At 60.1% G+C, this 57671-nt stretch carries 44 protein-coding genes (2 of these 44 running past the window's edge); 26 read left to right on the forward strand and 18 right to left on the reverse strand.

The features are described from left to right. The 8 genes from mutL to G560_RS0100655 form a co-directional block, all read right to left on the reverse strand. A protein-coding gene (gene mutL, locus G560_RS0100620) for a DNA mismatch repair endonuclease MutL (protein ID WP_022702370.1) crosses the window boundary here: on the reverse strand, positions 1-1157 show its 5' portion. Its footprint begins 670 nt before the window's first position; 1157 of the gene's 1827 nt are visible here — the first part of the coding sequence; it begins with the start codon at positions 1155-1157; the stop codon falls past the left edge of the window. A gap of 75 nt (positions 1158-1232) precedes the next feature. Next, complete coding sequence (locus G560_RS0100625; protein WP_022702371.1) at positions 1233-2543, reverse strand: M16 family metallopeptidase; 1311 nt, start codon at positions 2541-2543, stop codon at positions 1233-1235. Further along, positions 2540-3892 (reverse strand): M16 family metallopeptidase, encoded by a 1353-nt coding sequence (locus G560_RS0100630; protein ID WP_022702372.1) that lies wholly within the window; start codon positions 3890-3892, stop codon positions 2540-2542. Before G560_RS0100630 ends, G560_RS0100625 begins: the two co-directional genes overlap by 4 nt. A 103-nt stretch (positions 3893-3995) precedes the next feature. Further along, complete coding sequence (locus G560_RS0100635) at positions 3996-4523, reverse strand: DUF3035 domain-containing protein (protein WP_022702373.1); 528 nt, start codon at positions 4521-4523, stop codon at positions 3996-3998. A gap of 53 nt (positions 4524-4576) precedes the next feature. Continuing rightward, positions 4577-5059, reverse strand: coding sequence for a signal peptidase II (lspA, locus tag G560_RS0100640; RefSeq protein WP_022702374.1), 483 nt, complete (start codon positions 5057-5059; stop codon positions 4577-4579). A 1-nt stretch (position 5060) separates the two neighbouring features. Further along, a complete protein-coding gene (gene purH, locus G560_RS0100645; RefSeq protein WP_022702375.1) occupies positions 5061-6650 on the reverse strand; it encodes a bifunctional phosphoribosylaminoimidazolecarboxamide formyltransferase/IMP cyclohydrolase in 1590 nt (529 codons plus the stop codon). Between the two features lie 28 nt (positions 6651-6678). Beyond that, complete coding sequence (locus G560_RS0100650) at positions 6679-8379, reverse strand: heparinase II/III family protein (RefSeq protein WP_022702376.1); 1701 nt, start codon at positions 8377-8379, stop codon at positions 6679-6681. Between the two features lie 142 nt (positions 8380-8521). Then, a complete protein-coding gene (locus G560_RS0100655; protein ID WP_022702377.1) occupies positions 8522-9790 on the reverse strand; it encodes an RsmB/NOP family class I SAM-dependent RNA methyltransferase in 1269 nt (422 codons plus the stop codon). Positions 9791-9877: 87 nt separating this feature from the next. Here G560_RS0100655 and G560_RS0100660 point away from each other — a divergent pair, with 87 nt between their 5' ends. Further along, on the forward strand, positions 9878-10090 hold the full coding sequence (locus tag G560_RS0100660; RefSeq protein WP_022702378.1) for a DUF1674 domain-containing protein: 213 nt from the start codon (positions 9878-9880) through the stop codon (positions 10088-10090). Positions 10091-10108: 18 nt separating this feature from the next. Here G560_RS0100660 and G560_RS0100665 read toward each other — a convergent pair whose 3' ends face one another. Further along, entirely contained in the window at positions 10109-10747 is a 639-nt protein-coding gene (locus G560_RS0100665; RefSeq protein ID WP_022702379.1) for a ChrR family anti-sigma-E factor, read from the reverse strand. Positions 10748-10758: 11 nt separating this feature from the next. Beyond that, complete coding sequence (locus tag G560_RS0100670; RefSeq protein WP_022702380.1) at positions 10759-11406, reverse strand: sigma-70 family RNA polymerase sigma factor; 648 nt, start codon at positions 11404-11406, stop codon at positions 10759-10761. Positions 11407-11599: 193 nt separating this feature from the next. Between G560_RS0100670 and G560_RS0100675 the strand changes: the two genes are divergently transcribed. From G560_RS0100675 to G560_RS0100695, 5 genes are read left to right on the forward strand one after another with little or no spacing between them, the layout of a single operon-like run. Next, positions 11600-12892 (forward strand): NAD(P)/FAD-dependent oxidoreductase, encoded by a 1293-nt coding sequence (locus tag G560_RS0100675; RefSeq protein WP_022702381.1) that lies wholly within the window; start codon positions 11600-11602, stop codon positions 12890-12892. Then, positions 12889-13641, forward strand: coding sequence for a DUF1365 domain-containing protein (locus G560_RS0100680; protein WP_022702382.1), 753 nt, complete (start codon positions 12889-12891; stop codon positions 13639-13641). Before G560_RS0100675 ends, G560_RS0100680 begins: the two co-directional genes overlap by 4 nt. After that, entirely contained in the window at positions 13638-14861 is a 1224-nt protein-coding gene (locus G560_RS0100685; RefSeq protein ID WP_022702383.1) for an MFS transporter, read from the forward strand. The genes G560_RS0100680 and G560_RS0100685 overlap by 4 nt, the downstream gene beginning before the upstream one ends. A 3-nt stretch (positions 14862-14864) precedes the next feature. Beyond that, positions 14865-15434, forward strand: a complete 570-nt coding sequence (locus G560_RS0100690; RefSeq protein ID WP_022702384.1) for a DUF3833 domain-containing protein — start codon at positions 14865-14867, stop codon at positions 15432-15434. Further along, positions 15431-16168 carry an SDR family NAD(P)-dependent oxidoreductase gene (locus G560_RS0100695; RefSeq protein WP_022702385.1) on the forward strand — a complete coding sequence of 246 codons (738 nt, stop codon included), beginning with the start codon at positions 15431-15433 and terminating at the stop codon, positions 16166-16168. Before G560_RS0100690 ends, G560_RS0100695 begins: the two co-directional genes overlap by 4 nt. Before the next feature lie 3 nt (positions 16169-16171). On the opposite strand, the gene G560_RS0100700 is transcribed toward G560_RS0100695, so the two are convergent. Continuing rightward, the gene (locus tag G560_RS0100700) at positions 16172-17227 is read right to left on the reverse strand and encodes a saccharopine dehydrogenase (RefSeq protein WP_022702386.1); all 1056 of its coding nucleotides are present in this window, start codon (positions 17225-17227) and stop codon (positions 16172-16174) included. 12 nt (positions 17228-17239) lie between these two features. Beyond that, positions 17240-17485 carry a WGR domain-containing protein gene (locus G560_RS0100705; RefSeq protein WP_022702387.1) on the reverse strand — a complete coding sequence of 82 codons (246 nt, stop codon included), beginning with the start codon at positions 17483-17485 and terminating at the stop codon, positions 17240-17242. An 87-nt stretch (positions 17486-17572) separates the two neighbouring features. Between G560_RS0100705 and G560_RS0100710 the strand changes: the two genes are divergently transcribed. Genes G560_RS0100710 through G560_RS0100720 form a run of 3 tightly spaced genes read left to right on the forward strand, consistent with a single transcriptional unit; the run spans position 17573 to position 22006 of the window. Then, on the forward strand, positions 17573-18532 hold the full coding sequence (locus G560_RS0100710) for a hypothetical protein (protein ID WP_028913570.1): 960 nt from the start codon (positions 17573-17575) through the stop codon (positions 18530-18532). Between the two features lie 43 nt (positions 18533-18575). After that, positions 18576-21188, forward strand: coding sequence for a hypothetical protein (locus G560_RS0100715; protein ID WP_022702389.1), 2613 nt, complete (start codon positions 18576-18578; stop codon positions 21186-21188). After that, on the forward strand, positions 21173-22006 hold the full coding sequence (locus tag G560_RS0100720) for a glycosyltransferase family 2 protein (RefSeq protein WP_022702390.1): 834 nt from the start codon (positions 21173-21175) through the stop codon (positions 22004-22006). Before G560_RS0100715 ends, G560_RS0100720 begins: the two co-directional genes overlap by 16 nt. Here G560_RS0100720 and G560_RS0100725 read toward each other — a convergent pair. Continuing rightward, positions 22003-23226, reverse strand: coding sequence for a glycosyltransferase family 4 protein (locus G560_RS0100725; RefSeq protein ID WP_028913571.1), 1224 nt, complete (start codon positions 23224-23226; stop codon positions 22003-22005). The genes G560_RS0100720 and G560_RS0100725 overlap by 4 nt on opposite strands. Positions 23227-23525: 299 nt before the next feature. Here G560_RS0100725 and G560_RS0100730 point away from each other — a divergent pair, with 299 nt between their 5' ends. Continuing rightward, entirely contained in the window at positions 23526-23735 is a 210-nt protein-coding gene (locus tag G560_RS0100730) for a hypothetical protein (protein ID WP_211215441.1), read from the forward strand. A gap of 480 nt (positions 23736-24215) precedes the next feature. Next, positions 24216-24932 (forward strand): sugar transferase, encoded by a 717-nt coding sequence (locus tag G560_RS0100740; protein ID WP_022702394.1) that lies wholly within the window; start codon positions 24216-24218, stop codon positions 24930-24932. A 226-nt stretch (positions 24933-25158) separates the two neighbouring features. On the opposite strand, the gene G560_RS0100750 is transcribed toward G560_RS0100740, so the two are convergent. Beyond that, complete coding sequence (locus G560_RS0100750) at positions 25159-26559, reverse strand: Wzz/FepE/Etk N-terminal domain-containing protein (protein WP_022702396.1); 1401 nt, start codon at positions 26557-26559, stop codon at positions 25159-25161. A gap of 12 nt (positions 26560-26571) precedes the next feature. Beyond that, the gene (locus G560_RS18160) at positions 26572-27516 is read right to left on the reverse strand and encodes a CpsD/CapB family tyrosine-protein kinase (RefSeq protein ID WP_022702397.1); all 945 of its coding nucleotides are present in this window, start codon (positions 27514-27516) and stop codon (positions 26572-26574) included. A gap of 298 nt (positions 27517-27814) precedes the next feature. Here G560_RS18160 and G560_RS0100760 point away from each other — a divergent pair, with 298 nt between their 5' ends. Then, complete coding sequence (locus G560_RS0100760; RefSeq protein ID WP_022702398.1) at positions 27815-28786, forward strand: glycosyltransferase family 2 protein; 972 nt, start codon at positions 27815-27817, stop codon at positions 28784-28786. A 2-nt stretch (positions 28787-28788) separates the two neighbouring features. Here the strand turns inward: G560_RS0100760 and G560_RS0100765 are convergent, their stop codons facing one another. After that, positions 28789-29538 (reverse strand): WecB/TagA/CpsF family glycosyltransferase, encoded by a 750-nt coding sequence (locus G560_RS0100765; RefSeq protein ID WP_022702399.1) that lies wholly within the window; start codon positions 29536-29538, stop codon positions 28789-28791. Positions 29539-29883: 345 nt separating this feature from the next. Between G560_RS0100765 and G560_RS18165 the strand changes: the two genes are divergently transcribed. The 5 genes from G560_RS18165 to G560_RS0100790 all read left to right on the forward strand — a co-directional run bounded on the left by G560_RS18165 (position 29884) and on the right by G560_RS0100790 (position 44223). Next, positions 29884-31296 carry a membrane protein gene (locus G560_RS18165; protein WP_022702400.1) on the forward strand — a complete coding sequence of 471 codons (1413 nt, stop codon included), beginning with the start codon at positions 29884-29886 and terminating at the stop codon, positions 31294-31296. Between the two features lie 328 nt (positions 31297-31624). Beyond that, positions 31625-37990, forward strand: a complete 6366-nt coding sequence (locus G560_RS18170; RefSeq protein WP_033419184.1) for a type I polyketide synthase — start codon at positions 31625-31627, stop codon at positions 37988-37990. Between the two features lie 3 nt (positions 37991-37993). Continuing rightward, entirely contained in the window at positions 37994-38995 is a 1002-nt protein-coding gene (locus G560_RS18175; RefSeq protein WP_022702402.1) for a glycosyltransferase family 2 protein, read from the forward strand. A gap of 30 nt (positions 38996-39025) precedes the next feature. Next, positions 39026-43567 carry a MupA/Atu3671 family FMN-dependent luciferase-like monooxygenase gene (locus tag G560_RS0100785; RefSeq protein ID WP_050525162.1) on the forward strand — a complete coding sequence of 1514 codons (4542 nt, stop codon included), beginning with the start codon at positions 39026-39028 and terminating at the stop codon, positions 43565-43567. Then, positions 43567-44223, forward strand: a complete 657-nt coding sequence (locus G560_RS0100790) for a 4'-phosphopantetheinyl transferase family protein (RefSeq protein ID WP_022702404.1) — start codon at positions 43567-43569, stop codon at positions 44221-44223. Before G560_RS0100785 ends, G560_RS0100790 begins: the two co-directional genes overlap by 1 nt. A gap of 115 nt (positions 44224-44338) precedes the next feature. Here the strand turns inward: G560_RS0100790 and G560_RS0100795 are convergent, their stop codons facing one another. Together G560_RS0100795 and G560_RS0100800 are read right to left on the reverse strand one after the other, a co-directional pair. Further along, positions 44339-45049: a response regulator transcription factor gene (locus G560_RS0100795; protein ID WP_022702405.1), complete on the reverse strand. Its 711-nt coding sequence runs from the start codon at positions 45047-45049 to the stop codon at positions 44339-44341. Beyond that, a complete protein-coding gene (locus tag G560_RS0100800; protein WP_022702406.1) occupies positions 45046-46971 on the reverse strand; it encodes a PAS-domain containing protein in 1926 nt (641 codons plus the stop codon). The genes G560_RS0100795 and G560_RS0100800 overlap by 4 nt, the downstream gene beginning before the upstream one ends. Positions 46972-47148: 177 nt before the next feature. Here G560_RS0100800 and G560_RS0100805 point away from each other — a divergent pair, with 177 nt between their 5' ends. The 9 genes from G560_RS0100805 to G560_RS0100850 form a co-directional block, all read left to right on the forward strand. Beyond that, positions 47149-49140, forward strand: coding sequence for a long-chain fatty acid--CoA ligase (locus G560_RS0100805; protein ID WP_022702407.1), 1992 nt, complete (start codon positions 47149-47151; stop codon positions 49138-49140). 2 nt (positions 49141-49142) lie between these two features. Then, positions 49143-49961: an ABC transporter ATP-binding protein gene (locus tag G560_RS0100810; RefSeq protein WP_425311422.1), complete on the forward strand. Its 819-nt coding sequence runs from the start codon at positions 49143-49145 to the stop codon at positions 49959-49961. A gap of 21 nt (positions 49962-49982) precedes the next feature. Continuing rightward, a complete protein-coding gene (locus tag G560_RS0100815; RefSeq protein WP_022702409.1) occupies positions 49983-50969 on the forward strand; it encodes a branched-chain amino acid ABC transporter permease in 987 nt (328 codons plus the stop codon). 103 nt (positions 50970-51072) lie between these two features. Further along, complete coding sequence (locus G560_RS0100820) at positions 51073-52149, forward strand: branched-chain amino acid ABC transporter permease (RefSeq protein WP_022702410.1); 1077 nt, start codon at positions 51073-51075, stop codon at positions 52147-52149. Between the two features lie 70 nt (positions 52150-52219). Next, the gene (locus G560_RS0100825) at positions 52220-53503 is read left to right on the forward strand and encodes an ABC transporter substrate-binding protein (protein WP_022702411.1); all 1284 of its coding nucleotides are present in this window, start codon (positions 52220-52222) and stop codon (positions 53501-53503) included. Between the two features lie 69 nt (positions 53504-53572). Further along, on the forward strand, positions 53573-54409 hold the full coding sequence (locus G560_RS0100830; RefSeq protein ID WP_022702412.1) for an ABC transporter ATP-binding protein: 837 nt from the start codon (positions 53573-53575) through the stop codon (positions 54407-54409). An 11-nt stretch (positions 54410-54420) separates the two neighbouring features. After that, a complete protein-coding gene (locus tag G560_RS0100835) occupies positions 54421-55617 on the forward strand; it encodes a phenylacetate--CoA ligase family protein (protein WP_028913572.1) in 1197 nt (398 codons plus the stop codon). 109 nt (positions 55618-55726) lie between these two features. Further along, entirely contained in the window at positions 55727-56551 is an 825-nt protein-coding gene (locus G560_RS0100840; protein ID WP_022702414.1) for a S49 family peptidase, read from the forward strand. Positions 56552-56762: 211 nt separating this feature from the next. Continuing rightward, on the forward strand, positions 56763-57671 hold the 5' portion of the coding sequence (locus tag G560_RS0100850; protein WP_022702416.1) for a calcium/sodium antiporter. The gene runs 42 nt beyond the window's last position; 909 of the gene's 951 nt are visible here — the first part of the coding sequence; the start codon lies at positions 56763-56765; the stop codon falls past the right edge of the window.

Raw genomic sequence — 57671 nt, forward strand, 5'->3', positions numbered from 1 at the left:
CGTGACAAGGCGCCAGAGGAAGGGCGGTCCATTTGGTAGATGCGGGGCTGTGACGTTTCCGCCTGAAACGCGCCCAAAGTTTCGGCGCCCACAGTTGATGACGCGCGGTGCCCCGCCGTGGCCAAGGCATTGCGCAGGGTGGAGATTATAAGCGCGCGCACAAGGGCGGGTTCACGAAACCGCACCTCGGATTTCGCGGGGTGGACGTTTACGTCAACGGCCTGCGGGTCGCAGATGATGTTCAGCACGGCGGCGGGGTGACGGTCGCGGCTGAGGACATCCATATAGGCGGCGCGGAGTGCGCCAAACAGCGTGCGGTCCTGAACGGGGCGGCCATTGACGAACAGGTATTGCGCGGCAGAAGACCCGCGCGAATAGGTGGGCAAGGCGGCATAACCCACAAGCCGCAACCCGTCGCGGCTGTGATCAACGGGCAAGGCGTTATCGGCAAAATCGCGGCCCAAAACGGACGTGACGCGCCCATGCAGCGCGTCGAAAAAATCGCCCGACACGGGGTCGGCGCGAAACATCACGCGGGCCTCACCGCCCGACACATCGCGCAGGGTAAAGCCGACCTCGGGTTCCGCCAGAGCAAGGCGTTTGATAACCTCGGCAATCGCCATCGCCTCGGCGCGGTCGGACCGCATGAATTTCAGGCGGGCGGGGGTGGCGTAGAACAGATCACGCAGTTCGACGACCGTGCCAATGGTTAGGGCGGTGGGGCGCACAGGGTCCATACGGCCACCGGAGACGGCGATCATCATGGCATCAACGCCTTGGGGGCGCGAGCTGATGGTCAGGCGACCCACGGCACCCAACGAAGGCAGTGCCTCGCCACGAAAACCGAAGGAATGGATGTTCAGCAGGTCGGACCCGTCGATTTTGGATGTGGCATGGCGCGACAGGGCCAAGGGCAGGTCGTCGGCGGTCATGCCACAGCCATCATCGGTGACGCGGATCAGGGTTTTGCCACCATCGGCATAATCAACGCTGATGCGCCGCGCGCCTGCGTCCAGCGCGTTTTCAACCAGTTCCTTGACCGCCGATGCGGGACGTTCCACCACCTCACCCGCCGCGATGCGGTTGATGGCGGCTTCATCCAGCTGGCGGATGATCGGGCGCTGGTTTGCTGATATGTTGGGGTTGGCAGCGTTCATGCCCCCATTTATAGCATGGCGGCGCTCTCTAGGCCACCATGCCACAAAGGTTATCCACCGATTTTATCGGCCTGTTCAGGGCGTCGTTGTCAGCCCGTCAGGCTGCCCCACCACAACGAAATGCAGCGCGTCGGGTTTCAGCAATCGTTTGGCGATTTTCTGGATGTCGTCCAGCGTTACCGCCTCGATTTTGGCGTTGCGGGTTTGGGCGTAATCTATCGGCAAGCCATCGGCCTGCATGCCCACGAGGATGCCCGCAATCGTGCCATTGCCGTCAAAGCGGAGGGGGTAAGAGCCGGTCAGATAGGTTTTGGTGTTCGCCAATTCCGCGTCGGTCACGCCCGTGTCATACATGCGTTGCCATTCCGACCGCACGATGTCTATCGCCTGCGTCGTGGTGGCATTGGCGCTGGAAAACTGGCCTATCATCAATTCGGCATAGTCTTGCGGCACAAGATAGCTGCTGATGCCGTAGGTCAGACCGCGTTTGTCGCGCACCTCAGTCATCAGGCGCGCGGTGAAACGGCCACCGCCCAGAATTTCGTTCAGGATGTAGGCCGCGAAAAATTCGGGGTCATCACGTTTGATGCCTTGATGGCCGAAATAGATGACCGATTGCGGGCCGGGGAAATCGACGACTGTAACGCCGCCTTGCAGGCCCCAATCCGCACGATTGGGCAATGGGGCGCCTGTCGCAGGAAGGCCACCCAAGAGCGTGTCAAGGAGTGTGCCAAGCTGATCGGCGGTGATGTCACCCGTGGCGGCGACATACAGACGGTCGCGGCTGAGCGCACCTTTGTAGGCTGAGACGATATCTTCGCGGCTAAGGCTGGCCACCGTTTCCATCGTGCCATCGCCATCGGTGGCATAGGGGTGGGTGCCAAAGGTCAGACGGTCGAATTGAGTCGCGGCAATGGCTTCAGGGCTTTTGAGATTCGCTTGGATGTTTGACAGCACCTGTCCGCGCACGCGCTCTACCGCGTCGGCATCAAAGCGGGGTTCGGTGATGGCAAGGCGGAGAAGATCGACGGCCTCATCCCGATTTTCGGTAAGGAATTGGGCCGAGATGCCGATGCTATCGGTGCGCGCGCCAAAGCTGAAACGGGCGGCGAGAGCATCGCGGGCATTGGCAAAGCCTTGGGCATCAAGGTCGCCCGCGCCTTCCTCTAGCAGGGCCGCCATAAGGTTGACGGCGCCGCGCTGATCGGCGGGATCAAGCGAGGTGCCGCCGCGGATCTGGATTTCCAGCGCGGTGAAAGGAATTGTGTGATCTTCGACCAACCAAGCGGTGATGCCGCCTGGGGATGTGACCTGTTGAATGGGCAATTCGGCATGGGCAGGCAGGGCAAAGGCAAGCAGTGCCGCAGTGAAAAGGCGCTTTATCATGGTTTTACCCCTGTGCTGCTGTCGTCTTGGCGTTGCAACCAGCCTGTCACCGCGTTGCTGCGATTCAGCACGTCGCGCGCGGCGGCCATCACATCCTCGGGCGTTACCGCTTGCAAGATTTCGGGCCAAGCCTGCACATCGGCCACGGTCAGGCCCGTAGTCAATGCTGTTCCATATTCCCGCGCCAATCCGGTTACATTGTCGCGGGCATAGATTTCTTCGGCACGCAATTGGCGTTTGATGCGGTCAAAGGCCACTTGGTCGACGCCGTCGGTCAGAAATTGCGTCAAAACCCCATCAACCGCGCTTTCCAGATCGGCCAGCGATGTATCGGGGGTAGGCACGGCCACGACACCAAATTCCCCGATATCAAGCGATTGGCCGCTGTAAAAAGCGCTGGTGTAAACGGCTTTGGGGGCGTCCCCGAATTGCAGGCTGCGCGCCATGATCGAGGTGGTGCCATTGCCGCCCAGCAGTTCGGCCAGAAAGGTCAGGGCTGCGGCCTTTTCCTGCGCGCCCGTGTTGCGTTCGGGGGCAAGGTAGCTGCGGATGACATAGGGTTGGGCGACGCGCGGGTCGGACATGGTCAGGCGGCGTTCCGAGAGTTGCGGCGGTTCGGTCACGCGGACGCGCGGCCCAAGGCCCAGGGTCGGGGCGATGGGGCCGTAATGGGTGGTCGCCAAGGCGCGGACGTCATCCGGGTTCACATCACCAGCGACGATCAGGATTGCGTTGTTGGGCGCATAAAAGGTGCGGTAAAACGACAGGGCATCTTCGCGGGTCAGGGCCTCGGCCTCGTGCTTCCAGCCGATCACGGGGGTGCCGTAAGGGTGGTTGAGGTATTGCGCGGCGCGGCGTTGTTCGCCGAACAGCGAGCCGGGGTCGCTATCGGTGCGCTGGGCGCGTTCTTCGATAATCACGGCGCGTTCGGTTTCGACATCGGCCTCGGATAGGGTCAGACCGCGCATGCGGTCAGCCTCCATTGTCATCATCAAATCAAGGCGGTCGGTGGCAACCCGTTGAAAATAGGCGGTATAGTCGTAATAGGTAAAGGCATTGTCGTCGCCGCCCTGCGCCTCGACCGTGGCAGAAAATTCACCGGGGGCCAGTGTATCGGTGCCTTTGAACATCAAATGTTCAAGGAAATGGGCGATGCCGGATTTGCCACGGGGTTCATCTGCGGACCCGATTTTGTACCACATCATATGGGTGACAACGGGGGCGCGGTGATCTTGGATCACCACCGCCTCTAGCCCGTTTTCCAGCGTAAAGGTGGTGACTTTATCCGCGAGGGCCGTGGTGGCGGTGACGGCCCCCAAAACAAATGGCAAGACGAGGGTACGCAACATATCAGGTCCTCTGGTTTGGTGGCTTCGGCTTACACCTAACCACCAGCCCCGCAGGGTCAAGCTGTCTTGACGCGGAAGTGAAGCGCTGAAGACCTGAGCGGTGTTATTCTGGAGGAGGGGGGGCCGAAACCGTGCGAATACCGCGACGACGCCATTTGCGCAATTCGGCATCTTGATCCAGCGACACATTGGAATAGGCCTTGAAGTAGACGTTCACGTTGAACAGGCGTTCCAGAATGCGGCCTTTGTTGTCGCGGCGGTGTTCCAGATCGGCGGCGGCCAATTCAGGCCGGATTGACGCAGAACGGCCATAACGCGACGCAGAGGCAACCAGCGCAGAATCGCCCGCAGGCACGCCGGCACCATCACGGACCTTGCCGCCAAGGGCGATGGCGATATCGGCCTCGGGGTCTTGATCGGTCAGGTTGGTGCCGCCCAAGGTGGGTTCTGGCAGGGTTTGCAAGTCTTCGGGCAATTCCAGTGCCTTGGGGGGTAAAATGCCAAATTCATCCGGCCCGTTACCGGATGACCGCAAGTTCATCAGTTGCGGATCCGCGTTGCGGTCGCCGCAGGCTGCAAGCGTTAGCATCATCGCAGCCGCGAGTGCCAATACCCCTTTTCCTGCAAGCATATCCGTCTCCTTCACCCAATTCGTCCCCTGTTTAGCCCAAACTTATCGGCGCGTCACGAGGTCTTTCGCGGTTTACTCTTGCTGTCTGCTGCAAAAAGAACAAGCCCTGCTGCACCAGCAAAGATAGCAATGTCAGCCACATTGAATGCATAGGGGTTTTCAAAGCCGCAGCAAGACATGTTCAAAAAGTCGGCAACCGCACCGTAAGCGATGCGATCTACCACATTGCCCAAGGCCCCGCCGATCAGAATTCCTGCCGAAATCTGGGCGAGTTTGGGTTGTTTGGTGCGTGCCATCCAGCGCCAAACCCAGACGGTAATCGCCAACGAGACCGCAATCAGCACCCAGCGCATAAAGCCTGCGTCATTGGCAAACAGGCCAAAGTTCACGCCCTTGTTCCACGCCATCCGAAACGTCAGGTAGGGCGGCCAGATATCCATATCGCCGATTTCGCGCAGGTTCAGGCCAAAGACCACGGCCAGTTTGCTGGCCTGATCCAGTGCGAAAATAACAAGAGCGGACCAGAACATGCGCATATTAGTGCCGGAAATGCCGTTGGCCGGTGAATACCATCGCAAGGCCTGCGGCATCGGCGGCTGCGATCACCTCGTCGTCACGCATCGACCCACCCGGTTGTATGATAGCGGTGGCCCCAGCTTCGGCTGCGGTGATCAGACCATCGGCAAAGGGGAAAAACGCATCCGATGCAACGACCGACCCGATGGTCAGGGGTGCGGGCAGGCCCATTGCCTCGGCCATATCTTGCGCCTTACGGGCGGCGATTCGGGTGCTGTCAACGCGGCTCATTTGCCCTGCGCCGACGCCGACGGTGGCCCCGTCTTTGACATAGATGATCGCGTTGGATTTGACGTGTTTGGCCACGGTCCAAGCCATGAGCAAATCGCGCATTTCTGCATCTGTGGGGGCGCGTTTGGTCACGACCCGCAGATCGGCCTGTGTGACATTGGCGGCGTCACGGTCCTGCACCAGAAAGCCGCCCGCAACCTGACGGTAGGCAAGGCCAAGGGTGGCGGCATCGGGCAGGGTGCCCGTGGTCAACAGGCGCAGGTTCTTCTTGCCCGCAAACACCGCGCGGGCGGCATCATCGGCATCGGGGGCGATGACGACTTCGGTGAAAATTTCGACAATCTTTTCGGCTGTGGGGCCGTCAAGTGTTTGGTTCAGCGCGATAATTCCGCCGAACGCCGAGGTGCGGTCGCAATCGAAGGCGCGCGCATATGCTTCGGCCAGTGTCGCCCCAGTTGCCACGCCGCAGGGGTTTGCGTGTTTGATAATCGCGCAGGCGGGGCCACGGCCTGCAAATTCGGCGACCAGTTCAAAGGCGGCATCGGTGTCGTTGATGTTGTTGTATGACAGCTCTTTGCCTTGCCATTGTTTAGCGGTGGCAACACCGGGGCGGTTGGTGCCATCGGTATAAAACGCCGCGGCCTGATGCGGGTTTTCGCCGTAGCGCAGGGTTTGCGCCAGCGTTCCGGCAAAGGCGCGGCGGCGCGGCGCCGTAATGTCCAAAGCACCCGCCATCCAGTTGGACACAGCGGTGTCATAAGCGGCGGTGCGGCCATAGGCGATTTGCGACAGACGTTGGCGGAAGGCATAGGATGTGGCGCCGTTATGGGTGGCGAGTTCAGCCAGCAAAGCGGCGTAATCTTCGGGGTCGGTCACTACATTCACAAAGGCATGGTTTTTCGACGCCGCGCGGATCATGGCGGGGCCGCCGATGTCGATATTCTCAATGCAGGTGTCATAATCGGCACCTTTGGCCACTGTCGCCTCGAACGGATAAAGGTTCACGACCAGCAGGTCGATCGGGGCGATGCCGTGGGTTTCCATTGCGGTGATGTGGTCGGCATTGTCGCGCAGGGCCAGCAGCCCACCATGCACCATCGGGTGCAGGGTTTTGACGCGCCCGTCCATCATTTCGGGAAAGCCTGTGACATCGGCCACATCACGCACGTCCAGCCCCGCCTTGCGCAGCGCGGCCGCCGACCCGCCTGTGGACAAGAGTTCCACCCCCTGTGCGACCAGCGCGCGCGCAAGGTCGATCATTCCGGTTTTATCGGACACAGAGATAAGGGCGCGCTTTACAGGGACAAGATTGGTGGTCATGGGGCGAATACCTTTGGGCAAGCAGGGGTCAAACGGTAATCGGAAACGGGTCCGTTTCCAGATCGCGGATGGCCAGCGGAGTATCCTGTGCTTTCGCCAAGGTCCAGCCAATCACGGCATCAAAGGCGGAAACATGCCCCGAAAGTACGATTTGTTTTGACGCGCGCGGGTTGAGGCGCCCCTTTTCCAGATAAACCGAGGGTTCCAGCGACAGGCCTTGCGCGCCGGAATGGCGGAAAATCCAGATCTCGCCGCTTTTCAGCGCCAGCGACACCGCATTGCCGCCAAGGTCAATCGCGGCATCGACATCGGGGTGCAGGTGAAACCGGATGGCAAAGCGGATTTCGGAGGTGGATTTACGTTTCATCACGGCCGCAAGGCGGGTGCGATCCTCGGCGGAAATGGCGGTCAGCTCATCCTGCCCGCCAAGATGACGACCGTCATGCGACAGCACCAAAAGGCGCGCATGGGTTAGCCCGTGGGTCGCGACCCAGCCGTCATGGGCGATCCGCAAAACATGGCCATCTGCGGTTTCGGTGGGGCGGGTTTGGGTGACATGGGCGCGGTCGGCCATCAGTTCCGGCGTGCCACGGTTCAGGCGGCTAGAGGAATAGCCTTCGACGGTTAGGGTGGAGTGGCTGGGCGTGGCGCGGCCCGCGCGGTGCCATTCGGCCCCAAAGGGCGCGCCGTTGCCGCAGCTCACAATAACCGCGCGCCGCCCTGACGTCATTTCAAAGGCAAGGGTCGAGGCATGGGCCGACGCACCTGCATCGCCGCCCGGCGGGTCACTGGCATCAATAATCACCGATGTCCGCGCGCCAGACAGGCGCAAAAAACCCATAGCGGGGCCCGTGCCGGGGGCGGCTTTTACCCCTGATGCAGCAAGGGCGTGATCCAGCCGCCCTTCCATACCGCGCCCGCCGCCGTGAAACCGCGCGAGCGATCCATCTGCATGGCGCAGGCTGCGCAAGGTGGGGGCGATGCGTTCAATCGCGGCGCGGTGTGCTTGGGGGACGTTCTGGCCAGCTTGGCCAAGCGCTTGGGCGGCCCATGTCAGCAGGGTGAAAACATCCAGCAATTCCTCGGGGTTGCGGGTGGGCAGGCCGCCGTGTTCGTCAACCTCGGCCTCGCATTCGCGGGCAAGGGCGGCCACGGCAGGGGCCACGACCTTTTCCATTCCGGTCAGGGCAAGGCCCGCGTAAATCAGGCCCGTCAGCGCCTCGAACCGTGGCAATCCGGGGGCCGAGGCGTGCCAGCGCCGCGACAGAAACATCGTTTGCGCAGAGAGTGCAGCGAAATACAGGCGCGTATCGTCTGAACTGCGGCCATTCATCAGGAAAATCGCGTGGTTGATCCAGCGGATCAGGCGGCGGCCAGTCAGATCGGGGGTCCAGCCCGGGCCTTTGCCCTTGCCGAACTGCGAAAGCCAGCCCCATGTCCAATCTTGCGCGCGGGATTTGGCGATGGGGTCGCCCACCGCGGCCAGATCATCGAGCCACGCAAAGCCGTGGGCATCGGCCCAGAATTTCGGCATGGTGGTGGGCACATCCCACAGCATGGTTCCGGGGGCCTCGACCAGATGCCCCGCGAACAGGAAATTTCCGGCGGTCAATTGTTTGCCACGGGCATAAAGGCCGATGCTGCGTGGTTCGGGTTGGGATACAAACCCCGTCGCGGCATGGCTGTGCGATGCGCGCCAAGCCGCCAGCCGGTTCTGCCAACGCGTCATGCGCGCCGAGAACCCATCTTTACGCGGTTGAGCCAAGGTGCCTCATCTTTACTGCCACTCGATATACTTGCCCAGTTTCGGGTCTGCTTGGGCGGTATCATAGCGGTGTGAGGCGTTGCTGTCACCGCTAATTGAAACACGGTTACGCGGGAAGGCGAAGCCGTGCCATGAAAAACCCATCCATGCCGCCCAGTTCTGCCCAATAATCGGGACGCAAGCGCAAACCGCCATCGGGGGTGATCCAATCGGGGTCGATGCCTTGCAGGGTTGGGCGTTCGACGGTCAGGGTGGGGTGGCGGGCAAGGGTTGCCGTCAGTTGATCCTCGCCTTCTTGGGCCAGCAGGGAACAGGTACAAAACACCAAGCGCCCACCAGGTTTAAGGAAGGTCAGCGCGCGGTCGATGAGGGCGGTTTGCAGATCGACCAAGGCGGGAATGTCGCTGTCATCCTTAATGAACGGCAGGTCGGGATGGCGGCGCATTGTGCCAGTTGCCGAACACGGCGCATCCAGCAGAACCGCGTCAAACAACGCATCTGGCTGCCAGTGCAGGGCATCGGTGGCGATGATATTAGCTGTCAGGCCCGTGCGGGTAAGATTTTCGCGCAGGCGGGCAAGGCGCGGCGAGGAAATATCGACCGCTGTCACTTGCGCACCCGTGGCCGCTAATTGCAGGGTCTTGCCACCGGGGGCGGCGCACAGGTCAAGCACGGTTTCACCGGCTTGGGCATCCAGCAAGCGGGCCGCAAGGCTTGCGGCGGCGTCTTGGACCCACCAATCGCCCGTGGCGAAACCGTTCAGGTTAGAGACTTGGGTTGCCTGCGCCAGACGGGTGCTGCCTGTGGGCAAGGGCGTGGCACCGTCAATATCGGGCATGGCGGTTTTTGGAGTCAGGTCCAAGGGGGGCGTTTGGGCCTGTACCGCCTCAATCGCCTCGACCACATTGCGGCCCCAGCGGTGCACAAGCGGTTGGCGCAGCCATTGCGGCATCCGCTGGGGGGGCAGTTTGGCAAAGGGTTCGGGGGTTGCCGCTACTTTGCGCAGCACCGCATTGGCAAGGCCCGACAGATGCCCCGTGCGGTTGCCACTGCTGACCAGATCGACCACAGCATTGACCACGCCATGCGCCGCGCCGCCATCAACCGCCAGTTCCACCACGCCAAGGCGCAGCGCGTTCAGCACATAATCGGGCGGGGTTTTGCGCAAGTAGGGTTTCAGCACGCGGTCGGCTTGTTCAATATGGCGCAGTGTGGTCAGGACCAACCGCTGTGCGCGGGCACGTTCAGACGGGGGCAGTTTGGCCAAGGGGCCATCGGGCGCGTCAATCGCTTGGCTGAGTTGCTGGCCATCGTCCAGAACCGCGCCCAAAAGCGTGACTGCCGCGATACGTGCTGCTGTTCCATCGACTGCCATGATGTCGTCCCTTGATACTGCCGCAGTTGCCTGCCGGTTTCCTGCGGCCTATATCAAAGACAAAGTCCAGACAAGGAATCTAAAATCATGGGAAGCCGTATCATGCCAACCGATGACAAGGCGCCAGATTTGCCCCCCGATTTGCCCGCAGCTGCCGTTCGGGCGCTGGCCGAAGCGGCCGAACGCCGCAAGCTGGCCGATGCCGCAGCGGCATTGCCAACCGAATTGGGCGGGCGCAACGGGCCGGAACCCGTGCGCTATGGCGATTGGGAGAAGAAGGGGATTGCGGTCGATTTTTGATCGCCGCAAATCCGCAGGTTAGATGCGCAAGAAGGATTGCGCGAGGCGGGGGATCAACCCGTTGAACCGCAAAGGCGCATCGGTGGCGGCAAGGCAAATACAGGCCTCACCCGCCTCGGCGATGGGTTGGTGGTTCAGGTCCTCATTCGCGATTTCCAGATCACCGGGGCCGAAACGGTCGGTTTCGTCGCGAAACGCACCTTGCAGAACCAACGTCAGTTCGGTGCCGCGATGGCCGTGATCGGGCACTTTTTGTCCTGCGGGAATGTACAAAAGGCGTGCGCTGGCCCCTTTGTCGGTTGGTAGGATCGCTTGACGAACGCCCATGCCGATGGACCGCCATTTCACCGCCGACAGATCACCGCCGATATAATCCATCAACGGTGCGGGCGTTGTTTTGCTGCTGTGCTGGCGCGGTACTGGGGTGGCTGTTTGGGTCAGCTTGGCCAGCGTTGCGACAAAGCTGTCATCAGCCATAGTGACCAGATCACAATCCTCTAACAACACGCCGCCAACAGAATCAAACGCCCCAAGCCGCGCCCTGCAGTCGTCACACATCGACAGATGGACCGCCAACACAAGGTTGAACGCCTCCGGCAATTGCCCCGAGGAATAGGCCATTAGCAGTTGGTCTGAGATATGGTGGCGGATGCTCATACTATACTCTTTCAGCTCATCTTGTGGCGAAGGCGTTCAAGCGCCAGCCGAATGCGGGATTTGATTGTGCCGAGGGGAAGGCCGGTTTCAATGGCGATTTCGCTGTGGGACAAGTCGGAAAAATAGGCGCGCTCAATCAGCTCGCGTTGTTTTTCGGGCAAAAGCGCCATTGCTTCGGCCAGACGGTCGGTTTCTTGAGACAGTTCCAGCATGTCATGCTGGTCAGGTTCTTCTTGTGCGCCCCACGGCAAATCCTCTGGCTCGGGCCTGCGGGATTTGCGCAAGGCGTCGATGCGGCGGTTGCGGGCGATCGTAAAAACCCATGTGGCGGCGGATGCGCGGGTCGGATCAAACAGATGCGACTTTTGCCACAGGGTCGCCATCACATCTTGTGCACATTCTTCGGCCAAACTGGCGCTGGCGCCGGACTTCATCAAAAACCCTTTGATCCGCGGCGCAAAATGCCGAAACAACGCCGCAAAAGCAGCCTGATCTTTGGTGTCGCGGACCCGAAGGATCAACGCGCCCCAATCGTCTTGCAAAGCCTCACCCGACACAGACAGCCCTTTCTGGTGCCGAATATCGGCACTCCCCCGTTCAGCATAGGGCTGTGGCGGGGGGCATGCATCCGGTTTTTGATGGGCGTGTGCGTTTATCATGGGGGATTTACGCCGATCGTTCCGCTTTGGATCACTTGGATGGGCGAAATTATTTGGAAACGTCAAAGTTTTTGGCACGGCGTGGCGCTTTGATGCAAAGTGATCCATATTTGCGGCCCCCCCGTAGTCTAATTGATACATGCCTACTAAAAACGTGGCTTGGCCGATACCAAAGAGCAGGAGAGACGACCCTATGCCGTTTGAAACAACAGGTCCCGCGACCAAAAGAATCGCAGTGATTGGTGGCGGGATTTCCGGTATGGCAGCGGCGCATTTGTTATGTGCCGATCATCGGGTTGTGCTGTTCGAGGCCGAAAAGCGGCTGGGCGGACATGCGCGCACGGTGATTGCGGGCAAGCGCGGCGATCAGCCTGTGGATACAGGGTTCATCGTGTTCAACCATGTGAATTATCCCAACCTTGTGGGCCTGTTCGACAAGCTGGGCGTGCCCACGGCCAAAAGCGACATGAGCTTTGGCGCGTCCATCGGGGGCGGGCGGTTCGAATACGGGTTTCGCGATTGGCAGGGGTTGGTTGCGCAGAAAAGCAACATTGTGAACCCGCGCTATTGGGGGATGTTACGCGATATTATGCGGTTCAATGCGCAGGCCGAGGTGCTTGCAGGTGACGGGTCGATGACGATCCGCGATTTGCTGGACAAGCTGGGCGCGGGGGATTGGTTTCGCGACTATTACCTGCTGCCATTGTCAGGCGCGATTTGGTCGACGCCGACGGTGGGGATTTTGGATTTTCCGGCCCGCGCGATGATTGATTTCTTCAAGAACCACGCGCTGTTGGGGGTAACGGGGCAGCACCAATGGTACACCGTGCAAGGCGGGTCCATTGAATATGTCCGCCGCGTAAAGGCTGCGTTGGAGCAGGCAGGGGTGGACGTGCGCCTTGGTGCGCCTGTAGCGGCGGTAAAGCGCGAGGCAGGGGCGGCTTTGGTGCGCGCGGCGGGCGGCGAATGGGAACGGTTTGACGAGGTGATTTTTGCCACCCATTCCGATGATACCTTGCGCCTTTTGGCCGATCCTTCTGCTGCCGAGGCAGCACAACTGGGCGCGATCAAGTACCAACCCAATGATGTGGTGTTGCATTCGGATGCGGCGATGATGCCCAAACGGCGGGCCGCTTGGGCGTCGTGGGTTTATGTTGAAGGGGCGGGGCCACGGCCTGACCGGATTGATCTGACCTATTGGATGAATTCGCTGCAACCGATCCCGATGGATGATCCGCTGTTCGTGACGCTGAACGCGAACAAACCGATCCGGCAAGAGTTGATCCATGATCAAGTCACCTTCCGCCATCCGGTTTATGACCTTGCCGCCTTGGCCGCGCAAAAGACGCTGAAGGCGGGGAATGGCACCAATGGCACTTGGTTTTGCGGCGCGTGGATGCGCAACGGGTTCCACGAAGACGGCTTTGCTAGTGCGGTTGATGTGGTTGAGGCCTTGCGCGCACGGCAGGTAATGGTCGCCGCATGAGCGAGGTAGAGTACATCGCTGGCGAAACCTTTCACGGCAGGCGCGGGGCGGTTGAAAACGCCTTTCGCTACCATGTGGATTATGTGCTGTTGAACCCCGATCAGGCCACGGGCCCGCGCTTGTTTTCGCGCAATCGGGGCAATCTGACCTCGGTTTGGGACAAGGATCATGGTGGCGCGCCGAAACATGGGCGCGGGGTTGCGTGGCTGCGCGAGGTGTTGTCTGCGCATGACCTGCCGGGCGGGGATAATGTGCGCCTGCTGACGCAACCGCGGGTGTTGGGCCATGTGTTCAACCCCGTGTCATTCTGGCTGTGCCATGATGCGGCGGGGGCGTTGCGGGTTGTGGTGGCCGAGGTAAGCAACACCTTTGGCGACCGTCATTCCTATCTGTGTCACCGCGACGATCTGGCCCCGATCACGCGAGAAGACCGGATTGCGGCGCAAAAGATCTTTCACGTCTCGCCGTTTCAGCCCGTGACAGGGGGGTATGAGTTTCGGTTTGATATTTCGGGCGAGCGGATCGGGATATGGATTGATTACACCAGCGGCAATGGCGGGTTGATTGCCACCTTGACGGGGGTGCGTGCGCCCTTGACCAATGGGGCAATTCTGCGGGCCTGTTTGCGTAGGCCGTTCGGGTCACGCCGCGTGTTGGCGCTGATCCATTGGCAGGCGTTGAAGCTGTGGGTCAAACGCGCGCCGTTTTTCACACGGCCCGAGCCGCCCGAGCAGGACGTGTCGAAATGACCAATCTGCGCCCTTTGTGGCCGTGGTCGCTGTTTGCGGCGCTGATCGCATCGGCGGGGCTGCCGATCTATATCCATGCGCCCAAGTTTTATGTCGATGAATATGGCGTGTCGCTGGTGGCGCTGGGCGTGGTGCTGTTCGGGCTGCGGCTGATCGATGTTGTGCAAGACCCTGTGTTGGGCTGGCTGGCCGAACGGGGGCGGGCGCACCGGCGTGTGATGGTCGCGGGGGCGGCGTTGGTGATGGGCGTGGCGATGTTGGGACTGTTTGCCGTGCCGCCGATGCTGCCGCCGTTGTGGTGGTTTGGGATCACCTTGGCCGCGTTGTTTTCGGCCTTTTCCTTGCTGACGATTTGCTTTTATGCCCAAGGGGTTGCGCGCGCGGGCACGCTGCAAGGCGGGCACTTGCAACTGGCAAGCTGGCGCGAGTCTGGGGCGTTGCTGGGCATATCGGTTGCCGCGGTGGCCCCTGCGGTTTTGGGGTTGCTGATGGACCGCCCTTTTACTGGCTTTGCGGCTGGGTTTGCCGTGCTCTGTGTGGCCGGGGTCGTGGCGATGCGGGGCGAATGGGGGGCTGCAAAGGCGCAGGCCGCACCTTCGCCCTTAGCCATTCTGGCCGAACCTGCCGCACGGCGGTTTTTACTGTTGGCGATGGTGAACGCGGCGCCTGTTGCCGTGACATCCACGCTGTTTTTGTTCTTTGTCGAAAGCCGGATTGGCGCGCCCGATCTGGCGGGGCCGCTGCTGCTTTTGTTCTTTCTGGCGGCTGCCGTTTCTGCGCCGCTGTGGGGTAAGGTCGCGGCGCGCTATGGCCAGCGCAACACGCTTATGGCGGGGATGGTTTTGGCGATTGTCGCCTTTGGCTTTGCCCTGCGGTTGGAGACGGGCGATGTGGTGACATTTGCCATGATCTCGGCCGCATCGGGGGCCGCATTGGCCGCAGACATGGTATTGCTGCCGGCGCTGTTTGCGCGCCATCTGTCGGCGCAAAACGGGGGCGAGGCGATTGGCTTTGGTCTGTGGTCTTTTGCCTCGAAACTCACGCTCGCCTTTGCGGCGCTTGCGCTATTCCCGATCCTTGAGGCGCAAGGATACCAATCGGGGCAAAGCAATTCACCCCAAGCCTTGCAGGCATTGACGCTGCTTTATGCGGGTTTGCCCTGCGTTCTGAAACTCTGTGCGATTGGCCTTTTGGCCCGCACACCGATACTTGAGGAGTAACATATGACCGCATTATTCGTGTGTCTTGGGGTTGTGATTGCAGCGGTTCTGTTTGCTGTGTCGCGGCGCTGGATCGGGTTCACGGCACAGCGCCCTGCCGATTTTGCAGGCAAAGGGCCGGCGTTTGATTTGCGCCACCACCTGAGCGGGCCGATCCAGTGTGAAGGCGTGATTTACGGGCCGTTGGGCCGCGTGGCATCGCGGTTTGTGGCCGATATGCAGGGCACTTGGGACGGCAATATAGGTACTTTGTCCGAGGATTTTCGTTATGACAGCGGGCTGAGCCAAGCGCGGTGCTGGACGCTGCAATTGGGAAATGATGGCGGTATTCGCGCCCAAGCCTCTGATATCGTTGGCGATGGCACCGGGGTTGTGACGGGGCCAAGCGTTATGCTGAAGTACCGGATCCGGTTGGACCCTTCGGCAGGCGGGCATGTTCTGGACGTGACGGATTGGATGTATCTGATGGAAAACGGAACCATCATGAACCGCAGCCAGTTCTTTAAGTGGGGGATCAAGGTGGCCGAGCTGGTGGCCACGATGCGCCCCAAACAGATGGGACTTTCGGCATGAAGATATGGCATGGCAAACGCTATTGGTTGATCGGCGCGAGTGAGGGTTTGGGTTTGGCGCTTGCCCGTCAGATAAGCGCGGCGGGGGCCGAGGTGGTGTTGTCATCGCGGTCGGCGGCAACGCTGGAAAAGGCGATTGCGCAGATGCCGGGCAAGGCAAGCGCTGTGGCGCTGGATGTGGCCGATGCCGCATCGGTTGCGCGCGCGGCGGACGCGGTGGGCGAAGTGGACGGCGTGGTGTTTTTGGCGGGTGTCTATTGGCCGATGAAGGCGCAAGATTGGAACGCCGAGCAGGTTGAGGCGATGTGTGATGTGAATTTCACCGGTTGCGCGCGGGTTGTGGGGGCAGTGCTGCCTGCGATGGTGGCGCGCGGGGCGGGGCATGTGGTGATCACGGGGTCGCTGTCGGGGTTTCGCGGGTTGCCGGGGGCGATTGGGTATGCCGCGTCCAAGGCGGGGGTGATGGCATTGGCGGAATGTCTCTATGCCGATTTGCGCGGCAGCGGTGTGACCGTGCAGCTTGCCAATCCCGGTTTTATCCGCACGCGGTTGACCGAGAAAAACGACTTTGCGATGCCGTTCCTGATGGAACCTGAAGACGCCGCGCGCGAGATGTTTGAATTGATGCAAACCGACCATTTCAAACGCAGTTTTCCCACGGTGTTTTCGTGGCTGTTCCGCCTGTCACAGTTTTTGCCGGATTGGGCGTATTATCGGCTGTTCGCGCCGAAATAGAGTCTATTTATCGGCAGTGTGCTGGTCAAACAGGGTCTTTGCACGGCCCCAAACACCCGTGTTAAGGTCGTTCAGCGTCAGCAAGGACGGGAGGAGAAGCGAGGCAAAATCCTCGCTGCTTTCCACGGGCAAAAGGCTGGGCAGGTTGTCGATTGCGGTCACGTCCAGCACGGGGTTCGTCGCCACGCGCAAGGCAGGTTCGGCCCAATCGGTCACGCGATCGTACACCTTTATCGGCGAAAATTCAGACGTAGGGTCGCAGGCGATATCGCCGATGACTGACAGCGCGCGGGGGCTGGTGAGTGCTGTCGCAGGCACAAACACGGGGCAACCGGGGCGGGCGAGAATGCAGTTCAGAAAAATCTCATGCGCCAGAACCTCGGGGAACGGGCCGCCGTGGGCCGTTTCCGCCATGTCCCATTTGGTGACCGTAACGCCCATTGCCTCGCACAGATCCGAGGCCCCTGTGCCCACGCGGCCCAAAGCGCCGATCACAATCGCACGCGGGCGGTTGGTGCCAATGGCGGCCAATTCAGCGCCCAGATCGGACAACAACGCCTGTTTGCCCGCGTATTTCGCAACGGGCCCTGCGATGCCACCGCGCGCCTGCGCCGCCCAGCATTTCAAGGCAACTGCGGCCCCTGCATAACCCGCCCAATAGCCAAAGGCCGCCACGCGCCGCCCGTCTGCATCGACCAGATATTCGATGTCATAAAGCGTGCCGCCCCCCGCCTTGAACCGTCGGAGCAATTCGGCCCCCGCAGGTTGGCCCTTATAGGCATGGCCGAACAGGATATGACGATGGGGCAAGGGCGTGCCATCTTCGGGGAGTTCCTTTAACCCGAATATGATCGCATCGCGGGGCGCATCGGGCCAGGAATTTTCGGCCGCAATTGCGCAGCCCGTGGCACTGTAGCCGGCAATCGGGATGGCGCGGACGGAACTTTCCTCGACCGTGACCTGAAAGCCTGCTGCCAGCATCGCAGAAACGCCTTGCGGGGTGATCCCCACGCGTTCTTCATTTTGGCGCTGTTCGGCGCGGACCCAGATATGTGTCATTTCATGATGTCCTTAGTCGTTAAACAGGGGGCCATAGCCGCGCTTTACCGCCCGTTTTTGCCAGCCTTCGGCGGCAAGGCAAGCATCGCGCAGGTTGGAAAACCATGTGATCTGGCGGTTGCCCGACGTGGCACCAGGCCGCCCGCGCTGACCCCATTCGCGCAGCACCGAATATTCGCCAAAAAGGTTATAGGCCACGTCAACGCGGTAATAGCGGGCATCCCCTCGTCGATTGCGCAGCATATGGAAACCAATCATTTCTGCCCCCCGGCTTGGTTTATGCCACCAGAGATACCAGATTATACCCTGAACAACAGGGTAAAGTGATCAATTCAAGGGTTTAGCATGAAACGTAGGACGGTGATTTCGGCAGGTGTGGCAGCTGTTGCTGCGGCGGGGGGCTATAGATTTTGGCGCAAACCCGCACGACCGATGGATTTGGCGGCGTTTCAGGCGTTGTATGCAACGCCTTTGGCGGCGCCTGCGGGGGATTTGCGGGTGTACCACCTTGGGCACAGCCTTGTGGGGCGCGATATGCCGGTGATGCTGGACCAATTGGCGCAAGCGGCGGGGCATCTGGCCCACGCCCATGCCAGCCAGTTGGGGTGGGGCGCAAGCCTTGACCAGCACCGCCAAGGGGCGGCTGCGGTGCCGGGGTTTGAACCGGAAAATGCCCATGGCAACCATGTGCCTGCCGATGTGGCGCTGGCATCTGGGGAATACGATGCCGTTGTGCTGACCGAGATGGTCGAGATTAAGGACGCCATCCGATACCACAACAGCGGTGCAGCCCTTGCGCATTGGGCGCGGGCCGCGCGGGCCGCAAACCCCGATACGCGGGTTTATGTGTATGAAACATGGCACCGCTTGGATGATGCCGAGGGCTGGTTGCCCCGCATTGATGCCGATTTGTCCCGCGCCTGGCAGGACCAACTGCTGCGCGTCGCGTTGGCCGAGGACGGGGTTGGCACGATTTACCTGATCCCCGGCGGGCAGGTTTTGGCCGCAGCCGTACGCGCGATCGAGGCGGGCGATATTCCTGGCCTGACCAGCCGCGAGGATTTGTTTTCGCGCGATGCCTCTGGGGCGGTGGACACCATTCATCTGAACGATCTGGGCGCCTACATCATTGCGCTGACCCATTTTGCCACACTCTATCAGCGCAGTCCCGAAGGGTTGCCATATGGCTTGCGCCTTGCAAATGGGCAAGCGGCCATTCCATTGCCGGATTTAGCGGTGCCGCCACTGCAAAGACTGGTTTGGAGTGTCGTCTCGGGCTATGCTTTGACTGGAATTGCGCAATAGCTGCGGCCTGCGCGCATGGTGATTGTTTAAGGAAAGGGTGCCCATGTCGTTTTTGACCCTGTTGACGGATATCTTGTTTGTGGGGCACAGCCTGATTGGCCCGTCCTTGCCGCCGATGGTCGAGGCGGGTTTGGCGCGCCAAGGGGCCGCGCTGTCGGTCGAGGCGCAGGTGATCAACGGCGCCCCCTTGCGGTTTAGCTGGGAAAACAGCGGTGAGGGAGAGCGCGCCGATGCCCGTGTGATTTTGCCCAAAGGCGAAACTTCGGTGCTGATTTTGACCGAGGCCACCCCGATTGCCCAGCAAGTGGAGTGGAATGATACGGCGGGTTTTGTGGCAAAATTCGCGGGGCTGGCATGGGAGGCGCGGCCTGATACCCAAGTCTATATTTACGAGACTTGGCCCAGCCTGAAAAGCGGGCCGGGGGTTGCGATCGAGGGGGATGCAGGGTCGGGCACGCCGTGGCGTGAACGTCTGACCGCCGATTTGGCCTTGTGGGAATCCGCCACCGTCACCGCCAATGCCATGCGCCCCGAAGGTGCGCCCTTGGTGCGCGTGATACCTGCGGGGCAAGCGATGGGGCGATTGGCCGATGCGATTGCGGCAGGCGAAGTACCAAACATAGACAGCATCGACGCGCTGTTTGACGATGATATCCACCCCGATGACCGCGCGCTGTATTTTCTGGCGCTGGTGCATATGGCGGTGATTAATGGCAAAGATCCCAAAGGCTTGCCTGCGAAACTGTCGCGCACATGGATTAGCCGCGCAGGGGTGATAAGTGACGAACAGGCCGCCGCGTTTCAACGGATCGCGTGGGAGGCGGTAAGCGATTACCGTGCAGCCGATGTGCCACGGATCGAAGCAATCGCGCGCGCGGTAAAAGAGGCAACGGCCAAGCCAACGACCTTCGAAGCCGTGGTTGCCAGCGCCGCCGCGGATACAACGGTGGATGCCTCCAGCGAAACGACTGCTGTGCCAGCCGCAGCGCCTGCGAAGGTAGAGGCCGCCACCCCACAGGCGGACCTGCCCCGCGCCATTACCAACCCCCGCTTGTCGCTTGGCCTGTCGGGAGTCGTTGATTGGTCCGTGCAGCAGCCGTTTTTGGACGTGATGAAAACCGCGCGGCCGTGGATTGGCAGCGTGGGCGGCACATGGGGTGGCATGGAATATGCAGCCCTTAAGGATGGCGGTTATCTGGATGCAAATGGCTGGCCGATTGCCTTGCCTGCCGATGTTTCGGGGATTTCGACGCTGATCCTGACCGATTTACCCACCGACGCGGGCAAGGTCGCGGGGCGCTATGTGCTGCGTTATGCGGGCAAGGGTGAATTGAAACTGACGGGTCGTGCCGAGGGGATTGAGGCCACGCCGGGCCAGATTGCGTTTGATTATACACCCGGCCCCGGCAGCGTGATTTTGACGATTTTGGCGCTGGATGCGGCGGACCCGATCCGCGAAATCTCGGTCGTGCGGGCCGATCATTTGGCGGCCTATGATGCGGGAGCGTTGTTTAATCCCGATTGGCTGGGCCGGATACGCGGTGCCAAGGGTCTGCGGTTTATGGATTGGATGGATACCAACAACTCCAAACTGGCGCGGTTAGACGATCGCCCGAAACCCAGCGATTACAGCTGGGCACTTCACGGTGTGCCGGTCGAGGTGATGATCGCGCTGGCCAATGATTTGCGCGCCGATGCGTGGTTTACCATCCCGCATTTGGCCGAAGATGCGTTGGTGCGCGCCTATGCCCAAGCCGTGCGCAAAGACCTTGCACCGGGTTTGCGGGCGCAGGTGGAATATTCGAACGAGCTGTGGAATTGGCAGTTTGAACAGGCCGCTTGGGCCGATCAGCAATGCCGCGCGCGCTGGAACACGAGCGATTGTTGGGTGCAGTTTTACGCCTTGCGCGCCGCCGAAGTGGCCGACATCTGGACGCAGGAATTTGGCGATACGGCCAAAGACCGTTTGACCCGCGTGATCGCCACCCAAACCGGTTGGATCGGGTTGGAGGATCAGATTTTGAACGCGCCTTTGGTCGTGGCCGAGGGGCGCAAACCGCCGAAAGACAGCTTTGATGCCTATGCCGTGACGGGGTATTTTGCAGCGAGTTTGGGCAGCGATGAAAAGGCCGATGTGCTGAAAGGCTGGATCACCGACAGCCGCAATCTGGCCCAATCACAGGCCGATCAGCAGGGGCTGACGGGTACTGCGCGGGACGGTTTCATCGCTGATCACCGCTTTGACATGGCCACAGACCGCGCCGCGACCGAGTTGGAGAACGGCTTTGTCACGGGGCAATCGAACGACACTTTGGTGGCACTGTTGACCACTGTTCTGCCATATCATGCGGATATTGCACAGAAAAATGACTTGGCCTTGATGATGTACGAAGGCGGCACCCATGTGGTTGCGACGGGCAGTCTGATTGATGATGATGAGGTGACGGCCTTTTTCCATCACCTGAATTACGCGCCGCAGATGGGAGAGCTGTATGATCGGCTGTTGGAAGGCTGGGCGGCACTGACGCCCGAACCGTTCAATGCCTTCGTCGATATTTACACCCCGAACAAATGGGGCAGTTGGGGCGGTTTGCGGCATTTGGGCGATGATAACCCGCGCTGGCAAGCCTTGGCGCATGGGTGCAAATCTTGCTGAGCGTCATTCTGCCCGCCAGCAATGAGGCGGGTTATATTGGGCCGTGTCTGACAGCGCTGTTTGCCTCTGTGCCAGTGCCAGGTGGGGCCGAGGTGATCGTCGTGGCCAACGGTTGCCGCGATGATACGGCCGCGCGCGCCAAAGGGTTTGACGCGCTGGCCAACGCGGCGGGCTGGCGTTTGACGGTGTTGGACCGTGCCGAGGGCGGCAAGATTGCGGCGCTGAATGCGGGTGATGCCGTGGCGCGTGGTGATATGCGGGCCTATCTGGACGCGGATGTGGTTGTCAGCCCCGAACTGATGGCACAAATCGTGCGGGTTTTGGCGATTGAGGCACCGCGCTATACATCAGGGCGCGCCGAAATTCCGCGGGCAAAATCAGCTGTGACCCGTGCCTACGCGCGGTTTTGGCAAACCCTGCCTTTCGCCAAATCTGCGGCCCCTGGCTATGGTCTGTTTGCGGTGAACGGGGCGGGGCGGGCGCGTTGGGGCGATTTTCCGAGTATCATTTCCGATGACACCTTTGTGCGGCTGCAATTCTCCCCGTCCGAACGGATTGGATGCAGCGCCACCTACAGCTGGCCGATGATCGAAGGGTTCACCGCATTGGTGCGGGTTCGGCGCAGGCAAGACGCAGGCGTGGCGCAGATTGACGATCAGTTTCCGGGGCTTTTGGCGCGCGAGGGCAAGCCGCGTCTAAGCAAGATGGGCGTTGCCAAACGCGCCGCCCGCGACCCTGTGGGGTTTGCCGTTTATGCCGCCGTGTCATTGGCCGTAAAGGCGCGGCGCGGTGGCATAGAATGGGTGCGCGGACGCTAGGGCGTTGCGTCCAAAATCAGCGCCGCCAGTTTTGCGGCCTCAACATCAATATCATGCCGTTCAAAAACGCGGGTGCGCGCGGACTTGCCCATTGCCGCCAATTGGTCGGCTGACGTTTGCGCAAGGGCGCTAATCGACTCGGCAAGCCCCGATGCATCGCCAGCAGGCACGATCCATCCGGTTTCGCCCTGAACCACCAGTTCGGGCACACCTGCAATTGCCGTGGCAATGACCGGACGGCCCGCTGCCATCGCCTCCATCACCACCATCGGCAGGCCTTCGGCAAAGGACGGCAAAATCAGCGCCTGTGATGCGGCCAAGGCGCGCCCGACCCCCGCCTCATCCTGCCAGCCCGCAAGGGTTACGTTTCCCGACAGGCCATTCGCCGCAATCAGCGCCTCTATCTCGGGTCGCATCGGGCCATCGCCGACCAGTGTCAGGTGCAGGTCAGGGTGCGACGTGATGGCAAGCGACACGGCCTTGATCAAAAGGGAAAAGCCCTTTTGTTCGGCCAGCCGTCCGATTGCCACCACATGCGGCCCACCCGTGGGCGGCGCTATTGCCGCTGTGAATTTTTCGGGTTCAATCCCGCAATGCACCACGGCCAGCTTTTTCCAATCGGCCAAAGCGGCCCAACGGTACAACTGACTGCGGCCAAAGCTGCTGATCGCGACAGTGAACGCCGCGTGCCGCATCTTTTCGCCCAAGGCCAAGGCGACGGGCGCGTCAAACTCTTCTGGGCCATGCACGGTAAAGCTGTAGCGCGGCCCCCCCATCAGATAGGACAGCATCGCAACCGTGGCGGAATTGGTGCCGAAATGAGCGTGCAAATGTTCGATGCTCAGTTCGGCACTGCGCTGCGCGATATAGCTGGCCTCTAGCAGATAGATCATGTGTCGCAGCTGTCCGCCTGTGCCCGGACTGCCGCCTGCACCGTGCGCGCCGCACGCCAGCGCTGCCTTTAGGGCGCGGATAGAACCCGCCGGATGGGTCACCATCCAGCGCAATGCCACAGCCAGCAACCGACCCTTGCCAATGTGCAAAACATGTTCGGTCAGGTCATCTTCGGCCAAATCCGCAGGGTCCACCAAACTGCCCCGTTCTGACCGCATGGCAAAACGGTGGATTTCAAACCCGCGCCGTTCCAGCGCCCTGATCTCGCGCCGGATAAAGGTATGCGACGGGCGCGGATAGGTGTTTACAAGGTAAGCGATTTTCACGGCGGGGCCCCAAATGTTCGGTTCCCAATGGTCTAAAGGGCTATCGGGCTGTTGCAAAGCCTCGTTAAATTTCCGTTAAGAAATTTCTCTTATTGCATAGAAGCCCTCGTTTGGGCAAAAAATCGCTCAACCAAGGGATGTTTTTGGCGGAAAAACTATGCTGTCTTGTGAGGGCTATAATCTTGCCTGACTCTTGCCACATTTTCGGGTCAACTTTGGTTAATCCAAGGGAAAAGTCCCTGCGGCACACGACGATCTACCTAAATGAATACGAATAGGCAGGAGAGACTAAAATGGTCATGGGTATCATGTTCTCGGGAATCTTTACCGGACTGGTCGTATCTATTGGTGCTTTGTCCTTTGGCTTGCCGCTTTGGGTTGCTGTGATGCTCTATCCCATACTGGGGACAATGGGCGCGATTGGCTTTATCGGTTTTGTCCTAAGTCGCAAACCACAACATGAGCATGAGCATGAGCATGACACATCGCCCGTATTTGCGGCGGAATAAGCAGGTACGCTAGGCGACCTGCGAAAATACGTTGATTGTGCGCTTCGCAGAAACAGTTGCAAAAGCACGGCTTACGACAAGTGTTTCTTTTCGCGCAAAGGCGAACAGCGCTTTTCAAGCGCAGTCCTGCCAAAGCGCCCCGAATCACTTAAACCTTGTTTTGACATTTATTGCTGCATCGCAGCATTTGCTGCGTTCGCATTTGAGGGCAAAGGTCCAAAATATCGAAAATATGTCCAGCTTTTTCGGTAAATGCGTCTAAATAGTGGCCAAGGTCTCGGATCATCTCTCGCCAATGCACCTAAAAATAGGATAAAATGTTAGGCGGGGGCGTAACTGCCGAGTGTATGTGATGGTCTGCAATTTTTACCTTTCGACCGGCGTCAGTGCCGTGTGTATGCTTTGCTCTGGGCTTGCCAGTTTGGTCGCACGAATTTTTCAGCCTTATGCATCCACCCAATTGTCCCGGGGGGAACAACAATGACGATCAGCTATTCTGATTTGATCGCTGGTGGATCTGGCGCGATAGAGCATCCTGCCCGGGCAGTTGACACCATTGCACCCAATCTGCGTGCCAAACCGCAACCAGCGGGAACCTATCGCAGCGTTTTTAAACGCGTGCTGGATGTGGCGGCCGTGGTTATGGCTGCGCCGATCGTTGCACCGCTCATTTTTGGGCTGGCACTTTGCGTGCGGCGCGATGGTGGCGGGGCCTTTTACACACAGTTGCGCGTGGGCCAAGATGGGCGCCATTTTCGCATGTGGAAACTGCGCAGCATGGTCAGCGATGCCGATGACCGAATGGCCGATTACCTTGCTGCGAATCCGCATGCACGTTTGGAATGGGAACAAACGCAAAAGTTGAAATCTGATCCTCGGATCACCCCGTTCGGGCAGTTCCTGCGGAAGTCTTCGCTTGATGAATTGCCACAGCTCTGGAACGTTCTGATTGGCGAGATGAGTCTTGTCGGGCCTCGTCCGATCATGCTGAACCAGCAAGCGTTGTATCCTGGCACGGCCTATTACAGGTTGCGGCCTGGCGTTACGGGCTATTGGCAAACCGATGGCCGCAACGCCACAACGTTTGAGGCCCGCGCTGTGTATGACGAGGCTTATGATGCCGATCTGTCGCTGGCAACAGACCTGAAAATCCTGTCGCGCACTGTCGGCGTTGTGATGAAGTGCACCGGGTATTGAGCTGCGCATACGGCCGTTCAACCTGTTGGTTGATCGGTCCCGCAGCTTGCCAAGATTGATGCGAACATCAAAAAGCCCGCCCCAAGACATTGAGGCGGGCTTTTTGTTCGTGGCATGGCTTGATTGGCGGGGCTTGATTGGCGGGGCTTTGGTCAAGCAGTCCTAGCGCAGGCGCTTGCCACATCAGCCAGCTGTCGCCCTGTTCGAAACGGCGCTACCGCACAGGTCAGGTCATCGCGGCGGCAATACCGACCAGCAAAATAACGGTGATCCCGCCCATAATTGTTTGTACAGGGTTCAGTTGACCGACAGTCTTGCCTTTGCCTGCTCCGGCAATCGGGGCGTTGGGCGAACGGCGCGCCAGATCCGAAAGCTTTGGCATATCTTGCATGACCTTTTGGCGAAATGATCTGCCAACCGGCGCGATTTCGGGGATTGCGACAATGGCGCGCAGATCCAATTCACGCTCCAATTGACCACGCGTGCGCAAGACGGGGCGCAGATGGTCGAGAACAAAGGCAACCAAAACACCCAACATCAGGCTTGCCACAGCGCCGACAATCGCCAGTTTTCGCCGCCCGCCGCTGATCGGATAGTCCGGCTCGATTGCACGTTCCAGCATCGTAAAGGTCTCGCCTTGCTGGCGGTTTTGCAGCTTGGCATCGGTTTCCGCGTCGGCACTGCGGCGGGTTACAACGTCATACTGGCTTTGCAACTGCGCGAGGGTGCGCTGATAGTCCGCAATCGCACGGTCCATTTCTTGGCCCTTTGCCAATGTACCCAAAATCTCGGCGCGCCGCGCCTCAAGCGCACTGCCTTGTGCGGCCAAGGTGTCAATTTGTGCGCCCAAGTCGTCAAGCTGTCGGCGGTCCGTGGCGCGCAAATTGGACTTGCGTTCGATCAATGCACGTTCGTTACGCGCGCCAACCAGCGATTGATCCAAGGTGCGCAATTCGCTTTCAAGGCCGGGCAACTCTATGCGCAGCAATTCGCGTTGCGCGGGCAACGCATCACGGTTCTCGGATTGATAGGCCGCAAACTCGGCCCCCAGCGCATCAATCTGCGCTTTCAACTGTGCCTCTTCTTCGCGGTAAAACCCCAGTGCTTCACGTGCCCGATCTATTTGACCCGTCGCGCCTGCATCCATGATGCTTTGCGCAAAATCATTCGCAACCCTTGCTGCCTGCGACCGCGTTTCTGCCGTGGCGCTAATTAAAAGCGCAGAGACTTCGCTGGGTTGCCCAAAGCCGGACGCCGCAGCACTTGCCACCGTTTCAAACCGCAAGGAAATGCGCAGCAGATGCACCTTTTGGTCGTCGGTCAGGCCAGTATTGGCGTAAAGCCCGTGGCGCTCGATCACCGCCAGCATCGCCTCGCGCGTGGTCAGCTGTTGCTGGATCGCTTGCAACCGCTGCGCCGAATTTTCGCGCGGCGCGTTGGCGGCGGTATCGGCACCGGCCACAGTCGGGCTTTGCACCTGAAGCACGGCGGTGCTTTCGAACACATCCGCTTTTCCGGCGACATAAAGCAATGTCATGACAATACCGAACACGGTCACGGCCCCAATCAACAGGCGGCGGCGCAATAGCAGTCCGATCAGCTCGTCTATGCTTTGAATCTGGCCCATATTATTGCCCTGTCACGTGTTGCCATAACGGTAGCGGCGCAAACTGCGGTCTTGCGCGCGGTTCAGCACCACCCCCATCAAGGGGCATTGATCGGCAAACAGGCGTTCGCAGGCGCGCACCTCTTCGGCGGTGGTTTTGGTGCCGTCAACGATCAGCAGCACCGCATCAACCTGTGGCAACAAGGCCAACACGTCATCATTTATCAGCACCGGCGGCGCATCTATAACGACCATATCGGGGGCAAGTTGACCAATCATATCCGTCAGGGCGCTTGCGGTAGACGGCTCATGCAGTGTTTCGGCGGCATCGGGCATTGGTGTCGAATTCAGGCCAAGGGCAAGCGTGCGCCCGACCCGGAGAAAATGGCTTTCAAGCGGCTGGTCGCTGCTTAGAAAATCGCGGATCTGCCCGACATCGTGCAACCCGAACAGGTCCGCCAATCCAGGTTGACGCAGTTCCATGTCCAACAGCACCGTGCGGCTGGACGGACGGCGGGCAAGGCTTAGCGCAAGGTTAGCGGCAACAAAGGTTTTCCCGCAGCCGTGGGTCGGGGATGTAATGGCAAGCCGCTTCCAGCCCTTTTCCTGCATCGCATGCAAAAGGCGGGTGCGCAGGATGTCGAAATACCCTGCCGATTTGGACTGTTGCGGATTGGTGAACAGACCTTTTCCATTCAGCTTTGCCTCATCCAGCGCAACCGCAGTCAGCGATTCCCAAACCCGTTCGGGGTTGGGGGGCGACAGTTTCAGCTCTGTTGTCACCAAGGCTGTCGAGGGTTTGGGATAGCCGCCAGCCCCATGCAGCGCCGTGCCGCTTTGCCGAAAAACGGAAACCGCGGACGCGCGCGGGCGTCTAATATCTTCTGCCATTTTACGGAAACTTTCGTCATCCATCGGCGCCTGCCCCAAATCCGTCTGCCAATTGGCAGAAGACAACAAGATATCGTGGTTGGCCATACGAGATCAGGCTCCTGCTGCCCGGCACGGTATTGGCCGATAGGGGCGGTTACACACATAGGTGCCCGCTTTACAGCAGGCAAGTTTCCAAGCGGTCACTTTCTGTTGTGTGCCACGCGGCACGGTCCAGTCAGATTCGCCCGGGCCCCCGCCCGATATGGAATTACTATCAGATAAGTCTCTAAAATGAAAGACGTATGGGCCCATAGCGGGGCGCGTGAATCGGTAAAGGAAGATCGTGGTCAACGGGTTTTTCGCAGCTTATGATCCCAACAGTTCTGAAAGGAAAGCGCCGCGCATGCAAACACCCAAGCCCCAGCCCACAACGGCACCCCGGCACGTCGACGCCGTTGTGATTGGTCGTAATGAAGGCGCGCGACTGGCGGCCTGCATCACGTCGCTTGTCGGGCAAGTTGGCCGCGTGATCTATGTCGACAGCGGGTCTACCGATGGCAGCGCGGACATGGCGGCGGGTTTGGGGGCGACGGTGGTTGCCCTTGATATGACCCAACCCTTTACCGCCGCCCGCGCCCGCAATGCGGGCCTTGAACAGGTGACGGCACCGTTTGTTCAATTCGTTGATGGTGATTGCATGGTGCAACCCGATTGGGTCGCCACGGCGATGGATTTTGCCGCCCGCCACCCCGATGCCGCTGTGATCTGTGGTCGGCGGCGCGAACGCTTTCCCGAAGCGTCGGTCTTTAACCGCCTGTGTGACCGTGAGTGGGACACGGCGATTGGGCAAGCGGCGGCCTGCGGTGGGGATGCCTTGATGCAAACAGATGCGCTGCGCGCGGTTGGGGGTTACCGCGACACTCTTATCGCAGGCGAGGAACCCGAGCTGTGCCTGCGCCTTGCGCAAAACGGCGGCCAGATCTGGCGGATTGATGCCGAGATGACCCTGCATGACGCCGCCATGACCCGTTTTGCCCAATGGTGGAGCCGCAGCCGTCGTGCGGGCCATGCTTATGGCGAAGGGGCTGCCTTGCACGGCGCGCCGCCCGTCCGGCACTGGGTGCGCGAGACGCGCCGCGCGCTGATTTGGGGCGCGGGGGTTCCGATTGCGGCGATTGGTTTGGGCCTGATCCACCCGCTTGGGTTTCTGGTGTTGCTGGCTTGGCCGCTGCAAATGCTGCGCCTGTCCCCGCGTTTGGGGCCTGAGACAGCATTTTTCACCGTGTTGGGTAAATTGCCCGAGGCGCAAGGTGTTCTGGGGTATTGGTGGGGCCGGATCACGCGCAAACGGGCGACCTTGATCGAATATAAATAGCCTTAGCCCCGCAACCGCCACGCCCGCCACGCATGCACGGGCAAAATCGCGGCACAGTCGATATAGCGCGGCACCATCCGCTTGGGGCTTTGCAGTGCCCGCCACAACCATTCCAATGCAAAGCGGCGCGACCAATCCGGCGCGCGCTGCTGATACCCCGACAGAAAATCCACCCCTGCACCGACACAGGCAAAGCCTGCTTGGGGGGCAAGTGTCCGGCCAAGGGCTGCAAATTGTTCCTGCTTTGGCGCGCCAAGGGCGATCAGACACAGGCAAGGCCCAACCTCGGCAATCTGCGTCAACATGGTTTTGGCGGCGTCACCCGTCGGGTCAAACCCGAAGGCCGGCGCGATGGTTTTTGCAATGACAATCCCCTGCACCTGTTCGCGCAACGCCGCCGCCGCCCCTGCCAGTGCCGCGTCACTGCTGCCAAACAGCACCAAAGGCCGCCCCAGACTTGCCGCCACCCGCACCAATGGCTGTACCAAATCCGACCCCGGCACCAAACCCACAGGGCGGCGTGCCAGCCGTGACAACCAGACAATCGGGTTGCCATCGGCCACGACCATATCCTGCTGGGCATAGGCCGCCCGAAAGGCCGTATTCGCGCCCAGTTTTACAAGGTGATCCAGATTGATCGTGGCCAGCGCAAAGCCCGTGCCATCCCGCAAACGCGACTCTACCTCGGCCAGAACCGAAGGCGCATCGGGATGGGTGATCGCAATCTCTGTACTGCCGAAAACAAACTTCATTTACATGCGCCTTAACCGGATTCCTGTGCCACCTATCACAAAATGACCGTTCGCGCGAGGGTCAGAACCGTGCGGTAATCGCGGGCGGGGCGCAACACTCTGTTTCCAAACTGTTCAAGGGGTGCTTGGCTGGCGATCTATTTTATTATTAGATTCAATGAATTGAATGTCATCACCTAAAGGTGCCGTCAAACCCACCCTTAAGAATAACGGGTCGCCGTGCAACACTTGGCCCGCCGCCCACGCAGGCCGGATAGTTTGCGCGCGGCCCGCGTGCTAGCATTGCAGCCGAACACCCTCTGCGCCTGCACGCGGCGTGCCACCCAAGGAACAAAGACTGCGGCGATGCCCAACGCACTTGCCTATATTATGCTGCTGATCTGGCCTATCATCGCGGTAGCCCTGTTTCGACGCTTGCCACGTGAAAAGGCGCTGATCTGGTCAATCCTTGCGGCCTATATGATCCTTCCGCCTATCGCTAATATCAACCTGCCTGCTGTGCCGGATCTGGACAAGTTTGCCATCGCCAACCTGTGCGCCTTGGGGCTGACTGTCTGGGTTTTGCACGAAAAGGTCAGCTTTTTGCCAAGCAGCCTGATTGGGCGGGTGCTGATTATTCTGTACGTCGTCAGCCCGTTTGCCACGGCCCTGACCAACACAGACCCGATCCCGATTGTCATGCAAGACGTGCCGGCCTTGCGGATGTACGACTCGGTGGCAACGATCAGCTATCAGTTTATCGCGCTGATCCCGTTCTTTCTGGCGCGGCAATTACTGCGCAGCGAAGCCGCCCTAAAGGTGATGGTTGGGGCCTTGGTCACGGCAGGGCTGATCTATTCCTTGCCGATGTTGTTGGAATCGCGCATCTCGCCGCAGCTGAACATCTGGGTTTACGGCTTTTTCCAGCATGATTTTTCGCAAAGCATGCGCGCGGGCGGCTTTCGCCCGATGGTGTTCATGCCGCATGGGCTGTGGGTTGCGTTCTTTGCGCTGATGGCGGCGATGTCTGCACTGATCATTCTGCGCATGGGCGAGGCGCAGGATCGCCCAAAGCAACTGGCGATTTTCCTTTACCTCGCGCTTGTTCTGTACACGTGCAAAAGCGTGGGGCCGTTGGTCTATGCGCTGGGCCTGACGCCAGTTATTTTTTTTGCCCCCCGGCGCTGGCAGTTGCTGTTGGCGGCGGGGCTGGCCGTCGTTGTCATCACCTATCCGCTGCTGCGGGGCGCGGGGCTTATTCCGCTGGATATCATTCTTGATTACGCGCTGTCCCTCAGCCCTGAGCGCCACCAGTCCCTGAATTTCCGGATCATGAACGAAGAGGAATTGCTGGCCCGCGCGGCGCTCAAGCCGTACTTCGGCTGGGGCGGCTATGGCCGGAACCTGATCCTCGACGCCTTTGACGGTCGCATTCTGACCATTCCCGATGGGCAATGGATCATTGTTTTGGGGACCTATGGCTGGCTTGGCTATATCTGTGAATTTGGCCTGCTGATCATGCCGCTGATTTTTTTGGGCCGTGAGGCGCTGTTGCAACGGTCGGCTGCGTTTTCGCCTTTTGCTTGCACTATTGCGCTGATCTATGCTGCCAACCTTGCCGATCTGTTGCCAAACGCGACCCTCATTCCCTTTACATGGCTGATGGCAGGCGCGCTTATGGGCTATGCCGAAAGCCTGGCGACCCAGCGCCGCCACGATGCTGCGGCGAAATGGAAGGCCGGCTTGGCCCAAGGGTCAGGCCCCCGAACCGTTTTGTAATTCAGATTTTGTTAAAGTTGATTCGGATTGCGGCCTGTGGTTCACCCGCTTTATTGTTTCCATATCCCAGCCAATCGCCAAACCTTCACGCCAGTATACGGGCCATTCCCTGTGGGGTTTGCCTTGTTTCGGCGGGCAAAGCGGCAAGAATGTGGCAACACCGGGGCATTGTCCCTGCTGGGGCACTGATCGCCAAATGGTGCTGTGACGGGTAGGAAAACCGCGCCATCTGCGTTAGTTTTAACGTAATGGATCAAGCGGCTTAATTGGCAAATACCCTGATGGCCCAATGTTGATTGACCAAGGGAAAGGGCCAAAGGCAAGCGCTATGGCAGATGCGGCAAACCAGACGGACCTCGGCGACAATGATATCGCGATTGTTGGCATGGCGGCGCATCTTCCGGGGGCGGCGACTGTTGCGCAATATTGGTCCAATCTGGCCGCTGGCGTGGAAAGCATTCGCCATCTGACCGAGGCTGAATTGCTGGCCAATGGCGAAACCCCCGCGCGCCTGCGCCACCGCAATTATGTGCCAGCCTGCGCGCCCTTGGATAACTTCGACCATTTCGACGCCGAATTTTTCGGCTTTTCCCCAAAAGAGGCCGCGATCCTTGATCCCCAGCACCGCCAGTTCCTAGAGGTCGCGTGGGAGGCGCTGGAGGATGCAGGCCATCCGCCCGAAACCTTCTCCGGCACGGTGGGCGTTTACGGTGGCTGCGGCATGGGCAGCTATTTCTACTTCAACCTGTGTTCCAACCCTGACTTGGTTGAAAACACTGGCATGTTCCTGCTGCGCCACACGGGCAACGACAAGGATTTCCTGTCCACCCGCGTCAGCCATATCTTTGACCTCAAAGGTCCGTCAATCAACGTCCAAACCGCCTGTTCGACATCCTTGGTGGCCGTGCATTACGCATCCCAAGCCTTGCTGATGGGCGAATGTGACATGGCGCTGGCGGGCGGCGTGACAATCGAGCTACCCCAAGGGCGGGGCTATATTTTCAACGATGGGGAAATCCTGTCGCCCGATGGTCATTGCCACGCGTTCGATGCCAGTGCCCAAGGCACCGTTTTCGGCTCTGGTGCAGGTGTGGTTGTGCTGCGCCGCGCGGCCGATGCGGTGCGCGACGGCGATCATATCTGGGCGATTATCAAAGGCTCGGCGGTCAACAATGACGGGTCGGCCAAGGCAGGCTACCTTGCCCCGTCCGTCGACGGGCAAGCCCGCGCGATTGCCGAAGCGCAGGCGATTGCAGGCGTGACCGCCGACACGATTGACTACATCGAATGTCACGGTACGGGCACTTTCCTTGGCGATCCGATTGAAGTCGCCGCTTTGACCGAGGCTTTTGCCGAAACCACGGATGAAGTGGGCTTTTGCCGCATCGGCTCGGTCAAAACCAACATCGGGCATCTGGACACCGCCGCAGGTGTGGCCAGCCTGATCAAGGCCAGCCTGTCGCTGCATCACGGCCAAATGCCCCCCAGCCTGAACTACACCGCGCCCAATCCCGCGATTGATTTTGATACCAGCCCGTTTCGCGTGAATGACCGCCTGACCGATTGGACCCGCCGCAAAGGGCCGCGCCGCGCGGGCGTCAATTCACTGGGCGTGGGCGGCACCAACGCGCATGTGGTGGTGCAGGAAGCCCCCGCGCGCGCGCCTTCGGGGCAAAGTGATTGGCCGTTTCAACTGCTGGTCCTATCCGCCAAATCGAAATCCGCACTCGACGGGCAGGCCAAAAACCTTGCCGCCCATTTGCGTGCCCACCCAGAACAGCCGCTGGCCGATGTGGCGTGGACATTGAAACACGGCCGCCGCGCCTTTGAAAAGCGCCGCATTGTTGTGGCCGAAAGCCATGCTCAGGCCGCCGATCTGTTGGAAAACACAGAACCCCGCCGCATTTTCAACCATGACCATTTGGGCAGCCCCGATGTGGTGTTCATGTTCCCCGGTGGCGGCGCGCAATACGCAGGCATGGCCCGCGATCTGTATCAAACCGAACCTGAATTTGCCGATTGGATGGACCGTGGGTTGGACATCCTGCAACCCAAACTGACCTATGATATCCGCGCACTGTGGTTGCCCGAAACGGGGGGCGAGGCGGCGGCGAATGAGGCGCTGAAAAAGCCGTCGGTCCAATTGCCGCTGATCATGATTACCGAATACGCGCTGGCAAAACTGTACCAAAGCTGGGGTGTGCAGCCGCAGGCGCTGGTCGGCCATTCGATGGGCGAAAATACCGCTGCGTGCTTGGCGGGGGTTATCAGCTTTGAAGATTGCATCGGCCTGATCCACCTGCGCGGCACCTTGTTTGATACGGTTCCGGCGGGCGGAATGCTGTCTATCCCGCTGGACGTGACCGAGGTGCGCCCGCTGCTGACGGACAACCTTGATATGGCATCGGTCAACGCGCCGGGCTTATGCGTTGTCTCTGGCCCCGATGCCGCCCTCAAAACCCTTGCCGAAACCCTTGCCGCGCAGGACGTGGACACCCAGCGCATCGCGATTGATATCGCCGCCCATTCCAAAATGCTGGAACCGATCCTTGCGCATTTTGGCGATTATCTCCGCTCCATCCCGCTGCACGCACCGCAACTGCCGATCATTTCCAACACGACAGGTTTGGAGCTGACAGTGGTGCAGGCGACCAGCCCCGACTATTGGGTCGCCCATCTGCGCAACACGGTCAATTTCGCCGCCTGTATGGAAACGCTGAAATCGCCCTCCCGTGTGTTCATGGAAATGGGTCCGGGCCGTGCGATGTCGTCGCTGGCACAGGCAAATGGTGTACCCGCCGCCCAAGTCATCGCCGCGCTGCGCCACCCCGAACAAGTGATCCCTGATGACCAATGGCACATCGCCACGATTGGCCGACTGTGGGCCTGCGGGGTCGATGTGGATTGGACCCCGATTTGGGGCGATGCGACCCGCCACCGCGTGCCGCTGCCCACCTATGCGTTCCAGCGCAAACAGTATTTCATCGAACCGGGGCAGGCGGCCCAAACCGCTGCCCCCGACCTGCCGATGCGGATAGAGGATGTGGCAAACTGGGGCTGGCAACCCCATTGGCGGCCCCGCGCGGTAGAGACAGATGTGGATATCGAAGGCGGGCTTGACGGCGTGACGCCGCAAACATGGCTTGTGTTCATGGACGTGGGCGGTCTGGCCGAGGCGGCCTTTGCGCCCCTTATCGCGGCAGGTCACCGCGTGATCCCCGTCCGTACGGGTGATGCCTATGGTCCCGATGGCAAAGGCGGCTACCGCCTGTCGCCCGAACGGGGGCGCGACGGCTATGACGCGCTGCTGCGTGACCTGATTGCGCAAGGCCACACGCCCACCCGCATCGCGCATTTCTGGTTGGTGACGGATGGGGAATACTTCCGCCCGGGGTCCAGCTTTTTCCATCGCAATATCGAACAGGGGTTCTATTCCCTGATGTTCCTTGGCCAGGCCTTGGCCGAAGAAAACCTTGCCCACCCCCCCCATATCACCGTTTTCACCAACGGTGCGGCGCAGGTGCGCAGCGAAGGTTTGGCCTACCCTGAAAAGGCGACCATCGCTGGCCCGATGATGGTGATCCCGCGCGAAGTGCCTGGGGTGACCTGCGCCACGCTGGACTTGCAACTGCCCGCCCGTCCGCGCCGAGGAAAGCCGGATCATGCCGCGTTGATCCCGCAAGTGCTGGATGAATTGCTGGCGCTGCCCGCCAACCACACCGCCGCATTGCGAGGGGCGAAACGGCTGGCGCGTGGGGTGAAATCCGTGGCCCTGCCTGATACCGAGCTGACCCTGCCCAAGGGCGCACCCGTTCTGCTGACCGGCGGCTTTGGCGGCATCGGCCTGACGCTGGCGGAAAAGCTGATCACCGATCATGGCGCCAAAATCGCCTTGATCGCACGCAGGCCCTTGCCCGACCGCGCCGATTGGCCCGCCTATTTGGCCAAGCACAGCCCGACCGATGCCAACAGCCGCCGTATCCTTGCGCTGCAGCGGTTAGAGGCGCTTGGCGGCGATGTGATGGTACTGACCGCCGATGTGACCAACGCGCAAGACATGCGCGATGCGGCGGATCAGGTAACGACAGCCTTTGGCAAAATCCACACGGTCATCCATGCTGCTGGCGTGATTGATGATGGCCCGCTTTTGGCCAAATCTCCCGCGGCGGTCGAGGAAGTGTTTGCCCCAAAACTCCACGGCACCCGCGTTTTGGAAAACGTGTTTCCCGATGGGGCGATTGAACGGCTGGTGCTGTTTTCGTCCACCTCGACCGTCACTGGCCCCGCAGGGCAGGTCGATTATATCGCGGCGAATGAATACCTGAACGCCTATGCGCAGTCGCGGCACGGTGGGAAAACCAAAGTGACCGCGCTGAACTGGGGCATCTGGGCTGATGTTGGCATGGCAGCCGAAGCATTGGCGGATCGCACGGGAACACGGGCCGCCGCCCCGCGCGTGCCCCTAAGCCTGCCGATGTTGGATGAGGCCACGTTTGACGACAAAGGGCATCGGCGTTTTACCGCCACTTACGGGCTGGACCGTTGGGTGCTGGACGGGCACCGCACCAAGGATGGCCACGCGCTGATCCCCGGCACCGGCTATCTGGAAATTGCCGCCGAGGCGATGGCGCAGGACGGGATGGATGCCTTTGAAATTCGCGACCTGTACTTTTTCCGCCCGCTCGATGTGCCCGATATCCGCGCGACCCTAACGCCGACGGATGAAGGTTACGGGTTTGATCTGCGGTCGGGCGTGCAATCCAAGGGCCGCACAGGCTGGCAGTTGAATGCCCAAGCCCGTCTGCTGCCATTGACCGACCTTGTGCCGCAATTGGACGCGGGGATCGCCGCCCGTTGTGGGCCTGCGGAAACGGGCACCGGCCTTGCGTCCCCGCAAGAGGCGCATTTGAACTTTGGCCCGCGCTGGCGGGTGCTGAAGTCCCGCGCTTATGGCACGGGCGAAGGCATCGCGGACCTCGCCTTGCCCGCGCAATTCCAATCCGAAGCCGGGCCTTGGCGGCTGCACCCTGCGCTGATGGACCTTGCGACAGGCTGGGCGATGGGGCTAATTGACGGCTATGCGCCGGACCATTTGTGGGTGCCGATGTCCTATGCTTCGGTCCGCGTTTACGCGCCGTTGCCGGCCCGCATTACCTCTTGGGTGCGCAATGCCGCCCCGAACCGCGCCACAGATGCCACGGCGGTGTTTGATGTGACACTGGCCGATCCATCGGGCAAGGTTTGTGTCGAAATCCACGGCTTTACCATTCGGCGCTTGGACGGTGCTTTGTCGTTCACTGCCCCCGATCCGCGCGAATTGACCTTTGATGATGACGCACAAAAACAGCTGTCGCCTGCCGAGGAACGGCTTGCCCATACCTTGTCGCAAGGCATCCGCCCCGACGAAGGCGCGCAGGCCTTTGCCCGTGCCCTGTCACTGGATACAGCCCAAATCATCGTCTCGTCGCTGGATCTGCCCGCGCTTATTGCCCAAGTGGTCCAGACCGAGGCGGCCCCGAAACAAGGCCAAACCTTTGCCCGCCCCGATCTGGATAGCGACTATGCCGAACCCCGCAATGATATTGAACGGACCCTGACGGGATTTTGGCAAGACCTGCTGGGCGTGGGCCAGGTTGGCATCAACGACGACTTTTTCGCGCTGGGCGGCCATTCGCTGATCGCCGTGCGCCTGTTTGCGATGGTGCGCAAAGCCTACCGCGTGGATTTCCCGATTTCGGTGCTGTTCGAGGCGCCGACGATTGCCGCCTGTGCAGACCTGATCGAGGATCGCATCGGCCCGCAAGATGCCGACAAACCCGTGTCCGAGGCCAAAACGCCGAAACGTCGTTTCACCCATCTGGTCGCCATGCATGAACGCGAAGGCGGGCCGAAAACGCCGTTCTTCCTTGTGGCGGGCATGTTTGGCAACGTGTTGAACCTGCGCCATCTTGCGCAGCTTATCGGCGGCGAACGCCCGTTTTACGGCCTTCAGGCGCGCGGCCTTTATGGCGACCAACCGCCCCACAATACCATCCCCGAAGCGGCGGCTGATTACATCGCGGAACTGCGCCAAGTCCAACCGCATGGCCCCTATCTGCTGGGCGGCTTTTCGGGTGGCGGCTTGACCGCGTGGGAAATGGCGCTGCAACTGCAAAAAGCGGGCGAAGAGGTTGCATTGCTTGCCCTTCTCGACACGCCATTGCCGTTGCGCCCCAGCCTGTCGGGCACGGACAAAGCCATGATAAAACTGGCCGAGCTGCGCAAACGCGGCCCGGGCTATTTGGTCGATTGGGCCCGCGCGCGCTGGGACTGGGAGATGCGCAAACGCAATGCGCCTGCCGCCGATGCGGATGGTGCCTTCCATAACGCCGCCATTGAACAGGCCTTCCGCGCCGCTTTGCCGCAATATCCGCTGCCTTTGTACAAGGGCCGCACAGCCCTGTTCCGCCCGCCGCTGGATTTGCATTGGCAGGTCAGCGGCGGCAAATGGGTCAGTGCGGCCAAGGAATATGTGTTCCCTGACAATGACCTGACGCGTTTTGCCCCATCCTTGCAGGTGATCGAGGTGCCGGGCGACCACGATAGTATGGTGCTGGAACCCAATGTCCGCGTGTTGGCCGGAGAATTGCGCCGCGTGATCGCAGATGCCGAACCCGCGACCTATATCACCAGCCTTGATAAGGCGGCGGAGTAAGCCATGAAAACCCTGCTGACGGTAATCCTGAATTGGCGCACCGCCGATATGACCCTGCAATCGGCGCAATCGGCGCTGAACGCGTTGCAGGGCATTCCGGGTGCCTTGACGATCGTCGATAATGACAGTGGTGACGGTTCGTTTGAAAAACTGGTGGCCGAGGTTGCGGCGCGCGGCTGGGACAAAGGCGAACCCCCCGTGCGGGTTATCCAATCGGGCCATAACGGCGGCTTTGGCGCGGGCAATAATGTGGGCATCCGCGCGGGCCTGCCGAATGGTCAGCGCCCCGATTACGTCTATATCCTGAACTCGGATGCTTTCCCAGATGCGGGTGCCATTCGCGCCCTTTATGACCATCTGAATGCCAACCCAATCACGGGGTTTGCGGGCAGTTACATTCACGGCGATGACGGTGCCCCACACCGCACCGCCTTTCGCTTTCCGTCCATCCTTGGCGAATTTGAATCCTCGGTCCGCTTTGGCCCCGTCAGCCGCCTTTTGGCCGATCATATCGTGGCACAGCCTATCCCCGACACCACAACGCGCGTCGATTGGCTGGCAGGGGCCAGCATGATGATGCGCCGCGATGTGCTGGATGAAATCGGTCTGTTCGACGAAACCTTTTTCCTTTATTTTGAGGAAACAGAGCTGTGCCACCGCGCCACATCAGCGGGCTTTCCCGTGGATTACGTCCGGACCAGCAGCGTCACCCACATTGGGTCCGTTTCCACAGGCATGAAAACATGGCGCCGTATGCCCGCCTATTGGTTTGACAGCCGCCTTTACTATTTTACCAAAACCCATGGCCGCCCTTATGCGGCGATTGCCACAATGTCGCTAATATTTGGGTCTATCCTGTGGCGGCTGCGGTTGTTGATTCAACGCAAAGACAGGGGCGATCCGCCGTGTTTCTTGCGGGATTTGACCGCCCACGCGGCCCGTTCCTTTTTGGGCGGTGGCCCGCAGCATAAACTGGCCCCTGCCGTTTCGCAGGCCAAACCGTGACCCCCGCCGATTGGCGGTAAGGAGAGTATGATGTCTAACGCCCTGATTATCGGCAATGAATCCCTGACCATCCAATGCGCCGAGGCATTGCTCGCGCGCGGACATTCCATTGCGGCGCTGGTTACACGCAACCCCGATGTGCGTGCATGGGGCATCGGCAAAGGGCTGCGGGTTGAGGCGCAAGATCGTGGGCTGGCCGACCGTTTGGCGGGGCTGCGCGTCGATTGGCTGTTGTCGATTGCAAACCTGAACGTGATCCCTGACGCTGTGCTGTCACTGGCGGATCAAGCCGTAAACTTTCACGATGGTCCCTTGCCGCGTTATGCGGGCTTGAATGCCCCTGTCTGGGCAATTTTGAACCTTGAGGCGCAGCACGGCATCACATGGCACCGCATGGTTGCAGGCGTCGATGAAGGCGCGATTTTGGATCAGCGCCTGTTTGACATTGCACCAAATGACACGGCGCTGACCCTGAACACCAAATGTTTTGAAGCCGCGATCAACAGCTTTCCCGCCGTACTGGATGCACTGGAAACCAACGCCGCAGGCACGCCGCAAGACCTGACAAAACGCACCGAATACCGCCGCGCCGACAGGCCCGCCGCCGCCGCGCGGTTGGATTTTACCCACACTGCCGAACAGGTTGCGGCAATGGTCCGCGCCTTGGATCACGGCAGCTATGCCAATCCGCTAGCCATACCAAAGATCGACGTGGCATGCCGCGTCCTGCTCGTCACATCCGCCGAGGCGATCCCCGCAGGCGATGGCACAGCCGGCACCGTGACCGAAGCGTCCGAGGCCGGATTGATCGTGACCTGCGCCAAAGGGGCCGTGCATCTGTCGGGCCTTATGGCGCTGGATGGCACCCCTGTTTGCCCGAAATCCTTGAATGTCACGCACCTGCCCAGCCCTGCCGAGGATGGCCAAGCCATCACCGATGCCATCGCCGCCGCTGCCCCGTTTGAAGGGGCCGCGCGCCGCGCTTTGGCCGCGATTACCCCGCTTGACTTGGCCCAAACCAAAACCAATGGCACGCCTGACTGGCACAGCCTGCCACTTGCCCAATCCGCCGATCTGTTCGCCCTCGCACTGGGTGTGGCCCGTGCCTTGGGGCAGGGCACGGTTGATCTGGCGGTAAATGCTGCGCAGCATTCGCCCTACCTTTCCGGCTGGACACCGCTGCATCTGGACGCCAGCGGCACCGTTGAACAGGCGCAATCCGCCTTTGCCACGGCCCTTGCCGCCGCCCAATCGGCCCTCGGTTTCGCCGTTGACCTGCCGCGCCGCGATCCTGCGCTGGCCGCGTTGCAAACCCCCGCAATTGCGCTGTCAACGGATGGCCCCGTACGCGGCACTGCGATCACCCTGACCGCCAATACCCTGCATTTCGACGCTGCCCGCATCACTCAAGCCGATGCCCAAGCCTTTGCCGCACGCCTTGCCACGCTGACAAACGCCTTGGCCAGCGCCGCCCCGCAAACTCCTTGCGCCGACCTTCCCATCTTGCCCGAGGCCGAACGTGACCTGATCTTGAACCAGTTCAACGCGACCGCCACGGACTATGACAAAACCCTGACCGTGCACCGCGCGTTTGAAATCCAAGTCGCCAAAACCCCCGATGCCCCCGCCGTGGTGTTTGAAGGCAAAACCCTGACCTATGCGCAGCTGAACCGACGTGCCAACCGCGCAGCCCATGTGCTGACCGACATCGGCGTGAAACCGGGCACGCTGACCGGCCTTTGCGCCACCCGTTCGCTTGATCTGCTGATCGGCGCGCTGGCAATCCAAAAGGCGGGCGGCGCCTATGTGCCAATGGACCCCGCCTATCCCGCCGACCGTATCGCGCTGTTTATAAGTGACAGCGCTGCACCCGTAATCGTTACCCAATCCGCGCTGTTGGACACCCTGCCCACAGGGACCGCGCAAACCCTGTGCATAGACACCGATCCCCGCATGGCGCAGGCACCGGATACCAATCCCGACAGTGGTGTCACCTCGGCTGACCTTGCCTATATGATCTACACCTCCGGTTCCACGGGCCGCCCAAAGGGCGTGATGGTCGAACATCGCAACGTCGCCAACTTTTTCGCAGGCATGGACCAGCGCATTGACCACGCCACAGGCTCTGTCTGGTTGGCCGTTACCTCGCTGTCCTTTGACATCTCCGTGCTGGAACTGTTCTGGACCCTTGCACGCGGCTTTAAACTGGTGCTGTCCTCTGATGAAAACCGCGCGCTGGTGTCGTCTGGCACCATCACCTCCGGTCAAGGGATGGAATTTTCGCTTTATTACTGGGGCAATGATGACGGTGCTGGCCCCAAGAAATATGAAATGCTGCTGGAAGGTGCGAAGTTCGCCGATGCCCATGGCTTTTGTGCTGTATGGACACCGGAACGCCATTTCCACGCCTTTGGCGGCCCCTATCCGAACCCGTCCGTCACAGGCGCGGCGGTGGCGGCTGTCACCAAAAACATCGGCGTGCGGGCTGGCTCTTGCGTGGCCCCCTTGCACCATCCGGCGCGAATTGCCGAAGAATGGGGCGTGATCGACAACCTTACCAATGGTCGCGCGGGCCTTGCCATGGCATCCGGTTGGCAACCCGATGATTTCCTGTTGCGCCCCGAAAACACGCCGCCCAACAATCGCAAGGCGCTGTTTGACAGCATCGACCAAGTGCGCCGTTTGTGGCGGGGTGAGGCGGTCAAATTCCCAACCGCCACGGGCACCCATTCGGTCATCACCCAACCGCGCCCCGTGTCCAAAGAGCTGCCCATCTGGGTCACAACCGCAGGCAACCCCGCCACATGGATCGAGGCGGGTGAAATCGGTGCAAACGTCCTGACCCACCTTTTGGGCCAGTCGGTGACGGAAGTCGGCGATAAAATCAAACTCTACCATGACGCCCTGCGCAAGGCGGGCCATGACCCCGCCAATTTCAGCGTTACCTTGATGCTGCACACCTATATCGCCCGCGACCGTGAATTGGCACGTGAGGTCGCGCGCGAACCGATGAAGGATTACCTGCGCTCTGCCGCGGGCCTGATCAAGCAATACGCTTGGGCCTTTCCCGCGTTCAAAAAACCCGTTGGCGTCGAAAACCCCATGCAGATTGATCTGCAATCCCTGTCGGATGAGGAAAACGAAGCCATCCTCGATTTCGCCTTCAAACGCTACTTTGAAGATTCGGGCCTGTTCGGCACGGTCGAAGACTGCCTTGCCCGTGTCGAATCCCTTAAGAAAATCGGTGTGACCGAGGTGGCCTGCCTGATCGATTATGGCATCGCGACCGAAACGGTGATGGAAGGGCTTTACCCCTTGGCCGAGGTGCTGCGCCGTTCCAACCAATCGGGACCGGAGGCGCATGATTATTCCATCGCCGCGCAACTCATCCGCCATAAGGTGACGCATCTGCAATGCACCCCGTCGATGGCGCGGATGATCGCCATGAACGATGACAGCCGCGCAGCACTTGCAGGCGTGAAAACCCTGATGCTGGGCGGCGAGGCGCTGCCCTCGGCACTGGTCGAAGATCTGGGCAAAGCCACGAAGGCCCGCATTGAGAACATGTATGGCCCCACGGAAACCACGATCTGGTCCACAACCGAAACCGCCAAAGCGGGGCAGGGTGTTGTCAACATCGGCACCCCCATCGCCAACACGCAGGTCTATGTGCTGGCTGATGCGCAAAACCCCGTGCCGCTTGGCGTGGCGGGCGAGTTGTGGATCGGCGGCGATGGTGTGACGCGCGGCTATTGGCAGAGCGATGATCTGACGGCAGAACGCTTCCTGCCCAACCCCTTCCATGCGGGCCGCATGTACCGCACTGGCGACCTCGTGCGCTGGCGGTCGGATGGGCGGCTTGATTTTCTTGGCCGCGCCGACCATCAGGTCAAATTGCGCGGCTACCGGATCGAACTGGGCGAAATAGAAACGGTGCTGGAATCCCAATCCGGCGTGGCCCAAGCGGTCGTGATGGCACGCGAAGATACCCCCGGCGATCTGCGGCTTGTCGCCTATCTACGCGGCACCGCCACGGCGGCCACCCTGCGCCCCGCGTTGGAACAGGCCTTGCCCGCCCATATGGTCCCGCAGCATTTCGTCACGCTGGATGTCTTCCCCCTAACCCCGAACCGCAAGGTAGACCGCAAGGCGCTGCCCGCGCCGTCCGCCACCGTGGCCCCGCAGTCGGAGGCCTATGTCGCCCCCAAGGGCGTGGCCGAGGCGCTTGCCGCCGTGTGGTCACGCGTGTTGGGCGTGCCAAAAGTAGGGACCAAAGACAACTTCTTTGCAATCGGCGGGCATTCCTTGCTGGCCGTGCAGGCGCACCGCGAAATCCGCGCTGAACTGGGGGCGGCAAAACTCTCGATCACCGACATCTTCCGCTTTCCGGTGCTAGAGACACTTGCGGCGCATATTGAGAAAACCAACGGCGCAGCAACGACAAAACCCGCGCAATCCACTGCCGTGCCCACCGCCACTCCCACAAATGCCCCGACAAACGACCGCGCCGATGCACGGGCCGATGCCATGGCCCGGCGGCGCGCGATGCGGGCAGGGCAGGCGGCGGGCTGATGCCCAGTCTGGCGACCCAGCTTGCGGCCCTCACGGCGGCGGCGCGCGCCATCTTGCCCGCATCGGTCGCCGTGGCCACAAGCGATCCTACGGCGGCGGCCCAACCGCTCTGGCTTGGTGAAACCCTGCGCGGCGCGGTCGACTCTCGTCTTCGCGAATTTGCCGCAGGGCGCGCAGCGGCCCGTCAGGCCTTTGCTCTGCTGGGCGTCGATCCCGCAGCCATCCCCCAAGGGCCAGACCGCGCGCCCGTTTGGCCCACAGGTATCACGGGTTCCATCACCCACAGCGCCACGCTGTGCCTTGCCGCCGTCACACGCGACGCAATGCTGATCGGTATCGATCTGGAACCCGATACCCCCCTTGCGCCCGACCTTTGGGACACAGTTCTGCTGCCCGCCGAACAGGAAATGCTGCGCAGCAATTCCAACGCCCCCCTGCTGGCAAAACGCATATTCTCGGCCAAAGAAGCCGCCTACAAAGCGCAATACGCCCGCTCAAAAACCCTGTTCGGTTTTGACGTGATCCAGATCATCCTATCCGACAGCAGCTTCACCGCCCGCTTCACCACGTCCGTACCCAACTTTCCCGCAGGCACCACCCTCCACGGCCGCGCAATCTCTGTCGCAAACCATATCCTAACGGCGGTAACAGGTTGACCCTCCCCCGCTTTCTTTTCGGCAAAAATATCCTCGGGGGTGCCACGTTGCGCAGCAATGTGGCTTCGGGGGCAGACAGCCCCCGCCGCCGCTTGGCGCGCGGCGCAAGCCCAAACTACCCCCAAACCACATCGCCCAAAAAGATATACCCTGCCCCGTAAATCGTTTTTATCAACAACGGGTTTTTCGGGTCCTCGCCCAGCTTGGTGCGCAGCCGTGAAATCCGCACATCCATCGCGCGGTCAAAACTTTCGCCCGCCGCCCCGCCCAAACTGGTCTGCATTTGCGCGCGTGAAATCAGCCGCTTCGGGGCCTCCAGAAACAGGCGTAACACCTCGCCCTCGGCATGGGAAAACGGTACCTCCACCCCGCTTTGGTCGACCAACACATAGCGGTCGAAATATGCAGTCCATCCGGCAAACTGCGCCACTTGCGCCACCCGTTCCGCCGCGCCGCGGCCCTTGCGCAGCCGTGCGCGCACGCGGGCCACCACTTCCGCAGGATCAAAGGGTTTGATGATGTAATCATCCGCGCCCAGCTCCAATCCCGTCACCCTATCTTGCACCTGCGCACGGCCCGAAATGATAATAATCGCCGCCCCCGATTCCAGCGCCAAACGGTGCACCACCGCCAACCCGTCACGGTCGGGCAAGCCCAAATCCACCAAACACACATCCGGCGTCACACGGTTCAGCGCCGCCTCAAACTCGGTCGCGCGACCGTAAGCGGCGCAGCGAAACCCCGCTTCCTCCAACGCATCTTGCAGCATCCGGCGGATTTCCGGCTCGTCATCCAAAATTGCAATCAGGGGGGCCTTGACTGTCATATCACCTCGCGGGTCAGGAAGGCTGCAAGCTGGCCTTCGTCAAACGGTTTCGTCAGCACCGGAAATTGCGCAGCACCGCGCGCGCGCAAAGGGTTCGTTGCGGGCAGGGAGGTCATCAAATACCCCCGCGCCCCGCGCCCTGCCAGTTGCTCCAGCAAATCCACGCCCGTCAAGGTGCCGGGCAAGGACACATCGCTTAGTACAATCTCGATCCCCGGCAAATTGGCCAGCGCAAGGCCTTCGTCGGCACTGCCCGCCTCGATCACCGAATGGCCCATGCTGCGCAGCATTTCGCGCACGTTTTCGCGTATCTCAACACTGTCCTCGACCAGCAAAACCAACCCAGGTTCGGCCCCCGCCACCACAGGGCGCAGCGGCAGGCGCAACGTCACACGGCCCCCGCCCGTATCGCGGTTGCCCAGCCGCACCGTGCCCCCCGCCAGCGTGATCTGATCGTAAACCATGGCCAACCCCAGCCCCGACCCTTCGCCGCCCTTGGTGGTGAAAAACGGCTCCAACCCCCGCTCCAACGCCACAGAATTGAACCCCGGCCCGTCATCCTCGACGACAATTTCCAGCCATGTTTCACGCAATTCCCGCGCGGTCAGGGTGATCTTGCCGGCCCGTCCAGTCATCGCATCACGCGCGTTCAAAATCAGGTTCACCAGCGCGTCTTGCAACATCCCCGCATCCAGCCGCAGCGCGCCGTCCAACCCTTCGCGCGCCATCCACAGCGTGATCCGGTCGGGCAAAATAGGCCCCGCCAACACCGACAAATCAGCCAGAAACTGCCGCATATCCGTCACCACAGGCCGCAATTCCCGCTTGCCCGAAATCCCTGCAATCCGGTCCAGCAATGTCCCACCCCGCCGTGCCGCAGCCGTGGTTGCCTTGACCACATCCCGCGCGTCTTCGGGCAGATCCATCCGTTCCAACCGGCCCTGCAACCCCATAATAATCGTCAGCAAATTGGCAAAATCATGCGCCAACCCGCTGGTCAGTTGCGCCGCCAATTCGCGCTTGCGGGTCTGCATCAGGGCCGACCGCGCCTGTACTTCCTCGGTCACATCCATCGACAGAATATACACCCCGCCAATCGGTCCACCGTTGGTCTGATCGGGGGTAAAGGCCGCGCGGATCCGTCGCCCGCTTTCCTCATCGGCAAATTCAAACACCGAAGCCTCGCCGTCCAGCGCGCGGAGCAAATAGGGCTCGATCTTCGAAAACGCCGCCGCGCCCAACGCCTCACGCCCTGTCAGCCCCAAAATGGTCTGCGGTCGTTTCGGCCCCGGCATCACTGACGACAAGCGGCGGTTGGAGTAGGTATAGCGCAAATCGCGGCCCACATGGGCAATATGGGCGGGCATCATTTCGGTGGTCAAACGGGTGCGCGCCTCCATCTCGGTCAGCTCGCGCTTAGTCTCTTCCAGTGCGGCATTTGTTGCGGCCAGTTGGCGGTTAGCCTGTGACAGGCGTTCAGCATTGGCCAAAACCTGCTCGGACAATTCCTCAGACCGCGCCCGCAGCAACCCTTCTTGCATCTTGATCTCGGTGATGTCGGTGTAAACCGTTACCCACCCCCCCGTGGCCAGCGGCGCACCCTCGACCGAAATCCAGCGGCCATTCGGGCGCAACCGTTCCATATAATGCGGTTGAAACGTGCGCGCCGCCTCAACACGTGCGGCAACGGCTTCATTGAAATCATCGACCTCGCCGTATTCGCCGCGCGCCACCAAAAAACGGATGGTGTCTTGGAATGTCGCCCCCGGCGTCGATAATTCCGCAGGCAGGTTGAACATCTCTGAAAACCGCCGATTGCACACCGCCAGCCGCAAGTCGCTGTCATACATCGACAGGGCTTGCTGGATCAGGTTCAATCCGGCGGCAGTCATTGCGGTATGGTCAATATGGCGTAGGGTCATCGCAGTCTCCCTTGTCCACTTGGCTAACACCCTTGGGAGGCCGCGCGAAAGGTACAAAAATCACCTGTTACAATTCGCAAGGATTGCGAAAAAGTCACGCAAGTATTGGTGGTGACGACTAGGGTATAAAAATGGGGGCAGTGCGGACTTGCATCTGCGCTCAATGGGGGGACGTGAATGATCAACGCAACGGCACAGGCAGGGCTGGCCTCTATCCCCGCGCTTTTGGCGCGCAACGTGGCGCAGCATGGCAACAAACCTGCTTACCGTGAAAAAGAATTCGGCATTTGGCAAAGCTGGACATGGGCGCAGGCCGATGCTGCCATTCGCGCAACGGCAATGGGGTTCATGGCGTTGGGATTGCAGCGCGGCGACCATGTGGCCGTGATTGGCCGCAACCGCCCGCAGCTGTATTGGTCAATGGTTGCTGCCCAAATGTGCGGCGCGATCCCCGTGCCTTTGTACCAAGATGCCGTGGCGCAGGAAATGGCCTATGTGCTGGACCATTGCGGCGCGCGCTTTGTCGTTTGTGGCGACCAAGAACAGGTCGATAAAATCCTCGAGGTGGAAAGCGACTGGCTGACCGAGGATCAAAAACCATCGGTTGAACAAATCGTGTATGTCGACAAGCGCGGGATGCGCAAATACGATCATTCCCGCATGAACGCGCTGGAAGATGTCATCGCCGAAGGCCGCGCGGCCCACCACCGTTTTGAAGCCGAGCTGGCCACCCGCACCGCCGAACTCGACTACAACTCGACCTGCGTCATGCTTTATACATCTGGCACCACGGGCAAACCCAAAGGCGTGGTGCTGTCCAATCGCAACATCATTGAAACCTCGAAAAACTCGTCAGAATTCGACCATTTGCAGGCGGGAGAGGAAGTCCTCGCCTATCTGCCTATGGCATGGGTCGGCGATTTCATTTTTTCCATCGGGCAGGCGATGTGGACAGGGTTTTGCGTCAACTGCCCCGAATCCGCCGAAACAATGATGACTGATTTGCGCGAAATCGGCCCCACCTATTACTTCGCCCCGCCCCGCGTGTTTGAAGGGCAGCTCACGAATGTGATGATCCGCATGGAGGATTCGGGCCGTTTCAAAAAATGGCTGTTTGACAAATACATGGCCGTGGCCCGCCGCGTTGGTCCCGATATCCTTGATGGCAACCCCGTATCTGGCGCCGATAAATTCGCCTATTGGCTGGGCAATGTCCTCGTTTACGGCCCCTTGAAAAACACTCTTGGTTTCAGTCGCGTCCGTGTCGGCTATACGGCAGGCGAGGCGATTGGCCCCGAGATTTTCAGCTTTTACCGCTCGCTCGGTATCAACCTGAAACAACTCTACGGCCAGACCGAGGCGTCGGTATTCATCACCCAACAGCCCGATGGTCAGGTCCGCGCCGATACCGTGGGCGTGCCAAGCCCGGGCGTCGAGGTGAAAATCGCCGATAATGGCGAGGTGTTTTACCGCTCCCCCGGAACGTTCGAATCCTACTATAAAAACCCCGAAAGCACCGCCTCAACCAAAGACGCCGAAGGTTGGGTCGCCACAGGCGATGCTGGATTTTTTGAGGAAGACACAGGCCACCTGCGCATCATCGACCGCGCCAAGGATGTGGGTAAAATGGCAGACGGGTCGCTGTTCGCCCCGAAATACGTTGAAAACAAACTGAAATTCTATCCCGCGATCCTTGAGGCCGTGGTTTTCGGCGCCAGCCGCGATTTCTGCACCGCCTTCATCAACATCGATCTGAACGCGGTTGGCAACTGGGCCGAACGTAACAACATCGCCTATTCCAGCTATCAAGAACTCTCGCAACACCCCCGCGTCCTCGAAATGATGCGCGGCCATGTGGCCGAGGTAAACGAATCTGTCGCCGCCGACCCGATGCTGGCCGGCTGTCAGGTCCACCGCTTCCTGATCCTGCACAAAGAACTTGATGCCGATGACGGCGAAATGACCCGCACCCGCAAAGTGCGCCGCAAAGTGGTGGAGGAGAAATTCGCCGACCTGATCGCGGCACTTTATGGTGGCAAATCCGAAATCTATACCGAAACCGAAGTCACCTATGAAGATGGCCGCAAAGGCGCGATCAAAGCGACCCTGACGCTGGCCGATGCGACCGTGGCGCCTGCCGCGCCGATCCAGAAAGTAGCGGCAGAATGAACATGCAAAACCCAGACGGCTACACCACCGCAGACGGTCGCCAAATCGGCGGCGTGATGATGGAGATGAAAAACATCACCCTGCGCTTTGGCGGTGTGGCAGCGATCACCGATATTTCCTTTGATATCCGCGAGGGCGAAATTCGCGCAATCATCGGCCCGAACGGTGCTGGAAAATCGTCGATGCTCAACGTCATTAGCGGCTTTTATGTGCCCCAAGAAGGTGAGGTCTGGTTTCGCGGCGCAAAACGCCCACCGATGAAACCTTACCAAGTCGCAGGCATGGGCATCGCCCGCACCTTTCAAAACATTGCGTTGTTCGAAGGCATGTCGGTGCTCGACAACATCATGACAGGCCGCCTCACCCAGATGAAATCGGGCCTTCTGGCCCAGGCGATGTGGTGGGGTCGCGCCCAAGCCGAGGAAACCGCCCACCGCGAAAAGGTCGAAAAGGTGATCGACTTTCTTGAAATCCAGCATATCCGCAAAACCCCCGTGGGCCGCTTGCCTTATGGCCTCAAAAAACGTGTCGAACTTGCCCGCGCGCTGGCCGCCGAACCCAAACTCCTGCTGCTCGATGAACCCATGGCCGGCATGAACGTCGAAGAAAAAGAGGATATGTCCCGCTTTATCCTCGATGTGAACGACGAATTTGGCACCACAATCGCCCTTATTGAACATGACATGGGCGTGGTGATGGACCTCTCCGACCGCGTGGTCGTGATGGATTACGGCAAGAAAATCGGCGACGGCACCCCGGACGAGGTGCGCAATAACCAAGCCGTAATTGATGCCTATCTGGGGGTAAGCCATGACGAATAACCCATCCAAAGGGGATTGCTGATGCCCGATACCTTTTTCTATGCAACCGAGGTGATGCTGAACGGCCTGATGGCTGGCGTCATGTATTCCCTTGTGGCGCTCGGCTTTGTGCTGATCTTTAAAGCATCCGGCATTTTCAACTATGCCCAAGGCGTGCTGGCCCTCTTCGCCGCTCTCACACTTGTGGGCCTGCAAGATGGCCAAATCCCGTTCTCCCATGTCATCAACGCCATCTTCGGCACCGATCTGCACAACTTCGGCTGGACACTGCCCGCAGTGGTCGCCATTGCGCTGACGGCCGTGGTGATGGTCGGCATGGCGATCCTGATTGAACGCTACATCCTGAAACATCTGGTCAACCAAGAACCGATCATCCTGTTCATGGCCACGATCGGGCTTGCCTATTTCCTCGAAGGTCTGGGCGATGTGATGTGGGGCTCCGATATCAAGAAACTGGATGTCGGCCTGCCCCAAGGCATTTCGGAAACCATCGAAACGGCCACCTACAACTGGTTCGGCTACGGCTTTTTCATCGACAAACTCGATATCGTCGCAGCCCTCGTCGCTGCCGCCTTGGTGATCGCTCTGACCCTGTTTTCGCAATACACCAAATACGGCCGCGCGTTGCGGGCTGTGGCGGATGACCACCAAGCCGCCCTTTCCGTCGGGATTTCGCTGCGCTTTATCTGGGTGCTGGTCTGGTCGATCGCGGGTTTTGTGGCGCTGGTTGCGGGTATCATGTGGGGGTCAAAATCGGGCGTCCAATTCTCGCTGTCGCTTATCGCGCTCAAGGCACTGCCAGTCCTCATGCTTGGCGGCTTCACCTCTATCCCCGGTGCTATCGTCGGCGGGCTGATCATCGGCATGGGTGAAAAACTGTTCGAATTTTCAATCGGCCCAATGATCGGCGGTGCCACAGAAAACTGGTTCGCCTATGTGCTTGCACTTTTGTTCCTCGTCTTCCGGCCCCAAGGCCTGTTCGGCGAAAAAATCATCGAAAGGGTATAACCATGCGCGTCCCTTTCTTTTCGACAAAAATATCCCACAGGGGGTCTGGGGGACGTGAAGTCCCCCAGCTTCCGCCGGCAGCATGCCCAACGGAGGCCCAATAATGTTTTACCGTGAAGCCGGCGATTATAAAACCAGCTACCCCGAAGACAGCCAAACCTTTCCGATCAAATTTGACCGGATCCGCTATTACGCCGTGTTGGCCGTGGCTTTTGGCATCATCCCGTTTTTCATCAACGACTACTGGGCCAATGCGGTGTTTGTGCCCTTCCTCATCTATGCCATCGCGGCCATAGGCCTTAACATTCTGGTGGGCTATTGCGGGCAGGTGTCCCTTGGCACAGGCGGCTTTATGGCCGTGGGGGCCTATGCGGTTTATAAGCTGATGACAGCCTTCCCCGAGGTGTCGATCCTGATCCACGTCCTGCTGGCAGGCGGCATCACGGCAGGTGTGGGTGTTATTTTTGGCCTGCCCAGCCTGCGGATCAAAGGGTTCTATTTGGCCGTGGCCACGCTGGCCGCGCAATTCTTTCTGGTCTGGCTGTTCAATAAGGTGCCGTGGTTTTACAACTACTCGGCTTCGGGCCAAATCTCGGCCCCGGAACGCGATATCCTTGGTGTTATCATCACAGGCCCCAACACCACAGCGGCGGCGAAATACCTCTTTTGTGCGCTGATCCTGCTGGCCTTGGCATGGCTTGCCCGCAACCTGACCCGCGGCTCTGTCGGGCGTAAATGGATGGCGATCCGTGATATGGACATCGCGGCCGAAATCATCGGCGTGAACCCTCTGACCGCCAAGCTTTCGGCTTTTGCCATCTCCAGCTTTTTTATCGGGGTGGCCGGTGCGTTGTTCTTTGCCGTCTATCTTGGCGCCGCCGAAGTGGGTGAAAGTTTCGGCATCCAGAAATCGTTCCTGATCCTGTTCATGGTCATCATTGGGGGCTTGGGGTCTATTTTCGGCAGTCTGGCAGGCGCGGCGTTTCTGGTGCTGCTGCCGGTCTTCTTGAAAAACGTGCTGGTGGGCATGCTTGGCTGGCCCACCGATCTGGCCGCCCATATCGAACTGCTCATCATCGGTGGGCTGATCATCGTATTCCTGATCGCCGAGCCACATGGCATCGCCCAGCTTTGGCGCTTGGCGAAAGAGAAACTGCGCCTTTGGCCTTTCCCGCACTGACGGGGCCAAAGGAAAATCATACGACAACGACGAACACCACGGCATCAAAAACTCTGGGAGGAGACCTAAGATGAAGATGAAGTTTACTGCGCTTGTAGCGGCCGCCATGATGGCAGCAGCCCCCGCACTGGCCGATCTGGTCGTGCCGAACCTTTCCTATCGCACCGGCCCCTATGCACCGGGTGGGGTGCCCTATGCCGATGGCTTTCAGGATTATTTCACACTGCTGAACGAACGCGATGGCGGCATCGGTGGCGAAAAAATCGTCGTGCCGGAATGTGAAACTGCCTATAACACCGAAAAAGGCGTGGAATGCTATGAGGCGACCAAGGGCACCGGCGCGCTGGCCTATAACCCGTTGTCCACCGGCATCACCTATCAGCTGATCCCCAAGGTTACGGCCGATGGCTCCTCGCTTTACACCCCCGGCTATGGCCGCACCTCTGCGGCCAACGGCAAGGTGTTTTCCAACGTCTTCAACTATCCGGCAAACTATTGGACAGCCGCATCGGTTGCGGTCAACTACTTGCTGTCGGAAAATGGAGGCGATTTGAAGGGCAAGAAGATCGCGCTCGTCTATCACAACTCGGCCTATGGCAAGGAACCTATCCGCACGCTGGAAGAACTGTCCAAAAAGCATGGGTTTGAACTGGTGCAATTGCCGGTCGAACATCCGGGGCAGGAACAAAAATCGCAATGGCTGCAAATCCGCCGTGAAAAGCCGGACAATGTCATCATGTATGGCTGGGGCGTGATGAATGCCGTGGCTATTCAGGAAGCGGCCAACATCAAATATCCGATGGACCAGTTTATCGGTATCTGGTGGTCGGGTGCGGAACATGACGTGCTGCCCGCAGGCGATGGCGCGAATGGCTATAAATCCCTGACCATGCACGGCACGGGGATGGATTACCCCGTCTATGCGGATCTGAAGAAATACGTGGCCGATGCTGGCAAAGGTGCTGGCGCGGGTGATCAGGTTGGCACCGTGCTCTATTCGCGCGGCATGTATGCGGCAATGGTTATCGCCGAGGCGCTGCGCAATGCCCAAGCCATTGCAGGCACATCGGCGGTGAACGCAGCGCAGGTGCGGGACGGCTTTGAAACACTGGAAATCACCGAGGCGCGGATGGCCGAGATTGGCCTGCCAGACTTTGGCCAAGCCTTCAAATCCACCTGCGAAGATCACGGTGGCCCCGGCATGGCGCGTATCCAGCAATGGGATGCAACCGCCAAGAAATGGAATCTGATTTCTGGATGGATCGAGCCGGATATGGACGTGATCCAGCCATTGATCATGGAAGATTCCGAGGCGTTTGCCGCCGAAAACAACATCGAACCGCGCTGCAACTAAGGCGCATCCCTCCGGCCGTGGCATTCGCCGCGGCCGGGGTTTTTGAGTATTTATGCAAAGATGAAACCCATGCTGGATGCACCCCAAACGACCGAGACACAGGCCGAGACCTTGCTGGAGGTCAACAATATCGAGGTGATCTACAATCACGTCATCCTCGTGTTGAAAGGCGTCAGCCTGACCGTGCCCAAGGGCCGGATCACGGCGCTTTTGGGCGGCAATGGCGCGGGCAAAACCACCACGCTCAAGGCCGTGTCGAACCTTTTGCATTCCGAACGCGGTGAGGTGACAAAGGGGTCGATCACCTTCAAGGGCCAGAATATCGCCAACCGCGACCCTGCCGAAATGGTGCGCAACGGGGTTATTCAGGTCATGGAAGGCCGCCATTGTTTTGAACACCTGACGGTCGAGGAAAACCTTCTGACCGGCGCCTATACCCGTACCCAAGGGGCAGGGGCCATCGCTGCCGACCTTGAAATGGTTTACAATTATTTCCCCCGCCTGCGCGAACGCCGCAAATCCCAAGCGGGTTATACCTCGGGGGGCGAGCAGCAAATGTGCGCCATTGGCCGCGCCTTGATGAGCCGCCCAGAGATGATCCTTTTGGATGAACCGTCAATGGGCCTTGCGCCGCAATTGGTTGAACAAATCTTTGAAATCGTAAAGGCGGTGAACGAAAACGAAGGCACCACGTTCCTTTTGGCCGAACAAAACACCAACGTTGCCCTGCGCTATGCCCATACCGGCTATATCCTTGAATCGGGCCGCGTGGTGATGGAAGGCACGGCCGCAGATTTGCGCGAAAATCCGGATGTGAAAGAATTTTACCTCGGCATGTCCGACAAGGGCCGCAAATCCTTCCGCGATGTGCGCAGCTATCGCCGCCGCAAACGGTGGTTGGCATGAAGGATCTCGCCATGACCCACTTTGACGCCTTGGAAACCCGCAGCGCGGATCAGCGTGAGGCCGATCATCTGGCCGCGCTGACCGCCCAAATCGCCCGCGTGGCAGCCGCCCCAGGTGCCTGCCGCATCACCGATTTTACCCCCAAAACCCTGTCTGATCTGGCAAAACTACCCATCCTGCGCAAATCCGATCTGACCACGTGGCAAAAGGATAATCCGCCCTTTGGCGGCATCCCCACCGCCAATATCCACCACATCTTTCAATCGCCTGGCCCGATCTATGAACCGGGCGGCACCAGCCCTGATTGGTGGCGCATGGGCCGTTTCCTGCACGCCTGCGGCATTGGCCCAACCGATATCGTGCAAAACTGCTTTGGCTATCACCTCACCCCCGCAGGCATGATCTTCGAATCTGGTGCGCGGGCGGTTGGCGCAAAGGTCATCCCCGCAGGCACGGGCCAAACCGACCTTCAGGTCCGCGCCGCTGTGGATATCGGCACAACCGCCTATGCAGGCACGCCCGATTTTCTGAAAATTATCCTCGACCGCGCCGATGCCATGGGCGAACGCCTGCGCATCACCCGCGCGGCAGTGGGCGGCGGGGCGCTTTTCCCTAGCTTGCGCAAAGAATACACCGATCGCGGTATCCAAACCCTGCAATGCTATGCCACCGCCGACCTTGGCAATATCGCCTACGAATCCGCCGCGATGGAGGGGATGATTATCGACGAAAACGTCATCGTCGAAATCGTCCGCCCCGGCACAGGCGACCCCGTGGCATTGGGCGAGGTGGGTGAGGTTATCGTGACCACCCTCAACCCCGATTACCCGCTGATCCGCTTTGCCACGGGTGATCTGTCGGCAATGATGGACGGGCAATCGCCGTGTGGCCGCACCAACGCCCGCATCAAGGGCTGGATGGGCCGCGCCGATCAGACGACGAAAATCAAAGGCATGTTCGTGCGCCCTGAACAGGTAGCAGCCTTTGTGGCCAGTCATCCAGAAGTCACCCGCGCCCGCGTTATTGCCACTCGCAACGGCGAAATGGATGCGATGACCGTGCAGATTGAGACCCGCGCCACAAACACCGGCCTGTATGAACCCACCGTGCTGGAAACCCTGAAACTGCGCGGCACAATCGAACTTGTCCCCCCCGGGTCCTTGCCCAACGACGGCAAGGTTATCGACGATCAGCGCAAGTATGATTAGGGCGTTTTGCGCCCGAACCCCAAGGGAATTGCAACGCTGCACAATAAATCCTCGCCCAAGCGCGCGGGGGTTCTTGTTCTGCCGCGCGGCTAGGCCTACATCATGACCTATGCGCAAATTCATCCCATTCCTTAAAAAACCGCCCTTCGTCCCCGTAATCCGCCTGTCCGGCAGCATCGGTGGTGGCAGTCGTTTCAGCCCCGCGCTGAATGATGCCGCCTTGGCCCCCCAAATCGAACGCGCCTTTGCGCGCGGCAAACCTGCCGCCGTGGCCTTGGTCATCAACTCGCCCGGTGGGTCTGCGGTGCAATCCAGCCTGATCGCCGCGCGCATCCGGCGTCTGGCAGATGAGAAAAACATCCCCGTCCACGCCTTTGTCGAAGATGTGGCCGCATCGGGTGGCTATTGGCTGGCCTGCGCTGCCGATAATATCTGGGTCGATGACAGCTCAATGGTCGGGTCGATCGGGGTTATATTCGCCAGCTTTGGTTTCCCCGATCTGATGGCGAAACATGGCGTTGAACGGCGGGTCCATACCGCAGGCACGTCGAAATCGCTGGCCGACCCGTTCTTGCCCGAAAAACCCGCCGATGTCGCGCGGCTCAAGGCGCTGCAAGAACCGATCCACGCGGCCTTTATCGCCCATGTCAAACGCCGCCGCGGGCAGCGCCTGTCCACCACAACCGATCTGTTCAACGCTGATATCTGGGTGGGGCAGGGGGCAGTTGACCTCGGGCTTGCCGATGGCGTGGCGCATCTCGTGCCGAAACTGAAATCGCTCTACGGTGACAAGGTGGCTTTGCAGGTCATCGGTGAACGCAAATCCTTTCTGCAACGCTTTGGCCTGAACGCGGGCAATTTCGGCGCATCCGTCGCCGCAGGGGCGCTGTCCGAGGCCGAAGATCGCGCGCTGCTGTCGCGCTACGGGTTATAATCGTGGTCAAAGTCGTCTCCTTATTCCTCGTCGTCGTCTTGGTCCTTGCCATGTTTGGCAAGCTGGGCTGGCTGGGCAGCCTTGCTCCCAAAAGCATCCGTCGCGGCGGCAAATCCAAGCCCGCGCTATGCATAAAATGTGGCCGCCATGTCATTGGCAGCCAAGGTTGCGATTGCGACCAAAAAACGAATAACAAAGGATAGTTCTGCCAATGCTGATGGATCTGGTTTATGTGGCCATTGGCCTTGTGCTGCTGGTGCTTGCAGGCGATGCCTTGGTGCGTGGGTCGGTCAACCTTGCCCTGCGACTTGGCATTCCGCCCCTGATCGTCGGCCTGACCGTGGTGGCGTTCGGCACCTCAGCCCCTGAACTTCTGGTATCGGTCAAGGCTATTTTGGACAATGCGCCCGGCATCGCATTAGGCAATGTCGTCGGGTCCAACATCGCCAATATATTACTGGTCCTTGGCATTCCGGCCATCATTTCCACCATCCATTCCAGCACCTTGGGCGTATCGCGCGGGTTTATCACCATGCTGGCCGCCACAGCCCTGTTCATCGGGCTGTGTTTCTTGGGGCCAATCACATGGTGGCACGCGGGTATCCTTTTGGTTGGCCTGACGTTGATGATCGCCGATAACATCCACAGCGCGCGCCAACACCGCAACGCCGCCAAACACGTTGAGGAGGAAGAGCTGGAAGGCGCAGACCCTTCGGCCCCGTGGTGGAAAATCATCGGTTTTCTGGTTGTTGGCATCATCGGCCTGCCGCTGGGTGCCGGTTTTCTGGTCGATGGCGCATCCAACATCGCCCGCACCTACGGTATTTCCGAAACCGTGATCGGGTTGACGCTGGTGGCGGTGGGCACATCGCTGCCCGAACTGGCCACATCCGTGATCGCGGCGTTCAAGAAACAAGCCGATGTGGCGATGGGCAATGTGATCGGGTCCAACGTGTTCAACCTTTTGGGCATCATCGGCGTGGCGGGCTTTGTTGGCCCCATCCCCGTGCCTGACAGCATGCTGCAGTCCGACCTGTGGGTCATGGCGGCAGCCTCGCTCTTGCTGATCCCGTTCATCCTCATGCGGTTCAACATCACGCGCACCGTTGGACTTGTGTTT

The sequence above is a fragment of the Pseudorhodobacter ferrugineus DSM 5888 genome, assembly GCF_000420745.1.
Taxonomy (GTDB): Bacteria; Pseudomonadota; Alphaproteobacteria; order Rhodobacterales; family Rhodobacteraceae; genus Pseudorhodobacter; species Pseudorhodobacter ferrugineus.

Bases quoted from the DNA above. Each gene is read 5' to 3' on its own strand.
- G560_RS0100625 (WP_022702371.1), bottom strand. From the start codon at position 2,543: ATGATAAAGCGCCTTTTCACTGCGGCACTGCTTGCCTTTGCCCTGCCT.
- G560_RS0100630 (WP_022702372.1), bottom strand. From the start codon at position 3,892: ATGTTGCGTACCCTCGTCTTGCCATTTGTTTTGGGGGCCGTCACCGCC.
- G560_RS0100635 (WP_022702373.1), bottom strand. From the start codon at position 4,523: ATGCTTGCAGGAAAAGGGGTATTGGCACTCGCGGCTGCGATGATGCTA.
- lspA (WP_022702374.1), bottom strand. From the start codon at position 5,059: ATGCGCATGTTCTGGTCCGCTCTTGTTATTTTCGCACTGGATCAGGCC.
- purH (WP_022702375.1), bottom strand. From the start codon at position 6,650: ATGACCACCAATCTTGTCCCTGTAAAGCGCGCCCTTATCTCTGTGTCC.
- G560_RS0100650 (WP_022702376.1), bottom strand. From the start codon at position 8,379: ATGACGCGTTGGCAGAACCGGCTGGCGGCTTGGCGCGCATCGCACAGC.
- G560_RS0100655 (WP_022702377.1), bottom strand. From the start codon at position 9,790: ATGGCAGTCGATGGAACAGCAGCACGTATCGCGGCAGTCACGCTTTTG.
- G560_RS0100660 (WP_022702378.1), top strand. From the start codon at position 9,878: ATGGGAAGCCGTATCATGCCAACCGATGACAAGGCGCCAGATTTGCCC.
- G560_RS0100665 (WP_022702379.1), bottom strand. From the start codon at position 10,747: ATGAGCATCCGCCACCATATCTCAGACCAACTGCTAATGGCCTATTCC.
- G560_RS0100670 (WP_022702380.1), bottom strand. From the start codon at position 11,406: ATGATAAACGCACACGCCCATCAAAAACCGGATGCATGCCCCCCGCCA.
- G560_RS0100675 (WP_022702381.1), top strand. From the start codon at position 11,600: ATGCCGTTTGAAACAACAGGTCCCGCGACCAAAAGAATCGCAGTGATT.
- G560_RS0100680 (WP_022702382.1), top strand. From the start codon at position 12,889: ATGAGCGAGGTAGAGTACATCGCTGGCGAAACCTTTCACGGCAGGCGC.
- G560_RS0100685 (WP_022702383.1), top strand. From the start codon at position 13,638: ATGACCAATCTGCGCCCTTTGTGGCCGTGGTCGCTGTTTGCGGCGCTG.
- G560_RS0100690 (WP_022702384.1), top strand. From the start codon at position 14,865: ATGACCGCATTATTCGTGTGTCTTGGGGTTGTGATTGCAGCGGTTCTG.
- G560_RS0100695 (WP_022702385.1), top strand. From the start codon at position 15,431: ATGAAGATATGGCATGGCAAACGCTATTGGTTGATCGGCGCGAGTGAG.
- G560_RS0100700 (WP_022702386.1), bottom strand. From the start codon at position 17,227: ATGACACATATCTGGGTCCGCGCCGAACAGCGCCAAAATGAAGAACGC.
- G560_RS0100705 (WP_022702387.1), bottom strand. From the start codon at position 17,485: ATGATTGGTTTCCATATGCTGCGCAATCGACGAGGGGATGCCCGCTAT.
- G560_RS0100710 (WP_028913570.1), top strand. From the start codon at position 17,573: ATGAAACGTAGGACGGTGATTTCGGCAGGTGTGGCAGCTGTTGCTGCG.
- G560_RS0100715 (WP_022702389.1), top strand. From the start codon at position 18,576: ATGTCGTTTTTGACCCTGTTGACGGATATCTTGTTTGTGGGGCACAGC.
- G560_RS0100730 (WP_211215441.1), top strand. From the start codon at position 23,526: ATGGGTATCATGTTCTCGGGAATCTTTACCGGACTGGTCGTATCTATT.
- G560_RS0100740 (WP_022702394.1), top strand. From the start codon at position 24,216: ATGACGATCAGCTATTCTGATTTGATCGCTGGTGGATCTGGCGCGATA.
- G560_RS0100750 (WP_022702396.1), bottom strand. From the start codon at position 26,559: ATGGGCCAGATTCAAAGCATAGACGAGCTGATCGGACTGCTATTGCGC.
- G560_RS18160 (WP_022702397.1), bottom strand. From the start codon at position 27,516: ATGGCCAACCACGATATCTTGTTGTCTTCTGCCAATTGGCAGACGGAT.
- G560_RS0100760 (WP_022702398.1), top strand. From the start codon at position 27,815: ATGCAAACACCCAAGCCCCAGCCCACAACGGCACCCCGGCACGTCGAC.
- G560_RS0100765 (WP_022702399.1), bottom strand. From the start codon at position 29,538: ATGAAGTTTGTTTTCGGCAGTACAGAGATTGCGATCACCCATCCCGAT.
- G560_RS18165 (WP_022702400.1), top strand. From the start codon at position 29,884: ATGCCCAACGCACTTGCCTATATTATGCTGCTGATCTGGCCTATCATC.
- G560_RS18170 (WP_033419184.1), top strand. From the start codon at position 31,625: ATGGCAGATGCGGCAAACCAGACGGACCTCGGCGACAATGATATCGCG.
- G560_RS18175 (WP_022702402.1), top strand. From the start codon at position 37,994: ATGAAAACCCTGCTGACGGTAATCCTGAATTGGCGCACCGCCGATATG.
- G560_RS0100785 (WP_050525162.1), top strand. From the start codon at position 39,026: ATGTCTAACGCCCTGATTATCGGCAATGAATCCCTGACCATCCAATGC.
- G560_RS0100790 (WP_022702404.1), top strand. From the start codon at position 43,567: ATGCCCAGTCTGGCGACCCAGCTTGCGGCCCTCACGGCGGCGGCGCGC.
- G560_RS0100795 (WP_022702405.1), bottom strand. From the start codon at position 45,049: ATGACAGTCAAGGCCCCCCTGATTGCAATTTTGGATGACGAGCCGGAA.
- G560_RS0100800 (WP_022702406.1), bottom strand. From the start codon at position 46,971: ATGACCCTACGCCATATTGACCATACCGCAATGACTGCCGCCGGATTG.
- G560_RS0100805 (WP_022702407.1), top strand. From the start codon at position 47,149: ATGATCAACGCAACGGCACAGGCAGGGCTGGCCTCTATCCCCGCGCTT.
- G560_RS0100810 (WP_425311422.1), top strand. From the start codon at position 49,143: ATGCAAAACCCAGACGGCTACACCACCGCAGACGGTCGCCAAATCGGC.
- G560_RS0100815 (WP_022702409.1), top strand. From the start codon at position 49,983: ATGCCCGATACCTTTTTCTATGCAACCGAGGTGATGCTGAACGGCCTG.
- G560_RS0100820 (WP_022702410.1), top strand. From the start codon at position 51,073: ATGTTTTACCGTGAAGCCGGCGATTATAAAACCAGCTACCCCGAAGAC.
- G560_RS0100825 (WP_022702411.1), top strand. From the start codon at position 52,220: ATGAAGATGAAGTTTACTGCGCTTGTAGCGGCCGCCATGATGGCAGCA.
- G560_RS0100830 (WP_022702412.1), top strand. From the start codon at position 53,573: ATGCTGGATGCACCCCAAACGACCGAGACACAGGCCGAGACCTTGCTG.
- G560_RS0100835 (WP_028913572.1), top strand. From the start codon at position 54,421: ATGACCCACTTTGACGCCTTGGAAACCCGCAGCGCGGATCAGCGTGAG.
- G560_RS0100840 (WP_022702414.1), top strand. From the start codon at position 55,727: ATGCGCAAATTCATCCCATTCCTTAAAAAACCGCCCTTCGTCCCCGTA.